Origin of the sequence: Mesorhizobium sp. M8A.F.Ca.ET.202.01.1.1 (assembly GCF_004791595.1) — a bacterium.
Lineage (GTDB): Bacteria > Pseudomonadota > Alphaproteobacteria > Rhizobiales > Rhizobiaceae > Mesorhizobium.
The window spans coordinates 1-55,127 of the sequence record NZ_SRUN01000006.1; the positions used below are offsets into that span (position 1 = coordinate 1).

Sequence of the window (55,127 nt, forward strand, 5' to 3'; positions counted from 1 at the left end):
AAAGCCCAAAATGCTCATCCGCATCGCACTCGCCAGAAAACTTCTCGTCATCCTCAACGCAAAAGCACGCGACGCGAGAAGCGAATTCGCAAATGCAACTTGACACCCCAGATAGTCGCTCTCCCCCGCTCCGCGGGGTGCGAGGAGCCCAAGTCTTGCTAAGCGGCGTGCCGGAACCACCAGAATTAGCAGGCAATCTCCATTTTCCTATTGCCGATAAAAATTATCCACGATAAAAGATGTCCATGAATTGGAGATCATCACGATGAAGCTGGGCGAGGGCGTTGAGGCGGCCATCCACTGTGCGGCGACGCTGGCCAGTGTGGACGGCAACAGCACCATGCCGGGCGCGGCACTGGCGGAAGCGTTCGGCCTGTCGCCGAGCTATCTCCTGAAGCATCTCAATATGTTGAGCGCGGCACGCATTCTGGAATCGGTGCCGGGGCCGGCGGGCGGCTATCGGCTGGCGCGGGCTGCGGAACGCATCACACTGCTCGACATCGTGCTGGCCGTCGAGGGCCGCGAACCCGCGTTTCGCTGCGGCGAGATCCGCCGCAACGGTCCGGTCAAGATCGATGCCTCGGCCTATGTCAAACCTTGCGGCATCAATGCCGCGATGCTGAAGGCGGAGCGCGCCTACCGGGCGGCGCTGGCCGAGGTGAAGCTGTCCGACATCGTGGCGGATTACGCGGCAGAAGGCGACCCCAGATCGTTTGCCGCGAGCTGTGCCTTTGTCGAGCGCCATCAGCGGCCGCAGAGATCCAGTTCAACCAACCAAGCCTAACCCTCCCGACGATGCGAAAGGAAAGACGATGAAACAGAGAATGCAATTCTTCGCCAAGGCGCCCGAAATCATGAAGGCGGTGTCGGCTCTCAACAAGGCGGTCGACGAATGCGGGCTGGAGGTGAGCTTGCTTCACCTGATCAAGCTCAGGGCTTCGCAGATCAATGGCTGTTCCTTCTGCGTCGAGATGCACAGCCGCGAAGCCAGGCGCGACGGCGAAACCGAGCAAAGGCTCTATCTGGTTTCCGCCTGGAAGGAATCGCCGCTGTTTTCCGAGCGTGAACGCGCCGCGCTGGCCTGGACCGAGGCGGTGACGCTGGTCGCCGACAACGGGGTGCCGGACGAGCTCTATGCGCGCGCGCTGGAGCATTTTTCGGAAGAGGAACTGGTCAAGCTGTCCGTCGCGGTCGGCATGATCAACACCTGGAACCGGCTCTGCATCCCGTTCCACGCCATCCATCCGATGCCGGCCGCCAAGGCGGCCTGATCGGTCCGGATGTTTGTTGGGGCGCCGCCGAAGAAGGCGGCGCTTCTACTGTTTCAAGGGGAGCGTTTGATGCCTGCCGATTTGCCTTCGACCTTGCTGTTTTTCGGCCGCCTGCTGGCCGGCGGCGCTTTCGTCTTCGCCGGCCTGCGCAACATCCAGAACGCGGCCTTCCTGACCGGGTTGATGGCCGCGCGCGGCGTGCCGCAGGCTCGGCTGGCGCTGTGGGCCGGCATCGTCCTGCAGATCATCGCCGGGCTCCTGGTGATATCAGGCCTCTGGACCGCGATCGCCTGCGCGGTGCTGGTGCTGTTCCTGGTCGTCGCGACACCGATGTTCCACAATTTCTGGGATCATCAGGGTCCGGACCGGGCGTCCCGCATCAACGGTTTCATCGGCAATGTCGCGCTCGGCGGTGGGTTCCTGACGCTGATCGCACAATCCGTTTGATGGCCGAAGTCAGGCCGCGAACCGCAGGCCGCCATCGCAGGTCAGTACCTGGCCGGTCATGAAGCTGTTGGAGACGAGGAAGGCGATCGCCGAGGCGACGTCCTCGGCGCGGCCAATCCTGCCCACGGGCGTTTTTCCCGCATATTCGGCAAAAACCGCTTGCCTCTGTTCTTCCGGCAAAAAATCCCACCAGGGCGTGTCGACGACGCCGGGCGCCACGACGTTGACGCGTAGCGGCTTCAGCTCGACAGCCAGGATCGGCGTCACGGTCAGCAGCATGCCGTTGACGGCACCGATGCCGGCGACACCGGGCATGGTGACCTGAGCTGAGACCGCCGAGATGAAGGTGACCGATCCGGATTTGCTCAACGTCGGCAACGCGGCCTGCAGGCAGGACAGTTGCGGCCGCACCTTTTCGTCGACGCCGCCGGCGATGTCGGCGAGATCGAGCGTCTCGAACGGTCCGAGGCCCTTGCCGCCGCTCGCCGCCAGAACGAGGTGGTCGAACGGACCGAGCCGATCGAAGAACTGGCGCACCTCATCGGGCTTCGACGCGTCGAAGGCGGCCTTGTCGGCTGCGCCACCAAGGCTTTTCCAGGCGCTGACGAGCTTGTCCTGGTTGCGCCCGGTGATGGTGACCTTCATGCCCGGGCCGAGCAGTTTGCGCGCTGTCGCCAGGCCGATGCCGGACGAGCCGCCGATGATGACTGTGTGTTCGGTTGTGCCGGTCATGACTGTTCTTCCTTCGATTTTGGCGAAGCCAGCCCGACGAGGTCGAGGCTCAGGCTTCGCAATTGATGTCTTGCCCTGGCGTCGTAAGCCTGGGCGTCGGCGTGGGATTCGCGCAGTCCGTCGAAATAGAGGCCGCTGCGGCCTTCGAGCTTTTGCGCGGTGGCGAGGTTCAAGATGGCGTCGGCGCCGGTTTCGACCGAACTCCATGGCTTCACCCCCGCCTGACGGACCATGGTGGTGTTCATGTAGCTCGCCGGATGCAGCGCATTGACGGTGACGCCGCTGCCTTTCAACTGCTCGGACAGATCGATGGTGAACAGGATCTGCGCCAGCTTGCTCTGGCAGTAGGCGCGCACGCCGCTATAGCCGTGGGTCAGCATGACGTCGTCGAAGTTGATCGCCTGCTGGCCGGCGGACGCCACATTGACGATGCGCGCCGGGGCACTTGCCCTGAGCAGCGGCAGCAGTTCCGAGGTCAGCAGGAAGCCGGCGAGATAGTTGACGGCAAAGCGCAGTTCGTGGCCGTCGGCGCTCGTCTGTCGCTTGTCGCCAGCCGTGCCGACGCCGGCATTGTTGATGAGGACGTCGAGGCGGCTCGTCCTGGCGCGCACGGCCTCGGCGAGGCGCCTTACCTCCGCCAGCGACGCGAGATCGGCCGCGAGAAACTCGGCCTTGCCGCCGGCGGCTTCGATCTCGGCGATAACGGCCTTGCCGCGTGTGGCATCGCGGCCATGCACCAGTACCCGTGCGCCGGAGGCGCCCAGCCTTTGCGCCACGACCCGGCCGACGCCGTCGGTCGATCCGGTGATGAGAATTGTCTTGTCTTTCAATTCCATGTTCAGAGCCTCCTGTTGCTGCTCCGAACGCAAGATGGGACGCTTCGCCCACGGCAAACAGTTCAAACTTTATCCTGGTATCAATACTGCTATAATAGCCGGTATGAACGCTTCCATCTCCGCTGCCCCCACCCAATCAGCCGACGAGAGCCGCCGGCGCGAACTCGGCGCCTTCCTGCGTTCGCGCCGGGAAAGGCTGACGCCGTTGGCCACCGGCATCGCAACAGGTCCGCGACGGCGCACGCCGGGTCTGCGGCGCGAGGAAGTGGCGATGATCGCCGGTGTCGGCACCACCTGGTACACCTGGCTCGAACAGGGCAGGGACGTGCGGCCCTCGGTCGAAGTGCTTTCGGCGCTCTGCGAGGCGTTGCGCCTCGACGCCGTCGAGAAGCGGCATCTGTTCATTCTCGCCGGCCGCCAGCAGCCGGAACGTCGTGTGGCGGCGCCCGAGAAGGTGGACGCTACGCTGTTGCATATGCTGCAAAGCCTCGTCCTGCAGCCGGCCCAAGTGGTCGGCCGGCGCTGGGATGTGCTTGCCTGGAACCCGGCCGCGGCGGCTGTGTTCGGCGACTATGGCCTGCTGGAGGGCGACAGCAGAAACATCGTCCACATGGTGTTCACCAATCCGCACCATCGCCGCCTGCTGGTCGACTGGGAAGAACTCGCCCGCGTGGTGCTCGCTTCGTTTCGTGCCGAAAGCGCCAAATATGTCGGCGATCCCGATTTCGACAGGCTGATCACCCTGATGATGAGTTCAAGTCCCGAGTTCCGTGACTGGTGGCCGCGGCGCGACGTGGCGCGCAGGCTGACCGGCGTGAAGCACGTTCGGCATCCCAAGGCCGGCTTGATGGCTTTCGAGCATATGAGCCTGTCGATCGATGACGGCTCGGATATGCGGCTGATCGTCTACACGCCGCTCGCCGAGCAGAACTCGGTCGCCAAGCTGCAACAATTGCTCGACGCGATGCCGGCCGAACGGCGCAGCGCCTGACGACGGTGCGTTCTGAGGCAAAGCCCTCCCAGCTTCGTCATCCCAGGGCGGAGCAGCTGCGAAGCGGCGTCGCGGAGACCCTGGGACCCATTCCGTGACTTGGCCGTCGAGCGCAGCGGAGCAGAATTCTGAACCGTTGCAGGGCTTCCGCGTCACGGCATGGATTCCTTGGGCTGCGGAGCAGCTCCAGGGGTCTGCGCCGCGTCGCTACGTTCCTTGCTTCGCCCTAGAATGACGAAGTGGTGAGCGCCTCGGCCCATCTCCGAGGTCAGCAACAACGCTACCCCTTCGGCTTCAGCCCATCCAAGAATAACTGCTCGAGAAATCTCGCGGCGTCCTCGAAACGGCCGTCGCCGCCGCGGTTCGGGCCGAGCACGGCGCGGACCTGGACGTCGAAATCGGCATAGTGCTGGGTGGTCGCCCAGATCGAGAAGATCAGGTGCCAGGGATCGGTCCTGGCGATCTTGCCGGCGCGCATCCAGCCCTTGATGACGGCGGCCTTCTCGTCGACGAGCGTCTTCAACTCGCCCGCCAGCAGCGGCATGATGCGCGGTGCCCCTTGCAGGATCTCATTGGCGAACAGCCGGCTCTCGCGCGGAAAGTCGCGCGCCATTTCCAGCTTCCGCCTGATGTAGCTCCTGAGCTCGGTCATCGGATCGCCGATATCGTCGAGTTCCCTCAGCGGCGCCAGCCAGGTTTCGAGCAGCCGTTCCATCAAGGTCTCGTGAATGTCTTCCTTGCGGCGGAAATAGTAGAGCAGGTTCGGCTTCGACATGCCGGCGGCTTCGGCGATCTGGTCGATGGTCGAGCCGCGGAAGCCGTTGGTGGAGAACACTTCGAGCGCGGCCTCCAGGATCAGTTCGCGCTTTTCCTGCTGGATGCGGGTGCGGCGAGGGGCTTGCGTGCTGATGGTCACCGTTGCGGGCCCTCGCATTGACGGTCATCTGGACCAATTCTCTGGACCAGTTTTTCCCTAGCCTGTGGAACGCACTTCAGGAGCCGCATTTCCGCTAGTAATCCTTGACCGCCGACAGGGCGGTGCTAACGTTTGTCCAATCGGTCAAAATTTGCGTAGCATGAAAGCACGGCAAAGACCAAGCGTTGGACGCACCGAAACAGGTTACAAGGGGAAGTCTTGGTCATGTCCAACCGGCTGAAAGTCACGCCGAACGATCTCAGCGCATTCTGGATGCCGTTCACGGCAAACCGGCAGTTCAAGCAGGCGCCGCGCATGTTCGTGTCCGCCAAGGACATGCACTACACCACCAGCGACGGCCGCAAGGTGCTGGACGGCACCGCCGGTCTCTGGTGCGTCAACGCCGGCCACTGCCGCCCGAAGATCACCGAGGCGATCCAGCACCAGGCCGCCGAACTCGACTACGCCCCGGCCTTCCAGATGGGCCATCCGATCGTGTTCGAACTGGCGAACCGCCTGGTCGACATCGCGCCCAAGGGCATGGACCATGTGTTCTTCACCAATTCCGGTTCGGAATCGGTCGAGACGGCGTTGAAGATGGCGATCGCCTATCACCGCGTGAAGGGCGAGGGCTCGCGCACCCGGCTCATCGGCCGCGAGCGCGGCTATCACGGCGTCAATTTCGGCGGCATCTCGGTCGGCGGCATCGTCACCAACCGCAAGATGTTCGGCACGCTGCTGGGCGGCGTCGACCATATGCCGCACACCCACCTGCCGGAGAAGAACGCCTTCTCCAAGGGCGTGCCGGAGCATGGCGCGGAACTCGCCAACGAGCTGGAGCGCATCGTCGCCCTGCATGATGCCTCGACCATTGCCGCCGTCATCGTCGAGCCGGTTGCCGGCTCCACCGGCGTCATCCTGCCGCCGAAGGGCTATCTCGAGAAGCTGCGCGAGATCTGCACCAAGCACGGCATCCTGTTGATCTTCGATGAGGTCATCACCGGTTTCGGCCGCCTCGGCGCGCCGTTCGCCGCTGATTATTTCGGCGTCACGCCCGACATCATGACCACCGCCAAGGGTGTCTCCAACGGCGTCATCCCGATGGGCGCGGTGTTCGTCAAGAAGGAAATCCACGACGCCTTCATGACCGGCCCCGAGCACATGATAGAGTTCTTCCACGGCTATACCTATTCGGGCAATCCGATCGCCTGTGCGGCGGCACTCGGCACGCTCGACACCTACAAGGAAGAAGGACTGCTGACGCGCGGCGAGGAACTGTCGCCCTATTGGGAAGATGCGCTGCATTCGCTGAAGGGCGAGCCGCATGTCATCGACATCAGGAACATCGGCCTGATCGGCGCGATCGAGCTGGCACCGATCGCCGGCAGTCCGACCAAGCGGGCCTTCTCCGCCTTCGTCAAGGCGTTCGAGCGCGGCGCGTTGATCCGCACCACCGGCGACATCATCGCGCTGTCGCCGCCGCTGATCATCACCAAGGGCCAGATCAACGAACTGATCGACCATGTGCGTGAAGTTTTGAGGTCTATCGATTGAAGATCTGGGCGCGGATATCCCTCCCCCTCGAGGGGAGGGTGGCCGCGAAGCGGTCGGGTGGGGTCGGTGCGACTGGGCGCCGACCTGATCTTTTGCCGCGAGGCCGCCGTTGATGCCCCGGACTCGCGTGAGTTTCGAAATGCGCCAGAAGGCGCGCGCGCTTCGAGTTCACGCGACCAAGGGCGAATCCCTGCTCTGGTATGAACTGCGCGAGCTGAAATCGACCGGCATCAAATTCCGCCGCCAGTGCCCGATTGGACCGTACATCGTCGACTTCGCCTGTTTTGGTGTGAAACTGGTGGTCGAAGTGGATGGCGATCTGCACGAACACGAAAAGGGCAAACAGCACGACGCCGTTCGTGATGCTTATCTGCGTTCGCTCGGGTTCGATATCTTTCGCGTTGACGAGCCCGATGTCATAAACAGCGCCTGGCATGTCGCGCAGGCGGTCAAGGGGAAGGTCGAGCTTATGTCAGGCGACCCCACCCGACCGCTTCGCGGCCACCCTCCCCTCGAGGGGGAGGGGGACGCCGCGCAATTGGAGAGGTTTTGAATGGCCGCACCCGGCGAAAATCTGCGAATCAATTCAGACCGTTTGTGGGATTCGCTGATGGAGATGGCGAAGATCGGCCCCGGCATTGCCGGCGGCAACAATCGCCAGACCGTGACCGACGAGGACGGCGAGGGCCGGCATCTGTTCAAGCGCTGGTGCGATGCGGCCGGGCTCGAAATGGGCGTCGACGAAATGGGCACCATGTTTGCCCGCCGCGAAGGCACCGACCCCAGCCTGCCGCCGGTCTATGTCGGCAGCCATCTCGATACGCAGCCGACCGGAGGCAAATATGATGGCGTGCTCGGTGTGCTCGGCGGCCTGGAGATCGTGCGCTCGCTCAACGATCTCGGCATCAAGACGAAACATCCGATCGTCGTCACCAACTGGACCAACGAGGAAGGCGCGCGCTTCGCGCCGGCGATGATGGCCTCCGGTGTGTTCGCCGGCGTGCTCGACCAGGCCGACGTCTACGAGCACACGGACAAGAACGGCAAGAAATTCGGCGAGGAACTGGAGCGCATCGGCTGGAAGGGCACCGAAAAGGTCGGCGACCGCAAGATCCACGCCTTCTTCGAACTGCATATCGAACAGGGCCCGATCCTCGAGGACGAAGACATCGACATCGGCGTCGTCACCCACGGCCAAGGCCTGAAATGGCTGCAGGTGACGCTGACCGGCAAGGAGGCGCATACCGGCTCGACCCCGATGCCCAAGCGCCGCAACGCCGGGCTCGGCATGGCGCGCGTGATCGAGCTGGTGCACGAGATCGCCATGGACTACCAGCCCGACGCGGTCGGCGCTGTCGGGCACATGGAAGTCTATCCGAACTCGCGCAACATCATCGCCGGTCGCACCATCTTCACCATCGACATTCGTTCGCCCGAAAAGGAAGTGCTCGATGCCATGGATGGCCGCATCCGCGAAGGCATCGACACGATCTGCGACGCGCTGGATATCAAATACGAGATCGAGCAGGTCGGCCATTTCGATCCGGTCACCTTCGACAGGGACTGCGTCAAGGCAATCCGCGATGCCGCCGATCGGCTCGGTTACACGCACCGCAACATCGTCTCTGGTGCCGGCCACGATGCGTGCTGGATCAACCGCGTGGCGCCGACCGCCATGGTGATGTGCCCTTGCGTCGACGGGTTGTCGCACAACGAGGCCGAGGAGATCACCAAGGAATGGGCATCGGCCGGCGCCGATGTGCTGTTCCACGCGGTGGTGGAGACGGCCGTCATCGTGGAGTGAACTAAGAGATCTACATTCGAAACGCCGCTCACCAAGAAGCGCGAAGAGAACAGGGAACAGATGAATGACCAAAGTCATCAAGAACGGTACTGTCGTCACCGCCGACCGCACGTGGAAGGCCGATGTGCTGTTCAGCCACGGCAAGATCGTCGCCATCGGCTCGGACCTGCACGGCGACCATGAGTACGACGCCACCGGCTGCTATGTCATGCCGGGCGGCATCGACCCGCACACCCATCTCGAAATGCCGTTCATGGGCACCTATTCGGCCGACGATTTCGAATCAGGTACGCGAGCGGCCCTTGCCGGCGGCACGACCATGGTGGTCGATTTCTGCCTACCGGCGCCGCAGCAATCGCTGCTCGAAGCCCTGCAGATGTGGGACAACAAGACCTCCAAGGCTGCATGCGACTATTCCTTCCACATGGCGATCACCTGGTGGGGCAAGCAGGTGTTCGACGAGATGGCCACGGTGGTCGACAGGGGCATCACATCGTTCAAGCACTTCATGGCCTACAAGGGCGCGCTGATGGTCGACGACGACGAGATGTATGCGTCGTTCCAGCGCTGCGCCGACCTTGGCGCGCTGCCGCTGGTCCATGCCGAGAATGGCGATGTGGTCGCGGCGTTGTCGCAGAAGCTGCTCGCGGCCGGCAATAATGGGCCTGAGGGCCACGCCTATTCGCGTCCACCGGAAGTGGAGGGCGAGGCGACCAACCGCGCCATCATGATCGCCGACATGGCCGGCGTGCCGCTCTATGTCGTGCATGTCTCCTGCGAGCAGAGCCATGAGGCGATCCGGCGGGCGCGCCAGAAAGGCATGCGGGTGTTCGGCGAGCCGCTGATCCAGCACCTGACCCTCGATGAGAGCGAGTATTTCGACAAGGACTGGGACCATGCGGCGCGCCGCGTGATGAGCCCGCCCTTCCGCAACAAACTGCACCAGGATTCGCTGTGGGCGGGCCTGCAGGCCGGATCGCTGCAGGTGGTGGCGACCGACCATTGCGCCTTCACCACGGACCAGAAGCGTTTCGGCCTCGGCAATTTCACCAAGATCCCCAACGGCACCGGTGGCCTCGAGGACCGGTTGCCGGTGCTGTGGACCAGAGGCGTCAACACCGGGCGGCTGACGATGAACGAGTTCGTCGCGGTGACCTCGACCAACATCGCCAAGATCCTCAACATGTATCCGAAGAAGGGCGCCATCGTCGAAGGCGCGGATGCCGACATCATCGTCTGGGATCCCCAGCGCAAGAAGACCATATCTTCGAAGAAGCAGCAGTCTGTCATCGATTACAATGTGTTCGAAGGCGTCGAGGTGACCGGCCTGCCGCGCTTCGTGTTCTCGCGCGGCGAACTGTCGATCGAGGAGGCAGAGGTCAAGGCGAAGCCCGGCCATGGCGAGTTCGTAGGGCGGGAGCCGAACGCCGCGGTCAACCGGGCGCTGTCGACGTGGAAAGAGATCACCGCGCCGCGCAAGGTCGAGCGGACGGGCATCCCGGCGACGGGGGTTTGACCATGCGCGCCATTCATCTTGCCATGGCCGCCGCGGCGCTGTTGTCAGCGGGCCATGCGTCGGCAGCCGGCATCGATCTCAGCAAGCCTTATGGCGACAAGTATGGCTGCATCAACAAGAACGGTCAGGAAGTCGCCGCCGATCAGATGCTGCTTCTGACCGACAAGGAACTGATCACGGCGGCCAGCGCCTGCACCTTCACCGAGACGAAGGCGCAGGCCGATGGCTCGTTGATGATCAAGGCCGAGTGCGAAGCCGAAGGTGAGGACGGCAAGTCGCCGGCCACCTTCACCATCAAGCGCAGCGCCAAGAATGCCAAGAAACTTTCTGTCGTCGACGAGGACGGCAATGTGATGGGTGAAGTCTCCCGGTGCAAATGATGGCGACAACCCTCGCGTCGGTGTCAGGCGACGAGCGCATCCAGTTCCGGCAGCAGAACGACGCTTTCCTGTTCGTTGGGATCGGTGCGGGCAATGACGGCCGAAGAGGGGGCGTTGCTGAGATTGGCCGGCAGATGCGGCACGCCAGCCGGGATGTAGAAGAGGTCGCCGGCCTTGACGACGATGTGATGTTCGAGCCGGTCGCCATACCAGGTATGGACTTCGCCGGAGAGCACGTAGATCGCCGTTTCGTGGTTCTCGTGCAGATGCGCCTTGGCGCGGGCGCCGGGCGGCATGGTCAGCACGTGCATGCAGATGCCGGATGAGCCGACAGTTTCGGTCGCGATGCCGGCCAGATAGGTCAACCCCTGCTTGCCTTCATAGGTGCTGTCAGGGCGAATAAGACGACAAGTGGGTTTGGGCGACATCGGGGAAACTCCGGGCGTCGATTGAGTGGAACAAGGTCGGTGGGCCAATGGGACAGGGCAAGTGGAAAACAACATCGCGATAAAAGCAACCGGATTTCAGCCGGCGCCCCGGTGCGGTGACAAGGCAGGCCGCAACCGATGACGGGATCTTCGCCAGCCGTCGTTTCGGCAAGCAAGCTTGGCCTCACCTTCCAGACCAATGACGGCCCGGTCCAGGCGCTGTCCAATGTCGACCTGACCATCGGCAAGGGTGAGTTCGTCTCCTTCATCGGGCCGTCCGGCTGCGGCAAGACCACGCTGCTGCGCGTCATCGCCGATCTGGAGAAGCCGACTTCGGGGATGATTTCGGTCAACGGCATGACGCCGGAACAGGCGCGCGAGAAACGCGCCTATGGCTATGTCTTCCAGGCAGCCGCCCTGTTTCCCTGGCGCACCATCGAGCGTAATGTGGCGCTGCCGCTGGAGATCATGGGCCTGTCCAAGACCGAGCAGGCGGAGCGGATCAAGCGCACGCTCGACCTCGTCAACCTCACCGGCTTCGAGAAGAAATATCCCTGGCAGCTTTCCGGCGGCATGCAGCAGCGCGCCTCGATCGCGCGCGCCTTGGCCTTCGACGCCGACCTCCTGTTGATGGACGAGCCGTTCGGCGCGCTCGACGAGATCGTGCGCGACCACCTCAACGAGCAATTGCTGCAACTGTGGGGCCGGACCAACAAGACCATCTGCTTCGTCACCCACTCCATTCCGGAGGCCGTCTATCTGTCGACCCGCATCGTCGTCATGTCGCCGCGTCCGGGCCGGGTCAGCGACATCATCGAATCGACGCTGCCGAAGGAGCGCCCGCTCGACATCCGCGAGACGCCGGAGTTCCTGGCGATCGCCGCGCGGGTGCGCGACGGGTTGAGGGCGGGGCATAGTTATGATGATTGAGCGCCCCGGCAAGCGAGCGACCAACCACGCCTTCGTCACCCTGGGGTGGAGCAGGCGCGCAGCGGCCTGCGTTATGGAAGCCGCCCGCCGCGATTTCGTCATCCTAGGGCGAAGCAAGGAGCGAAGCGACGCGGCGCAGACCCTAGGATCCATGCCGTTAGTTCTGAGCTCCGCAACGGTGCAAAACGATGCACCCTCCGCTGTGCCTTCGAAGGGGAATTTTCTCTACTGCTTACATTCCTTGATCGACGTCACGGAATGGATCCTAGGGTCTGCGCGACGCTTCGCGTCGCTCCGCCCTAGGATGACGAGCGCGAAGGTGGTCGACCTCCGCTTCGCTCCGGCCACCCTCTCCCCGATGGGGAGAGGAGGGCGCCTCGCTGGCGAGGCCTCCTGATGGACACCTTCCGCGACAAACTCGTCCCCGTGACATCGATCCTGGCCGGTGTCATCGTGCTCTGGTACGTTTTCGCCGTCATCCTCAACGCGCCGTTCCAGCGCGATCTCGACACCCGTGCCAACGAAACCCCCGGCACTGTCGAGTTCATCGGCAAGACGCTGTCGCAGCCGAAGCCGACGCTGCCGGCGCCGCATCAGGTGGCGGTGAACTTCTTCGAAAACACGTTTCTGCGGCCCATCAATTCGAACCGAAGCCTCGTCTACAACGCCTGGGTGACGCTGTCCTCGACGCTGCTCGGCTTTGCCTTCGGCACCGCGCTCGGCATCGTCATTGCCGTCGGCATCGTGCATGTGGCGACGCTCGACCGCAGCCTGATGCCGTGGATCATCGCCTCGCAGACCATTCCGATCCTGGCGGTGGCGCCGATGATCATCGTCGTGCTGGCGGCGATCGGCATCACCGGGCTGATCCCGAAGGCGATGATCTCGACCTATCTGTCGTTCTTCCCGGTGACGGTCGGCATGGTGAAGGGCCTGCGCTCGCCCGAGATCATGCATCTCGACCTGATGCACACCTACAATGCCAGCCGCACGCAAACCTTCTGGAAATTGCGCGTGCCCGCCTCGGTGCCGTTCCTGTTCACCTCGATGAAGGTGGCGGTGGCGGCAAGCCTGGTCGGCGCCATCGTCGGCGAACTGCCGACAGGCGCGGTCGCCGGCATCGGCGCCAAGCTTTTGGCCGGCGCCTATTACAGCCAATCGATCGACATTTGGTCGGCGCTGGTCGCGGGCTCGATCGTGGCGGCACTTCTGGTCATGGTGGTCGGCATTGCCGGCCGCATCGTCGACCGCGCCATGGGCGGGAGGCCAGCATGAACTGGCTGAAACCTTCCTGGCAAGCGGTGCTGGCGATCGTTCTGTGCCTGATCGCGGTCGCGCTTGGCGCTATGTCGAGGCCGGAAGCGGCAGCGCTTGCGGACCCGACGGCGAGCATCAACTATCCCTATCTGGGAACGAAGGGCTTGATGCTCGGCCTTGCCGTGGTCGCGGCGCTGATCTCGATGGTCAGGATTCCATCCGTCGCAGAGGCCGTCGTGCTGTTCATCGGCGCGCATCTCGTCGCCTGGCTGCTGATATCGGGGATCGCAGGTTTCGAAGGCGCGGCACTGGCGCCGTATTTCCTGCTGCTGACGGCCGTCTGGCTGCTAGGCTGGCGTTGCGTCGCGGTGCTGTCGGGGCTCCGCCCGATAGCGGGTTGGGCGCGGACCGCTTTGCGTCTGATCATCCCCGCCATCTTCGGCGCCTGGATCCTGATCATCTGGGAGGCGGTGACGCGAGGCGCCGGCATTCCGTTCATCCTGCTGCCGCCACCGAGCGCGATCGGCGCGCGCATCGCCGGTTCGCTGCCGATACTCGGCGCCGATGTCCGGCAGACCATCTTCAAGGCGGTGCTCTTCGGCTATGTCGTGGGCAGCGGCGGCGGCTTCATCACCGCCATCCTTGCCGACCGCGTGCCGTTCCTGCGGCGCGGGCTGTTGCCGATCGGCAACATGGTCTCGGCGCTGCCGATCATCGGCGTGGCGCCGATCATGGTGATGTGGTTCGGCTTCGACTGGCAGTCCAAGGCGGCCGTCGTCATCATCATGACCTTCTTCCCGATGCTGGTGAACACGGTCGCCGGGCTCGCCGCGTCCGGCCATATGGAGCGCGACCTGATGCGCACCTATGCGTCCGGTTATTGGCCGACGCTCATCAAGCTCCGGCTGCCGGCGGCAGCACCCTTCATCTTCAACGCGCTGAAGATCAACTCGACGCTGGCGCTGATCGGCGCCATCGTCGCCGAGTTCTTCGGCACGCCGGTTGTCGGCATGGGATTCCGCATTTCGACCGAGGTCGGGCGGATGAACATCGACATGGTCTGGGCCGAAATCGCAGTTGCAGCACTTGCGGGTTCGGTCTTTTATGGCGTGGTCGCCCTTGTCGAAAGGGCCGTCACGTTTTGGCATCCCTCTGTCCGTGGTGGATAGGGGCGGTGGGTTTAGGGCACTAACTTCAGAGGGTAAGAAAATGAAAAGACTTATTATTCCAGTTCTGGCCGGCGCGATGTCGCTGGCCGCGTTCCAGGCAATGGCCGCCGACAAGGTGACCTTGCAGCTGAAATGGGTCACGCAGGCGCAGTTTGCCGGCTACTATGTCGCCAAGGCCAAGGGCTTCTATGAGGCCGAAGGCCTCGATGTCGACATCAAGCCGGGCGGCCCCGACATCGCACCCGAGCAGGTGATCGCGGGCGGCGGCGCCGACGTCATCGTCGACTGGATGGGTGGCGCGCTCGCCGCGCGCGAAAAGGGCGTGCCGCTGGTCAACATCGCCCAGCCCTTCAAGAAGGCCGGCATGGAACTGGTCTGCCCGAAGGATGGGCCGATCAAGACCGAAGCCGACTTCAAGGGTCATACGCTGGGCGTCTGGTTCTTCGGCAATGAATATCCTTTCTACGCATGGATGAACAAGCTCGGGCTCAAGACCGAGGGCGGCCCGGACGGCGTCACCGTCTTGAAGCAGAGCTTCGACGTGCAGCCGCTGATCCAGAAGCAGGCCGACTGCATCTCGGTCATGACCTACAATGAGTACTGGCAGCTGATCGACGCCGGCTACAAGCCCGAACAGCTCACCGTGTTCAACTACTCGGCGATGGGCAACGACCTGCTCGAGGACGGGCTCTACGCCTCGGAAGACAAGCTCAAGGATCCGGCCTTCGAGGACAAGATGGTGCGCTTCGTGCGCGCCTCGATGAAGGGATGGAAATACGCCGTCGACAACAATGACGAAGCTGCCGGGATCGTCATGGACGGCGGTGGCCAGGACGAGAACCACCAGAAGCGCATGATGAGCGAAGTCGCCAAGCTGATCGACAATGCCGACGGCAAGCTCGACCCGGCGACCTATGAGCGCACCGCCAAGGCGCTGCTCGACCAGAAGATCATCACCAAGGAGCCGACCGGCGCCTACACCACGGCCATTACCGACAAGGCGGTCAAGTAAGCCGGACTGGCGTGATCAACAGCGCCTGCGACCGGTTTGACGGCTGATACCAAAAGGGGCGGGCGACCGCCCCTTTTCCATGCGCTCCAATCACAAAACCGTGTGCAGGGATACATTGCGCCGCCCATCCGTTGCAATAAAGCATGCGCGCGTCGGGGGAACCGCGACGCATGCTTTATTCAATATTCAATCGGAGGTTCTTCATGCGCGCTCACTCCTTCCTTCCGGCGCTATCGGCGCTCGCTATTTCCACCGCTTTCCTGTTCGCATCACCGGCCATGGCCGAGATGGTGAAATACAAGGCGACCCTCGATGGCGGCCAGCAGAGCCCGGCCGTCACCACCAAAGGCAAGGGGACGGCCACTCTCACCTTCGACACGACCAAGAAGAAGCTCAGCTGGAACGTGAAGTATTCCGGCCTCAGTGGCCCGGCAGTGGCCGCGCATATCCACGGCCCGGCGGCAATGGGTGAAAACGCTGATCCCGTGATCCCGTTCAAAGGCAAGCTGAAGAGCCCGATCAAGGGGTCGGCCACGTTGACCGATGCGCAGGCCGCTGACCTGGAGGCCGGCAAGTATTACGTCAACGTGCACACGGCCGCCCACAAGGACGGCGAGATTCGTGGCCAAATCGAAAAGGCGATGTAGGGTCCGGAGCGCCGCTCGCGCTTGAAGGCCGGCGGGACAGCGCCCCCCTCTGTCCTGCCGGACATCTCCCCCACCTGGGGGGAGATCGGCAGCTTGGAATGCAGCACCTTTTCTTTGGAGCCGATCGGTTCCTTCAGCTCTTGTCGCGAATCTGCGTCATCGTCCGGGTCGGCGTGATGGCCTCGGGATCGAGTCTGATTTCGACGATCGCCGGCCTGCCGCTGGCGCGGGCACGTTCGAAGGCAGGCGCAAAGTCTTCGGTCTTCTCAACCGTCTCGCCATGGCCGCCATAGGCGCGGGCAAGCGACGCGAAATCGGGATTTTTCAGGTCGGTGCCGACCACACGGCCCGGATATTCGCGCTCCTGATGCATGCGGATGGTGCCGTAGATGCCGTTGTTGACGACGACGACGATGATCGGCAGGTCGTATTGCACGGCAGTGGCGAATTCCTGACCGTTCATCAGGAAGCAGCCGTCGCCGGCGAAGGCGACCACGGTGCGCTCCGGATAAAGCGCCTTGGCGGCGACGGCCGCCGGCGTGCCGTAACCCATCGAGCCGGAGGTCGGCGCCCCTTGCGTGGCGAAGCGGCGGAAGCGGTGGAAGCGATGAACCCAGGTGGCGTAATTTCCGGCGCCATTGGTCAGGATGGCATCGTCGGGCAGTACCTTTTCTAGGTAATTCATGATCGGCCCCATCTGCACCGGGCCGGGGCCGCTTTCCGGCGGCGTCGACCAGTCGAGATAGGCGGCGTGCAACTTTGGCGTTTCTTCCGCCCAGGCCGGCGTTCCGGCCGGCTTGCGCTTGGCGAAAGCCTCGACGAAAGCCGCCGGCGAGGCGTTGATCGCCGGCGTCGGGCGATAGACCCGGCCGAGTTCGCCAGCATCGGCATGGACGTGCACCAGTACCTGGTCGGGATAAGGGCTCTTCAGCAGCGTGTAGTCCGAAGATGGCATCTCGCCCATGCGGCCGCCGATCAAGAGAACGACGTCGGCCTGCTTGATCGCCGCCGCCAGCTTCGGATTGATGCCGATGCCGACATCACCGGCATAGTTTGGATGAAGATGGTCGAACAGCATCTGGCGGCGGAAGGAACAGCCGACAGGAAGCGACCAGGCCTCGGCGATTTCGTGCATCCGCGCCACGGCGTCCGCGTTCCAGCGCGTGCCGCCAAGGATGACGAACGGTCGCTTGGCGCTGCTCAGCAGCATTTCCAGCGCGCCGAGCTCGGCCTCGCCCGGATAGGTCTCGACCGGCGTATGGGGAAGTGCTTTCGGCGCCTCGACCTCGCTGGTCAGCATGTCCTCGGGCAGCGAGATGACGACCGGGCCGGGCCTGCCCGACGTCGCCACGGCGAAGGCGCGGGTGACGAATTCCGGGATGCGGGAGGCATCGTCGATCTCGACCACCCATTTGGCGATGTCGCCAAAAAAGCGCTTGTAATCCACCTCCTGGAACGCCTCGCGCTCCTTGGCATGGCTGGCGACCTGGCCGATGAACAGGATCAGCGGAACCGAATCCTGCATGGCGATGTGGACGCCGGCCGACGCGTTGGTGGCGCCGGGGCCGCGGGTGACGAAGCAGATGCCGGGCTTCCCGGTCAGCCGGCCCTGGCAGTCGGCCATCATGGCGGCGCCGCCTTCCTGACGGCAGACGATGGTGCGGATCGCGGAGTCATGCAGCGCGTCGAGCACCGCAAGGTAGGATTCGCCCGGCACGCAGAAGATACGGTCGGTGCCGTTGGCTTCGAGGGCGTCGACGATCAGTTGTCCACCGGTCTTCATTTCCCAGACTTCTCCAGTTCCGCAAGGATTTCGTCAGTGTGCTCGCCGAGACGCGGCGAGGGGCGTTCATAGGTGAGCGGTGTGCCCGACATCACCATCGGCGCGCGCACCGACGGCAGGCGGTTGCCATGGCCGTCGTCAAGGTCGAGCCGCATGCCGCGGGCAATGGTCTGCGGATCGGCGAACATCTGGCCGATCGTGTTGATCGGGCTTGCCGGCACGCTGGCGGCTTCGAGCTTCGCCAGCAGCGGATCGCGATCCCAGGTCTTCAGCGCCTCGATGATGCGTGCGCGAAGGTCCACGCGGTTGGCGACGCGAGCTGGATTGGTGGCGAAATCGGGATTCACCGGCAGATCGCCCAGCCCGACGGCGGCGCAGAATTTGCCGAACTGGCCGTCATTGCCGACGGCCAGGATGATGTGGCCGTCCCTGACCGGAAGCACTTCGTACGGGGCAATGTTCATGTGGGCATTGCCCATCTGCACCGGCGACTTGCCGGAGACGAGATAGTTGAGGTTCTGGTTGCCGAGGGCCGAGATCTGGGTGTCGAACAGCGCCATGTCGATGTGCTGGCCTTCGCCGGTCTGTTCGGCATGGCGAAGTGCCGCCTGGATGGCGATCACCGAATAGAGACCGGTGAAGATGTCCGAGATGGCGACGCCGGCCTTTTGCGGCTCGCGGCCGGCCTCGCCGGTGATCGACATCATGCCGGCCATAGCCTGGATGATGAAGTCGTAACCGGCGCGTGGCGCATAGGGCCCATCCTGGCCGAAGCCGGTGATCGAGCAGTAGACCAGGCGAGGGTTGATTTTCTTCAGACTGCCGTAGTCGAGCCCGTATTTCTTCAGGCCGCCGAGCTTGAAGTTCTCGATCAGCACATCCGCCGTCGCGACCAGGCGGCGCACCGTCTCGGCGCCTTCCGGCGTCGAGAAGTCGATGGCGATGGAACGCTTGCCGCGATTGCAGGAATGGTAATAGGCGGCCGACAGGTTCTCGCCGTCATGGCTCATGACGAAGGGCGGACCCCATTTGCGGGTGTCGTCGCCGCCATCGGGGCTCTCGACCTTGATGACATCGGCGCCGAGATCGGCAAGCAACTGCCCGGCCCAGGGGCCGGCAAGAATGCGGGCGAGTTCGACGACGCGGACGCCTTTCAGCGGGGGTTCGGCCATAAATCACCGTGGTTGCGGCAATCACCGTGATTGCCGCGAAAGCAGTGCCTCTAGCAAGCCCGGCAGCGGCTGTCACGGTCCTTGCAATGGGCCAACCCGTCACGCCTTCAGGACATTGTCCGCCCAGTTGGCGAAGTCGTCCATGATGATGTCGCGGTTCACCTCGTTCAGGCTTTCATGGCGGGTGTCGGCGTAAACCTTTGAAACCAGATTCGAAAAGCCCATCTTACGCATACGATTGGCCAGATGGGTGATCCCCTTGCCGTAGTCCGAGGCAGGGTCTTTTTCGCCGCCAACGATGGCGACGGGGATGTCGCGGCGAACGGCGGCAAAGCCTGCATCCTTGCCGCCGTTGAGCGCCATGGCGACCACGTCGCGCCACATCGAGATGGAGGCATCCCAGCCGCAGAGCGGATCGGTGATGTATTTCGCCACCTCCGCCTCGTCGCGCGACAGCCAGTCGAACAAGGTGCGATGGTTGGGCACCGCCTTGCCCCAGGCCTGGAAGGTGAGTTTCGGCAGCAGGCGCGACGGGACATCGGAGCCCAGCCGCATCCGTTCCCAGGCGAGGATACCGAGAGCCACCTGGCCGAGCAGGCCTTGCGAGAAATTGCCGTTCCAGATCGCCGCGGCATGAATGCGCCCGGAATGGCGTAACAGGTAGTTCAGCGCCACGGACGCGCCCATCGAATGGCCGAAAAGGATTACCGGCAGGTCAGGCTGCTCGCGGGCGATGAGATCGTGGATGGCGTCGACATCGGCGATCACCTTGGCCGGGTCGTCCTTGTCGGCGAATCTGCCCAGCGGGGCGTCGGGCGCCTTGGTCGCGCCATGGCCACGGTGGTCATGGACATAGACATGGAAGCCCCGGGCGGCCAGGAAACCGGCGAAGCGGTCGTAGCGGGCGGCATGTTCGGCCAGGCCGTGATTGATCTGGACGACCGCACGGGCAGGGCTGTCGGCCCGCCGGACGAACAGATTGAGGTCTGCGCCGGTCGGCGAGCGAACCACGCGCTGCTGGCTGAATGGCATGCCGGCCGGTCTCCCCCTGGTTCCGCCTTTGTCATGTCCAACGTGTGCGCCGGTGCCAGATTTGCGTCAATCTGGCCTGCCGGCTTTTCCGCGACGATCTTTCTTGCCACGGGCCTGCAAAATATCGCAATTCTGACATGGAGACAGCTTCAGTCTGTCGCCCACTTTCCAGCAGGGGATTCTCCATGCGCATTGCTGTTGTTTTCGGATTGGCCTTGTTGGCCGGGTCGCTGGCGGGCGCGGCGCATGCCGACGTCAAGATGAGCGGCACCTTCGTGGCCGATGCTGCCTGTCCGGCGACGCAGGCGATCAAGAACGGCAAGAACCCCGGCAATGTCTCGACCGATGCCGGACAGACCTATCAACTGCTTGCCGGCAACAAGGACACGCCGACCCACTATCTCATCCAGGTGCCGGGCGCCGATCCCGAGCGCCGTTGGGTGAAGGTGAGTTGCGGCCACCTTTCGGGCAGCAGCGCGGCGACGGTGCCGGCGGCACCGGGTGGGCAAGGCAAGCCCGCCGCCTCGGGAAAACCCGAATATGTCTTCGCCTTGAGCTGGCAGCCGGCCTTTTGCGAGACCAAGTCGAACAAGACCGAATGCAAGGCGCAAAATCCTGGCGAATTCGATGCCACCAATTTCACGCTGCACGGTCTGTGGCCTCAGCCGAACGGCAATTTCTATTGCCAGGCTTCGGCCAGCGACAAGGCCAATGACAATCCGGCCCACTGGCAGGACCTGCCGCCGGTCAACCTCGATGCCGACACCCGCGCGGAGCTGGACAAGGTGATGCCGGGCACCGCCTCGAAGCTGGAACGGCATGAATGGATCAAGCACGGCACCTGCTATGGCAAAAGCCAGCAGGAGTATTTTTCCGACGCCCTCCATCTGATGCGCGAGGTCAACAGCTCGCCCGTGCGCGACCTCTTCGCCAAAAATATTGGTGGCAAGCTGACGGCGGACCAGATTCGCGGTGCTTTCGACCAGGCCTTCGGCGCGGGAGCAGGCGACAGGGTGCGGGTGTCCTGCGTCATCGATCCGTCGAACGGCCGGCGGCTGATCGGCGAACTGACACTCGGCCTTGCCGGTCCGATCGGCCCGAACAGTTCGCTCAAGGACCTGCTGCTGGCCTCGGTGCCGACCAACAAGGCCGGTTGCCCGACCGGCACGGTCGACGCGATCGGGTTCCAGTAAGGACGGGATCGCCGCTTCCGGTCGGCGCGGCTGTCGCGGATAGGGCTAAACCTGGGCTGACCTGGTCCAGGCAATGGCGGCGTCGGCCTCATGCCCGCCAGGTTCACCGACGACGCGGTCGCGTCCGGTCGATTTCGCCTTGTAAAGGCGCTGGTCGGCGAGCGCGAACAGGTCGGCCAGGCAGTGCGTCGTTTCGCTGACGGTGGAAACGCCGGCGCTGACGGTCAGTTCGAACCGGCTGGTGGCGGCCGATGCCTTGAGCGCGGTGCGGACGCTTTCGCCAAACAGCCTGGCGACGGAATGCGGACGCGAACTCAGTATGGCGAATTCCTCGCCGCCGATCCGGAACACCTGGTCCTCGGCGCCCGCCGCCTCGCAAAGTACGGTTGCGACCGCCTTCAGCGCCTTGTCGCCTTCGGCATGGCCGAAACGGTCGTTGATCGACTTGAAGTGGTCGACGTCGACGATGAGCAGGCTGAGCGGCTTCGCCGTGCGCAGGCTGGCCTGGACGGCGGCTTCACCATCGGCGTCGAAGCGTCCGCGGTGCAACAGGCCGGTCAGGCCGTCGCGGCCGACATGCTCGACCAGCGCTTCGTAGCGTTCGCGATAGGTCAGGGTCTCGAAAATGTCGGTCAGCCCACGCGGCATCTGGACGTCCCGGACCTCGAACCATTTGAGGTAGGCAACCAGCATGGCGCTGAAAGTCAGTGCCGCTGCCATCTTGGCGAACCAGCCGCCGAAGAAGACCGCGATCGGCGCCCCGGCAACAAAATGCAGCGCGGTGAAGAAGCCGGCCTGGTCGAAGGTGAGCACGCAGGCGACCGAAATCAGGATGCGCGCGAACTGTGCCTTGCGCAGGGTGCGCCCAAGCTTTTCATAGAGCAGAATGATCAGGATGGCGTCGATGACCAGCAGCGTCGTGCCCCACACCATCAGCCAGCCCATCTCGTCGATGAAGCCGATGTCGGGGAGCCGGCCGTCCGGCAGCGGCGCGATGGCGTGCAGACGAAGCAGCAGCACCAGCCCGATCATCAGCGCATTGCCGAGCAGCAGGCCGTAGATCGGCTGGCGCACGGTGGCGGCGTCTTCCTTCATGTAGAGCAGGAGGAGCATCACCAGCTTGCCGGAAAAGAGCACCGCTGAGCCTGGCGAGACCATGCCGAACGGTAGGGCCACGTAAAAGACGCTGGCGAGATAGGTCTCCAGGAAATGCATGACGCCGAGCGCGCAGACGAAGACACCGAGGCCGATGCGCTTGCGGAAGCGGAAAAGCGTCACCATGACGCTGAAGTAGACGACCGCTTCGGCAAGGAGCAGGAAACTGTTCAGCAATGCCGTCGATCCGATCTCTCTCTCTGGAAATCGCGGCAAGCCGGCGATTCCAACCGATTCTGTTTTGACGCGGAAGGGTTAACCGGAGATTTCCGTGCGCCATCGACCGGTTGAAAACTTGGCTGCCGGTGCACACTTGCCCGTGTGGTTGGCCCGATGTGGCAAAAGCGATTGCCGTTCGCCGCCGCATCGCCTACATAGCGGCCAACCTCCATTCAATTCGGCAAATCCAGTCAGTTTTTCAGGGAAAGCGCGCGTGGCACGCCAGTTCATCTATCACATGTCCGGCCTGTCGAAGGCCTATGGCACCAAGAAGGTGCTCGATAACGTCCATCTGTCCTTCTATCCGGACGCCAAGATCGGCATCCTCGGCCCCAACGGTTCGGGTAAGTCGACGATCCTGCGCATCATGGCCGGGCTCGACAAGGAGTTTCAGGGCGAGGCCTGGCTGGCCGAGGGCGCGACCGTGGGCTACCTGGCACAGGAGCCGCAGCTCGACAACAGCAAGACCGTGATGGAAAACGTCATGGACGGCGTTGCCAGGAAGACCGCCATCATCGAGCGCTACAATGAGCTGATGATGAACTATTCCGACGAGACGGCGGATGAGTCCGCCAAGCTCCAGGACGAGATGGACCGGCTCAATCTGTGGGATCTCGAGCAGCAGGTCGAGATGGCGATGGACGCGCTGCAGTGCCCGCCGGCCGATTCTGAAGTCACCAACCTGTCGGGCGGCGAGCGTCGCCGCGTCGCGCTGTGCCGGCTGCTGCTGCAACAGCCGGATTTGCTGTTGCTCGACGAACCGACCAACCACCTCGACGCCGAGACCACCGCCTGGCTGGAAAAGCACCTGCGCGACTATCCGGGCTCGGTGCTGATCATCACCCACGACCGCTACTTCCTCGACAACGTCACAGGCTGGATCCTCGAGCTCGACCGTGGCCGCGGTATTCCCTACGAGGGCAACTACACCAGATATCTCGACGCCAAGGCCAAGCGCCTGATCCAGGAAGGCCGCGAGGACGATGCCCGCCAGAAGTCGATCTGGCGCGAGCGCGAGTGGATCCAGTCGTCGCCCAAAGCACGCCAGACCAAGTCCAAGGCGCGTATCAAGGCCTATGAGGAATTGGTCGAGCAGTCGCAGAACCGCAAGCCGACCGATACGCAGATCGTCATCCCGTCGAGCGAGCGCCTCGGCAACGTCGTCATCGAGGTCGAAGGCCTCAACAAAGGCTTTGGCGACGAGCTCCTGATCGAGAACCTGTCGTTCAGGCTGCCACCGGGAGGCATCGTCGGCGTCATCGGCCCGAACGGCGCCGGCAAGACGACGCTGTTCAAGACGTTCACAGGCCAGGAGAAGCCGGATGCGGGCACAGTGCGCATCGGCGAGACGGTCAAGCTCGGCTATGTCGACCAGAGCCGCGACGCACTCGATGCGAACAAGACGGTGTGGGAAGAGATCTCGGGCGGCGCCGAGGTCATCAAGCTCGGCAAGCACGAAATCAACAGCCGCGCCTACTGCTCGTCCTTCAACTTCCGTGGCGGTGACCAACAGCAGAAGGTCGGCAATCTCTCGGGCGGTCAGCGCAACCGCGTGCACCTCGCCAAGATGCTGAAGGGCGGCGGCAATGTGCTGCTGCTCGACGAGCCGACCAACGACCTCGACACCGAAACGCTGGGCGCGCTGGAAGACGCGCTGGAAGCCTATGCAGGCTGCGCGGTCATCATCAGCCACGATCGCATGTTCCTCGACCGCATGGCCACGCACATGCTCGCCTTCGAGGGCGACGCGCATGTCGAATGGTTCGAGGGCAATTTCGAGGAATACGAGAAGGACAAGCTGCGCCGCCTGGGCGCGGAAGCGGCGGCCCCGCACCGCATGACGCACAAGCGGCTGACGCGGTAAGGGGTTGATTGGGCGGCGAATTTCTCTGGGATACGAGGAGAGCTCAAATGGCTGATTGGTCCGCCGCCCAATATCTGAAATTCGAGGACGAACGCACGCGGCCGGCGCGTGACCTCGCAGCACAGGTGCCGGTCGACTTTCCGCGCCGGGTCGTCGATATCGGCTGCGGGCCGGGCAATTCGACCGAACTTCTGGTCGAGCGCTGGCCGGATGCGCAAGTGAGCGGCTTCGACACCTCGCCCGACATGATCGAAAAGGCGAGGGCGCGCCTGCCCAATGTCAGCTTCGACCTCGCCGATGCGGCGACATGGCAGCCGGCCGCGCCGGTCAACGTCATCTTCGCCAACGCCGTCTTCCAGTGGCTGCCTGAACATCCGGCGGTGTTCCAGCGGCTGATGGCTTTTCTGGCGCCCGGTGGCGCGCTGGCGATCCAGATGCCCGACAATTTGGGCGAGGATTCGCACCGCCTGATGCGGGAAACCGCCGCGCAAGCGCCTTTCGCGGCAAGGATACAGGGGGCGGCGCGTGCGCCGCTGCCGCCGGTATCGTTCTACTATGACCTGTTGTCGCCGCTGTCCGCTCGGCTCGACATCTGGCACACCATCTACAACCATCCACTGGCCGACGCCGAGGCGATCGTCGAGTGGGTCAAGGCCACAGGGCTGAAGCCGTTCCTCGATCCGCTGGACGCGGACGAGCGCAAGCTGTTCCTCGACAGCTACACGGCCAAGATTGCCAAGGCCTATCCGAAGACCGCCGATGGCAAGGTGCTGCTGCGGTTCCCCCGCCTTTTCATTGTCGCCAAACGGGCTGGATAGACTCGCGTAAATCCTAGTTTAATCCGGCGTAAACCGGCCTGATGAGAAAAGTGTTGCGCCGAAGCGTTTCGGCGCCCACATGAAGCCGCATCGCCCGCGGATGGGACGGACTGAAACATGCATCGCGTCATCATCAGCGGCATCGGCGCCGAAATCCCCAAGCCTGTCATCACGAATGAGGAACTGGTCGCCAGTTTCAACGCCTGGGTCGACACGGAGAACGCGCGGCGCCAGGCTGCCGGCGAGACGCTGCTGCAGAAATCGGATGCCGACTTCATCGTCCATGCCTCGGGCGTGCGCGCCCGCCACGTGATCGAACGGGAGGGCATTCTGGACCCGACCCGCATGGCGCCGCGCATTCCGGCGCGCCCGGACGACGCGCTCTCGCTGCAGGCGGAATTCGGCGTCGCTTCGGCGGGGAAGGCGATCGAGCACGCCGGCATCGAGGCGTCGGACATCGATCTGGTGATCTGCTCGTCCTCGCATCAGCAGAGGCCATATCCGGCGATCGCCATCGAAATGCAGGAGGCGCTGGGTACACGGGGTGCCGGCTTCGATATGGGGCTTGGCTGTTCGTCAGCGGCGGCGGCGCTGCACATGGCGGTCAATTTGGTCCGCTCGGGCGCCCACAAGCGCATCCTGGTGACCACGCCCGAGATCATCACCGGCCATCTCAATTTCCGTGACCGGCAGACGCACTTCATCTTCGGGGACGCTTCGGTATCGATGGTGGTGGAGGGGCTCACCCAGGGCGAGAGGCGGCCAGGCCGCTTCGAGGTGCTGGACACGCGCCTCTGGACGCAGATGTCGAACAACATCCGCACCAATCTGGGCTATCACACCCGCACTGCCCAGGATGATCCCTATAGGATCGACCTGGAGGGCAATCTCATCAAGCAAGTCGGCAACAAGGTGTTCAAGGAAGTCACCGTCGCCGGGCACAAATTCATCGTCGAATTCCTCGCCGAACACGGGCTGACGCCGGAGGCGATCAGGCGCTTCTGGCTGCACCAGGCCAATGCGCGCATGAATGCGATGATCCTGAAACTGGCATTCGGCCATGATGTCGGCCATGACCGCGCACCCATGGTGCTGGAGCGGCTCGGCAACACGGCGGGCGCCGGCGCCATCATCGCGCTGTCGGAGAACCATGCCGACATGAAACCAGGCGATTTCGGCCTGATCTGTGCCTTCGGCGCGGGATATTCGATCGGTGGCGCGCTTTTGCGCATGCTCTGAATGGAGGACGCCGCGCCGCGTCAGGCCGGCGTGAAGGGAACCAGCATCGGCACCCGCCTGGCGTAGTCGTCATAGGCCGGGCCGAGTTCGTCGCGCAGGAAACGCTCCTCCAGCCTGGCTTTCACGACGACGCCGATGATGAGCAGGGCCGCGCCCGCAATGCCCCAGATCGTGCCCTTCGCGACCATCGTGGCAAGCACTGCCAGCAGCAGCCCGGTATAGATCGGATGCCGGACCAGGCGATAGGGGCCCGTGTCGACCACGCGATGCTCCGCCTTGGCGGTGACCGTGGCGGACCACAACCGCCCGAGATGGATACGCGCCCACCACGCGAAGCCGATGCCGACCGCGATCAGGGCAACGCAGGCCCAGGCTTCGGCAAGGGTCGGCGTCCACAATCTCAGCCGGCCCTCATAGCCATGCGCTGGAACGAACAGCAGGACGGTGCCAGCCAGCCAGAAGACGCGATAGCGAGCCTCCGCCCCGATGGTGACGCGCTTTTGGGCCGGATCGGCCCATAGGGCAGCCGCGAGCCATGTGACCACCCAGATCAACCAAAGCGCTGCGATCGCCGCTCCGGGACGCATGAGAACCTCCGTCGACGATCTCGACTTCACCATGAAGCCGGCGCAGCTCGGCGGCAATGCGGCGCGGCGCCGGGTTTCGGTAAGAAGGTCGTGATCGAGGCGGTCAGCGACCGGCGTCTATTCATTGGAGCAGCTGAACATCCACTGCACGCCGAAGGCGTCGACCAGCATGCCGAAGCTGGTCCCCCAATATTGCCGGGCAAAGGGCACGGTGATGCGGCCGCCCTCGGCCATGCGTGCGAAAAGCTCCTGGCGGGCGAAAACCTCTGGGGCCGCGGCGGGCCCGTCGAATTCGAGCATCATGGCGGAGCCCTTCATCGGCTCCGCGTCGTCATTGTCCGAGGCGTGGAACAGCACACCCGGACCTTCGAAGCGGGCATGCAGGACTTTTCCGCGCATGGCCTCGGTGCGCACCGGCATATTGTTGTCGCCCCAGCGCAGCAGGATCGTTCCCCGGCCAAGGCCGCATTGTTCGTAGAAGGCCAGCGCAGGCTCGCAGTTGGTGGTGAAGAACAGCGAAGGGGAGAGCCGCATGTTCGTCAATGCGCGGCGGCGGTAGCGGCCGCGATCAGCGCGTCGCCTGTATACTGCCGGTCACCGATGCCCCAGCCGCCGTCGGGCGCGTTGACGATGTTGATCCAGGTGTTTTCCGGCTTGTGCCCCGGTACGCAGAGTTCGCCGACAATTCGGGCGGCGGCAGTGATGAAGGTCTCGCGGGCTTCGACGGAGCCAAGGCCGATATTGGGCAATTTCAATTCGACCATGACGACTGGCCGGTTGGCACCGCCGGCATAAATGTTGCGCGCCGGCAGGACGTGGACGGTGCCGCCGACGATCGCGGTGAAGAATGAATTGCCGGCGGCGCCGGAGGCTTCGATGAGGGCAGCGCTCAGGCGTGGCAGGATTTCGCGCTCTCCTGCTGGGGTCAGGACGGCTTCCGGCGCGGTCACGGTGATCGGCATTGCTTCTCTCCTCGGTTGTACGGCCTCACCGGGAGGTCATCTTCCGGTTTGCCAAGTTTCGTATCAATTGATATGTTATGTAGGAAAGGTGAGTCAACAGGTTTCGTATCGATCACTATGGAAAATTCGGACAAGCAACGCGGCGGCCGGCCGCGCGCATTCGACCCCGATCGGGCGCTCGATGCCGCGATGCATCTTTTCTGGGAGCATGGCTATGAAGCGACGTCGCTGGCCATGCTGCGCGAAGCGATGGGGCTGACGCCGCCACAGATCTACAACGCCTTCACCGACAAGGAGACTTTGTTTCGCAAGGCGTTGATGCGCTACCACGAGACCGAGATAGGCTTCGCGCTGGAAGCGCTGAGCGCGCCGGTGTCGACGGGGGAGGCGCTGCGGCGCTTGCTGATGGGCGCCGCGGAGGCCTATTCCAGGCCCGGCAAGCCTGGTGGATGCCTTTTCGTCAGCGGCGCCCTGGCGGCTTCACCGCAGGCACAAGCCATTGCGGATGAACTCAGGTCCTACCGCAAGGCAAGCGAAGCGGCGATCGCGGCGCGGCTGGCCAACGGCAAGGCAGAAGGCGACTTGCCTCAAAACCTCTCCGTCGAAGACTTCGCCAGATATATTGCAGGCGTCATGAACGGCATGTCGATCCAGGCGCGGGACGGTGCGTCGGCCGAAGAGTTGCGCGTTTTGGCCCAAACCGCTCTTGCGGCCTTGCCGGCCGAAGGGCAAAACCAAGGCGCGTCATCCAAGGATTGAAGCCCATGCTGGATCTCTTTCCCGAAGCCGAGAAGCCGGTCGAAATCATCCCGGCAAGGAAGCTGCCGGCCCGCGCGGCAGCGCTTTATGTCGCGCCGGCGGATCATTTCCAGACGCGTCCGGTGGACGAATTGCGGCTGGGCTTCGACGGTATTTCGGGCGATTTCCACGCCGGGCCGACGCGGCGCTCGGGCGGGCGCGAACCCTGGTATCCGCGCGGCACCGAAATGCGCAACGAGCGGCAGCTGTCGATCGTTGCAGCGGACGAACTGGCCATTGTTGCCGAACGGATGGGCTTGGCCCAGATCAAGCCGGAATGGATCGGCGCCAATCTGGTGATCGAAGGCGTGCCGCATCTGTCGATGCTGCCCGCCGGCACGCTGCTGTTCTTCAGGGATGGCGTGACCCTCAAGGTCGACGCCCAGAACGGGCCATGCCGCATCGCCGGGCGATCGGTCGCTGAAAATTCGGGAATGGCCGACATCGAAGCCGGCGCACTGTTGTTTCCGAAAGTGGCCAAGCGGCTGCGTGGTGTCGTTGCCTGGGTTGAGAAGCCGGGAACGATCAGGTCCGGCGAAGAGATTTCGGCGCGGGTGCCGGAGCAGTGGATTTATCAGGGGTAGCCGCGCGTTCGCATCGTGGCCGAAGGGCTACGCCGCCGATGAGCGGCGTAGCAGTAGCGTCGGGCCTTAGCCCTTGCGGTTCTTGTTGGCGCCTTGCGCCATGACGGAAACGTTGTCCCACTTGTCCCAGGTGGCGAGGCGGTTGGCGTATTCCTGGCGTATCATCGGCAGGCCACCATCGCCGAAGAATACCCGCAGCGGCGGCTCGACCGCATCGACGATGGCCAGCATCGCCGGCCCTGTCGCCTCGGGGTCGCCGGCAACCGAGTTGGCGCGGCGCTCGGCCATCTTGGCGCGGGCAGGCGCATAGGCCTCGATCGGCTTGGAGACCTTGGCCGATGCTCCCGACCAGTCGGTGGAGAAACCGCCCGGTTCGACCAGCGTGACATGAATGCCGAAGTCCGCGACCTCGATGGCTAGCGACTGGCTGAAGGCTTCCAGCGCCCATTTCGAGGCATGGTAGAGGCCGAGCGAGGCAAAGGCATTGACGCCGCCGATCGACGAGATCTGGATGATGTGGCCGGACCGCTGCGCCCGCATGATCGGCAGGGCTGCCTGGGTGACCCACAGCGCGCCGAACACATTGGTCTCGATCTGGTCGCGGGCTTCCTGCTCGCTGACTTCCTCGATGGCGCCGAAATGGCCGTAACCGGCATTGTTGATGACGACGTCAAGCCGGCCAAAGCGCTTGTGTGCCTCGGCGACAGCGGCATCGACGGCTTTCTTGTCGGTGACGTCGAGCTTTAGCGCGGCGATGTTGTCGCCGTATTTTTCGACGAGATCGGCGAGCGTGCCTGTGTCACGGGCGGTCGCGGCAACGCGATCGCCACGCGCCAATGCGGCCTCGGCCCATACGCGGCCAAAGCCCTTCGACGATCCGGTGATGAACCAAACCTTTGATGTCATGATGTGGAATCCCTTGCCCCTGCGGGCGCAATTTCTGGATGGAAGCGGAGGCTTCTCCGCTTTCGGGCATATACGGCCTGTCCGGTGATTTTCCAGAGGCGAGGGGAATCTTTTTGAACTCGGGGCTTTCCCGCAGAACAAGAAATCGTGTGAATCAGGGGTAGTTCACCGGGGTCGACCAGGCAGGGTCGTCGTGCTTTTGCCAATAGAGCGCCATCAGCCGGCTGGTGATCGGCCCGACCTTGCCGTTCGCGATCTCAGCACCGTCGATCTCCGTCACAGGCATGATGCCGCCGGCGGTCGAGGTGATGAAGACTTCGTCGGCGCCGCGCAACATGGCCACGCTGACATCCATGGCCGTTGCCGAGAGGCCGGCCTCCGAGCAGAGATCGAAGACAGTGCGGCGGGTGATGCCCGGCAGCACGCCGATGGCCGGCGTCGACAGTCTGCCGTCCTTGACGCGGAAGACGTTGAAGCCGGGGCCTTCGGCGACATTGCCGTTGAAGTCGAGAATGAGGGCCGTCTCGGCGCCGCTATCATAGGCATCGTAGAGGCCGCGCACGAGGTCGAGCCAGTGGTAGTTCTTGATCGCCGGATCGATCGAGGCCGGCGGAATGCGCACCTTGTCGCTGATTGCGACACGCAGGCCGCGCTGCAACTGCTCGGCATTGGCGACCGAGCCGAATGGCACGGCGAACGCCATGAAGCGGTTGATCGCCTGGCGCGGGTCGCGGCTGAAGGTCGGCGAAGCACCGCGCGTGCACAGCATCTCGACATAGGCGGCGCGATGACCCGAAAGTGCTGTGCAATTGTGCAGGATCTCGGCGACGCCATCGCGATCGAACGGGATCGTCATGCGCAGCTTGTCGAGCCCGCCGAAGAAACGGTCGAGATGCAGATCGAGGCGAAAGAAGCGGCCGTTCCAGACATGCACCGTATCGTAAGTGGCGTCCGAGTGCAGAAAACCCCAATCCAGCACCGAGACCTTGGCTTGCGACATCGGCAGGTACTGGCCGTCGAGGAAGGCAATTCCGTCGGGATAGGAATGCGGGTCGACATGGCGGTCGCCGACCGGGGGCAGCGGCGGTATATCCTGTGCGATTTGGCTCATCGGCAGCTCCTTGCCATTGCGTCACAAGCTATCGCCGGCAGGCCGAGCGTATAGAGCCAGCGCTCCGACTTCAGTCATCCTCGAGATGAAGACCCGGCCAGCATGACGAAGTGAGCACCATCCGGCCCGGCATAGCCTCATTCCTCCTCGTCATCGGCGTCGAGCAGGCGGGTGGCGCGCCAGCGCGTGAGCACGATGTTGGTCTGCTCGATGACGAAGAAACGCGCCGAGTCGCGATCATAGCCCTCGGCCAGCAGCTTCTCGTAGTCGGTGTGCATGTGACGGATATGGGCGATCGTCGCCAGCCAGACCGCGATCGTCGGCGGCAAGGTCTTCATATGCACCGAGCCGGCGTCGGTGCGGATCTTCTCCATGTCGGCATAAGGGGCCAGCGGCAGAAGTGCTGTCAGCGCCTTGGCGATGGCGCGGCGGCGGCCGGTCGGAGCGCTCATCGCTCCTCGCGCCCCTCAACGGTCGCCTCTGATATGGCATCGGTCGAGGCGAAATAGGGCTTGATGTCGATGACCGGCGTGCCGTCGAGCACGTCGATGGCGTCGAGGTCGATGTGCCCAGTGGCAATGTCCAATCCGACGAGCTTGGCCACGTGCAGGCCGACCGGGTTCGGCCGGGCAGGGGAGCGCAACCCGAACACGCCTTTGGCACCAGCCGCATGGCGGGGTTTTTGCACGATCAGATTCCGCGGGGCGTGATGCAGCCAGGACAAGATAATGACATGGCTGGCGCGCTCCAGGCCTTGCAGGCCGCTGCGGTAGGGCGCGTCGATGGTCAGCACCGCCGGCTGTCCGGTCTCGCGTGCCGTGCGCATGTTTTTCGGGCAGCTTTCCCGGGTGGTCCATGGCGAGGCGATACGGCCGATGAAGACGATGCCGCCATCCGGCGGCATCGACGCCGGATCCTGGTCCAGTCTCCTCTCGCCTTCGCGTGCCTCGAACATCTCACGCGGTTCGCTCATCGGCCGATCTTCCTGCTGATGCATGTCATTGTTCCAAAACCGCTACACGTTTTTGGACGCCATGCACCGAAAAATCACGCATGCGGCATTTTCTTGTCCGGAAGCGACATAGCGCTTGCGTGGTTCCGAAAATCGACATAAACATATGTTTATATCTTTTTCAAAGAGAATACGCTGATGCATGTCTCGCTCGACACCATGGTGGATACGCTGAAGGCAGCGGCCGAATCCAGCCGCCTGCGCATATTGGCACTGTTGTCGCGCGGCGACCTCACCGTTTCCGACCTTACCGAAATTCTCGGCCAGTCGCAGCCGCGTGTCTCGCGGCACCTGAAACTGCTGCTCGAGGCCGGGCTGATCGGCCGCTACCAGGAAGGGTCGTGGGCCTTCTTCCGCCTGTCGGACGCCGATTCCGCGCGGGACTTCGTGATGGGGCTGGTCTCCGGCATTCGGGGCGCCGACCCGCAGGTCGAGCGTGACCTGGAGCGGCTGACCTCGGTCAAGCGCAAGCGCCAGGACCGCGCCACCGAGTATTTTTCGCAGAACGCCGCAAGCTGGGATCATATCCGCTCGCTGCATGTGCCCGACCGCGCCGTGGAGGCCGCGATGCTGAAGCTGGTCGGCAAGCGGCCGTTCCAGTCCATGCTCGACCTTGGCACCGGCACCGGGCGGCTGCTCGAAATCTTTTCGCCGCTCTACCGGCGCGGCATCGGCATCGACATGTCCCGCGAGATGCTGACCGTGGCGCGCGCCAATCTCGACAAGGCCGGCGTTTCGAATGCGCAGGTGCGGCAGGGCGATATCTTCTCGCCGCCGGTCGAGCGCGATGCCTTCGATCTCGTCACCATCCACCAGGTGCTGCACTATCTCGACGATCCGGCCCGCGCCATCCACGAGGCAGCGCGGCTTTTGCGCCCGGCGGGCCGTCTGGTCATCGTCGATTTCGCGCCGCACGCGCTTGAGTTCCTGCGCGACGAGCATGCGCATATGCGGCTGGGCTTTTCCGACCGGCAGATCGGGGAGTGGTTCTCGGAAGCCGGCCTCGATCTCGAGGATGCCCAGGAATTCGAACCGCGCGGCGGCAACGAGGCCAAGCTCACCGTCAAGCTTTGGCTTGGCCGCGACCGGCGCCTGCTGATCGCCGATCCTGCCAACGCCAGCCAGCAGACCAGAGTGAGCTCGATAGGGGAAATCGCCTGATGAACCAGTTTCGTTTTTCCCGCCGTCCCGATATCGGCGACAAGGTCAGGGTTTCGTTCGAGTTCTTCCCGCCGAAGAACGACGAGATGGAGGCAAGGCTGTGGGATACGGTCACAAGGCTGGAGCCGCTGCAGCCGAAATTCGTCTCGGTGACCTATGGCGCCGGCGGCTCGACACGTGAGCGCACGGCGCGCACCATCGGCCGCATCCTGAAGGAGACCAGCCTGACGCCGGCGGCGCACATGACCTGCGTCGATGCCGCCCGCCACGAAGTCGACGCCGTGATCCAGGAATTCACCGACATGGGCGTGAAGCGCTTCGTCGCCTTGCGCGGCGATCCGGCGGAAGGCGTCGGCGCTGCCTACCGGCCGCATCCGGACGGCTACGCCAATGGCGCCGAGCTGGTCGGGGCGCTGAAGGGCGCCGGCGATTTCGACATCTCGGTTTCGGCCTATCCGGAAAAGCATCCGGAAAGTCCTGATTTCGCCACCGACATCGACATGCTGAAGCGCAAGGTTGACAATGGCGCGACGCGGGCCATCACCCAGTTCTTCTTCGACAACGATCTCTACGAGCGTTACGTCGAGCGCGCGCGCCGTGCCGGCATCTACATCCCGATCGTGCCCGGCATCCTGCCGGTGCACAATTTCACCCAGGTCGCCAATTTCTCGGCGCGCTGCGGCGCGCTGGTGCCGGCTTGGCTGGCCGAGCGCTTCGACGGCCTGCAGAACGACCCACAGACGCATGCGCTGGTGGCATCCGCGGTGGCCGCCGAGCAGGTGTTGGACCTGGTCGAGCGCGGCGTTGGCGATTTTCACTTCTACACGATGAACCGGGCCGATCTGGTGTTCGCCGTCTGCCACATGATCGGCATCCGCTCGCACGAGGCGGAGGTGGCCGGATCGGCCGCCGCCTAGGGGGCAGCCGATCAAGCAAAAGGCCGGGTAAAAACCCGGCCTTTCGAATTGGTTGGACTATTAGGTGCTGGTCTTCCCCGTCTTGGCGGGTTCAGGGAAGGACGCCCATAATGAGGGCGCCGATGAAAGCAAACGCAGCACAAATCATCAATGCGTTGATTGGCCTCGTAAGTCCCATGACATAGCCTCCTCTTAAAGAGCTATGCCCCGGAGTCTAGGTTCATTTGTGCCACAGGCAAGCGGAAAATGTGCTGCATTGCGACGTAAATGTGGAATTCGCGACCTCGGTTTTGCCGTTAGCCGTTGAAACTCTTCGGCAAAAGCCGGCTTCATGCCTGTGAATAAATTATGGCCGGATGGTGTCGTTGGCGTGTCATGACAGCGCTACCGCGATGCGGGCATGCCGCGCACTAACGTCTTCCGAACAGGCGCCCGTCGATGGTGACAAGGCCGAGACCGATCAGCACCACGCCGCCGATCTCGAACAGTTCGAGCCGTTCGCCGAGGAACAGGAAGCCGAGCAGCATGGCGCTGGCCGGCACGATCAGCGTGACCAGCGAGGCGTTGGTGGCCCCAGCCGAGGCGACGAGGTTGAAGTAGAGGATATAGGCGAAGGCCGTCGATAGAAGCGCCAGCGCCAGCACCGCCGCCCACACCGGCGGCGAGGCGGAGAACAGGCCGGCGGGGCCATGGGCGAAGAGCACGATCGGGATCATGATGATGGTCGAGGCCGTCAATTGTCCGGTGGCGACGACCGGCGAGGGCACGCCCTTGAAGCGGCGGGCGACCATCAGCGCAACGCCATAGGAGAGCGATGCGCCGATCAGCGCGAATTTGGCCCAGACCGGGCCGCCGAGCCCGGCGAGCAGGCCGGGACCGATCATCACGGCGGTGCCGGCGACACCGAGCACGATGCCGGCGAGCTTGTTCCAGGACAGCTTTTCGTCCGAGGTCAGGGCATTGGCGAGGATCAGCGTCCAGAACGGTGTCGTCGCGTTGAGGACGGAGGCGACGCCGGCACCGAGCTGGGTCTGGCCGGCGAAGATCAGCGAGAAGGGGACGACGTTGTTGGTGAAGGCCAGCAGGAAGAACAGGCCGGCATGCGGCAGAGCAAGGCGGAAAGACGGGCCGCGCAAGCCGAGATAGAGCTGCAGCGCGATCGCGGCGATGGCGACGCGAAACAGCACCAGCACCAGCGGGTGAAGTTCCGCCACCGCGACGCGGGCGAAGAAGAACGAGCCGCCCCAGATCGCGCCGAGCAGCAGCAACTGGCCCCAGTCCTTGAGCGCCATCGGTCCACGTGACGCAGATGTAGCGGTCACTGCCATATGAATTCTCCCCCACACGGCCGAAATGCCAGCCACAAGGCAGAAGCCATATCCGGTTCGCCGGCAAGGGCCACCCGAAACCGGACCGATGGCCTTCTGACAAGCCAATGCGGCACCGTCAGGGGGCGCGAGACAGAGAATTGTTTTCGTTGCAGCGCCGCGCGTCTCCAGAGACGCGCAAAGGACGCTGCAAGATGAAAGTCGAAATTGACTTTCGGGGTCATGCGCTAGCCGCTAGCTTGGATTAATTGTGCGCAGCCGAAGTCGAGGATTCGTCCATGCAGCGATTCGAGAATGCCCGCGAGGCGGCACTGGCGCTTCGCCCGGACGATCCGGTCTATTGCTTCCGCCCGCAGGTGCTGAAGGCCGATGCCAGGCAGTTCATGGGCATGTTCCCCGGCAAGACCGCCTATGCGGTCAAGACCAATGGCGAGCAGATCGTGCTGAAGACGCTGGTCGAGGCCGGCGTCACTGCCTTCGACGTCGCTTCCCCAGGCGAGTTCGCCGCCGTGCGCGCTGTCTCGCCCGATGCCGAGATGCTCTACATGCACCCGGTCAAGGCACAGTCCGACATCAAGCTGGCGCTGGAAAAATACGGCATCCGCGTCATCTCTCTCGACCATGAGGACGAGATCACTAAGCTGACCCGGGTGGTGCGGGCGCTCGATATCGATCCGGGCGCGGTCACCGTCTTCGTGCGCGTGCAGACCAAGGGGCATGCCGCCTACGAGCTGTCGAAGAAATTCGGCGCCGGGCCGGCCTATGCGGTCGAACTCGCCGAGCGGCTGAACCGCACCGGCTACAAGGTCGGCCTGTGCTTCCACGTCGGCAGCCAGATCGAGGACCCCGACACCTATGAGCGGGCATTGGCCTCGGCCGACTGGGTGCGCAACCGGCTGACCTTCGACATTGCCGGGCTCGATGTCGGCGGCGGTTTTCCGGCCGAATACGGACATGATCCCAACCGCAAGCAGATCGAGATGCCGTCGCTCGGCCAGATCATGTCGCGGCTCTCCGGCGACCTGAAGGAATATCAATTCGACCAGATACCGCTGGTGGCGGAGCCGGGCCGGGTGATCGTGGCGCGCTGCCTGTCGCTGATCGTGCGCGTGCTCCTGCGCAAGGGCAAGCGGCTCTACATAAATGACGGCATCTGGGCGTCGCTGTCGGATTCATGGACCGGCAAGATCACGCTGCCGGCGCGCTTCATCCCCGATCCGGCGATCCGCACGCGCAATGGCGACGAGAACAACATCGTGCCGTTCAAAGTGTGCGGCGCGACCTGCGATTCCGTCGATATCCTGTCGCGGCCATTCTGGCTGCCGGAAACCGTCGATACCGGCGACTGGATCGAGATCGGCCATATCGGCGCTTACTCGCTGTCGCTCAGGACACGCTTCAACGGCTTTTATCCCGACACGTTCGTCGAGGTGACGACGCCCTTCGACGAGGGCGACGCGCCGCAGGGGTTTGCAAGCCTGGAGACGATGGCGGATTAAGCTTTCTTCCTCCTCCCAAGGGAGAAGGAAGAGGGAGCTACAGCTTTCCCAGCAGCTCCGGCGTCGGCCAGCCATCCACCGGCAGGCCTAGCCGCATCTGCTCCTTGCGGATGGCTTCGCGGGTGTTGGTGCCCAGAATGCCGTCGACCGTGCCGACATCGTAACCGCTGGCCTCGAGCTTGGTCTGCAGCGCCTTCATCTGGTCGTTGTTGAGACCCGGCTCGGGATTGCGCGGATCGAGCGGCGGCGCGCCCGCCAGCCGCGCGGCAAGATTGGCCGCGGTCAGCGCGTAGGTGAAGGACTGGTTCCATTCGAGATAGACGTCGAAATTCTCATAGGTAAGGAAGGCCGGACCCTTGCGGCCCATGGGCAGCGCCAGGCCGGCGTTCAGGCCCTTGTCGACCAGCGGCGAGCCGTCGGGGTTGGTAACACCCCACTGCGCCCACTGTGTCAGCGGCAATTTGTTGGTGCGGCCGGTCTGGTCCCATGGCATCTCGTCGGGCACGCGCACTTCCTGGATCCAGGGCTCGTCGCGTTTCCAGCCGCGCGACAGCACCTTGTTGCCGGTGGTCATGATCACGTCCGGCACGCTGTTTCGCAGGTCGATCTTGCCGTCTCCATCGCCGTCGACGCCGCGCGCAAGATAGTCGGACGGCAGGATCTGCGTCTGGCCGATCTCGCCGGCCCAGGCGCCCGTGACATCGGCCGGCAGCACGCCGCGATCGATCAGTTCCAAGAGCGGCACCAGTTGCTGCCGGAACAATTGCGGGCGGCGGCAGTCATGCGACAGCGTCACCAGTGCGCTCAGCGTGTGGAAATCACCCTGGACGGCGCCGAAATCCGTTTCAAGCGCCCAGAAGGCGGTGATGACAGGCGCCTGGACGCCGAACTGCTGGTCGGCGCGGGCGAAGATATCGGCGTATTTCTTCATGTTCGCCGCACCTTGCTTCAGCCGGTAGGCTGAGATCATGCGGTTGGAAAACTGGACGAAGGTTTGCGTGAAGACGCCCTGCGCGCGGTCGCGCGCCAGAGCCTTCTCGTCGATCCTGGCATCCTCCAGCGCATCGAGACCGACGGCGCCGACTCCGGCGGCCTTGGCTTCCGCCGCCACACCCTGTTTCCAGGTCTCGAAATCGCCGCCGCATTCCTGCGCCATCGCCGGCAAGGCCGTGGCGCACAAGAACAGCGCCGCGAGGGCTTGAGAACGCAGTCGCATCAGCTTCCTTTCGAAACGAAGAGGGCTTTGTCGTGCCTGGAGGCCAACGCCCTGAATTACCAGCGGTTGCACTCTTTACCGCTGGTAGTGTCGAAAAGCAGGCGGCAGGCCCGGTGTCAACGTGTGTTCTGCCGCAGCCACTTGTTCCAGGCGGCTTCCGAGCCGTTGAAGACGTTGATGTCGGACTTGCCGGTCATGCCGGGAACGATGCCGGTTCCGGTGTACTGCCAGAAGGTGAAGGGGTGGCTGCCATATTTCTCGCGCGGGTGGCCGGCGACGGAACGCAGCCAGTAGGGATAGCCACGGAAGGTCGACAGTTCGTTGTCATCAAAGAAATCGACCGAGGTGTAGATGATCGGCTTCTTGCCGTAATGCCGCTCGACGATTTCGAGGAAGGTGGTCATCTCAGCGCGCACCGTGGCCGGGTCGGGGCGCAGGCGGCAGGTCGGCGATTTCGGGTTCCATTCCATGTCGAGAACCGGCGGCATGGCGGAGCGGTCGACAGGCACGTTCTGGATGAACCAGCGCGCCTGCTGGGCCGCCGGAGTGCAGAAATAGAAGAAATGATAGGCAGCGCGCGGAACGCCGGCGGCTCTGGTGCGCGCCCAGTGCTCGCTGAAATATTCATCGAAGCGGTCGCCGCCCTCGGTCGCCTTGATGAAGGCGAAGGAAATGCCGCTGGCCCTGGCCGTCGGCCAGTCGACCGAGGTCTGGTATTTGGAGACGTCGGTGCCGTGGATGGCATAGTTCCACGGCGCGCCGCTGTCCCACTCATGCGGCTTGGAATCGGCAAAGCGCGGCGCGCGCACGGCCACCGTCGGACTGCTCGATGCGGACGGCGACAGCGGCGAGAGATCGTCCGCGGTCGAGCAGGCGCCGAGCAGCGTCAGCATGAAAAGGACCGCAAGACGGCGCATCGCAACTTCCAAGCCGGAATCAGCCGGTCGCTGATGGGTCTGTGCACCGATGGCCGAAGTTGGTCTGGCCCCCTCCAGGCGGTCGCCCCACGCATCGCCCAGCATAGTCGTTTTTCGTGCATGTCGTCGTCCCAAAACCGCTGCGCACTTCTGGGCGACATGCATCCCTGTGATCGCCGATCATGGTTGATAATCCGTTGATGGCGCTCGACAAGAGCACCGATTTTGCGGAAGCAATGGCGGCAAATCGATGACATAAGGTCAGGCGAGCGCCTGGGAGGCAATGGATGCGGTTCGTCGTCAAGATCGTCAATTGGCTGCTTGGCCTGATCGTGCTGGCGGTCGCCGCGCTGTTTGCCTGGCTCTATATCGCGCCGCCGGAACTCATCCGCGTCGGCTCGGGCTATTCGGCCAAGATCGTCTGCTCCAACGTCTTCATCGCCGGCCGCGACGCCAATGAGGTGCTGGCCGTCGATGTGCAGGCGCCCGGCCATCCGCTGCTACGGCTGATGCGGGTCTCCGTCGACAAGAACCGGGGGACGGTTTCGGCCGGCCTGCTCGGCTTCCTCGGCAAGAGCGAGGCGGTCGCCCGCGACGGGCTGGGCTGCGCCTCGGTTCCGGACGGCGATGTCGGCAAGGCGCGGCGCACGACGGTCCATGCCGAACCCGCGGCGACAAACCAGGATGCGCCGTGGCCGGAGGGCGAACGGGTCGATGCATCGCAGAATCCAGAGGTCTCGAAGGTCGTCGGCGACGATGCCATGGCCGGCGCCGGCATGCGCGCGATCGTCGTGGTCAAGAACGGACGGGTGGTCGCGGAGCGCTATGGCGACGGCTTTTCGGCCAAGACGCCTCTGCTCGGCTGGTCGATGACCAAGACGGTCAACGCCGCCATCGTCGGCACGCTGATCAAGGACGGCAAGATGGCGGTCGACAACAAGGGCCTGTTTACGCCTTGGAAGGCGGACGGTCGCGCCGCGATCAGCCTTGCCGACATGATGGCGATGTCGAGCGGGCTGGAATTCAACGAGGACTATGGCGACGTCGCCGATGTGACGCGCATGCTCTATCTCGAACCCGACATGGCGGGTTTTGCCCAATCAAAGCCGCTGGCGGGCGAGGTCGGCAAGGTGTTCTCCTATTCGAGCGGCACGGCGGTGATGCTGTCGCGCCTCTGGCAGGACGCCATCGGCGACAAGGCCAAGGCATTGACGTGGCCGCGCACGGCGCTGTTCGAGCCGCTCGGCATGCACAGCGCGGTGTTGGAGACCGACGAGCAGGGCACTTTCGTCGGCTCGTCCTATCTCTACGCCACGGCACATGACTGGGCGCGCTTCGGCCAGTTCCTGCTGCAAGGCGGGGTTTGGAACGGCAACCAGGTCCTGCCGGCCGGCTTCGTCGACTGGATGCGCGAGCCGGCATCCGCCTCGAAAGTCTACGGCAAGGGCCAGTTGTGGATCGAAGCGCCGGGCGATGAAGAGAACCCCGGTGCCGGCGTCGCCGCCGGCCTGCCCAGGGACACTTACTGGATGGAAGGCCATGACGGGCAGACGGTCGCCATCATCCCGTCCGAGCAATTGGTCGTGGTGAGGCTCGGGCTAACGCCGGCCAAACTCAACTATCGCCCGCGGGCGATGGTGGGGGCGCTGGTGAAGGCGCTGCACTAGCTAGCTGTGTGGCCCAATCACCGCCAGCCAGGCATAGCCACGATAAAGCGTGCGAAAACGGAAGGTTGCGCCGGTTCGCTCGGCCTGCGATTCCAGAACATCACGCAGGGATTCGCGTGGCGTGACGTGGAATTTCTTCAGCCAGCCGCGCAGCAACGCGCGGAACCACCCCGGCAGACCTTCCTGATGGCCGAAATCGACTATGTGCAGCGAGCCCGTCGGGGCCAGCGCGGCAAGTGCTGCAGAGACCGTCTTCTCCCAGCCCGGGATCATCGACAGCGAATAGGAGACGAAGACCCGGTCGAAGCTGCCCTTGCCGAATAGCGCCTTGGCGTCGAAATCGGTGGCGTCGCCCCTTGCCAGCATGACCCGGTCCGACAGGCCTTCGCGGTCGATCGCCTTGCCTGCCGTTTCCAGCATTTCGGCCGAAATATCCAGGCCGAAGAAGCGGGCATCGGGATAGGCGCGGGCAGCGAGGATGATGTTGCGCCCGGTTCCGCAGCCGAGTTCCAGCACGGTGCCGCCGACCGGTACATCCAGCCCCGATATCAGCTTGTCGCGGCCAAGCAGGTAATATTTGCGGGTCAGGTCGTAGATGTGGCGTTGCCAGCGGTAGACGCCGTCCATCAGTTCGGCATGGTTAGCCTTGAATTCGGGGCTGGCCGGCAGTTCCGTCGTGCTCATGCCGGGCGCTTCACATAGAGGTGGAAGCCGCCATAGATGGCGGAGCGGTCGCGGGCCGAGAATTCGCGCGATGCTTCGTCCTGATAGTCCCACTGATCGAGCAGCGAGGTCGAGACGCGCCCCGGCAACAGGCTGGGCTCGGCGGCGGTGCGGAAGATGACGCGGGCGCCGTGCGAGGCGGTACGGGTGATTTCCGACCACAACGCATTGAGCTGGCCGTCGGTCATCCAGTCCTGCGCGTCGAGCAGGATGAAGCGGTCGACGGCGCCTGCATCCTTGCCGGCGAGGAATTCGATCAGGTTGGCATGGTGGATGGCGACGCGGTCTATATTGCCGCGGATGGTCTGGTAGTTCTGCTTTTCGAGATAGGCGGGCAGGGCGGCCTCGCCTGGTTCCGGGTAGCGGCGGGCGAAAGCCTGCCAGGCGAAGTAATTGTTTTCCAGGGGGAAATCGCAGGCGAGCTTTTCCAGCCGGGCCTTCAGGACGCTGGCCATGGTGCCGTCGCCGGAGGTGATCAGCGAATCATATTGCGCCGGCGGGATGCCGAGACCGAACAGCGAGGCTTTTCGCGAGGTCGCCCATTTCAAAAGCTTCTTGTCGAAGACCGGCGCCAGTTCTTCGTTAAAGAAGCGGCGCTGTTCGCCGATGTTGCTGGCCTGCATGATGCCCGCTGGGTCGACGCCAAAGAATTTCGCCGTGCGGTGGCCCATGGCGATGAACAGGCCGAGCAGGCCGGTCTGGTAGAAATTACGATCGAAAACGCCGATGCGCCTGTTGCCGCGCCAGTTGCGGCGCTCCCAGTAATGGCGGCTGACCGGATCGAGATGCGGGGCGATGAAGCGGTCGTAGGCTTCGGAATTGTGGCTCGTGTCCGCCGCACCGAAGAAACGGAACAGGTCGCCTTGCGAAGGCAGATGGCGAACCGCCTCCAGCTTCATGCGGTTCAGCGCGATGTGGGCCGCGTTGAGGTCGACGGCGTCGATCTGTGCCGGGGAGCGGGTCAGATAGGCCAGGATGTTGCAGCCGCCCGAGGCGATGGTGACGACGCGGTGGCCCTGGCCGAGCTGCATCGCGTCCATGTCGACGTCGGGGTCTTCCCAGATCTGCGGATAGACGAGGCCGGAAAACAGGAAGGCGAACAGCCGCTCGGAGATGCCGGCTTTCGAAAGCGCGCGGTTCTGGTAGACGGCCTTTCCAACTTCCTTGCCGCGGCGAAAAACCAGATCCGAGGAGACGTCCGTCATGGCAAAGTGATTCCCCATTTGCTTTGCCGCAAGCGGGTAACGCAGGGTCATGACAGGCCGGTGACAGCCTGTTGACGCCTTTCTTACAACTTACCGAACCCGCCGGGCGTCGGCGTGGTCACAATGACGGCTTCGCCAGCGTCGAGCACGGTCTGGTCGCAAGCCTTCAGCGTCTCAACAGTGCCGTCGTTGCGGCGCACCTTGGTCGAGCCGGTCTCGCCGTCGCCGCCGCCGTCCAGTCCTTCCGGCGGGCGGTTGCGGTGCGAGGACAGGATCGCGCATTCCATATTCTCGAGGAAGCGGATGGTGCGTTTGGTGCCGTCGCCGGCGTTCCATTTGCCCTTGCCGCCGGAACCCTCGCGGATGTGAAAATCCTCCAGCACCACTGGGAAGCGAAGCTCCAGCACCTCCGGGTCGGTGAGGCGCGAATTGGTCATGTGGGTGTGCACGCCCGACGTGCCGGCAAAGCCGCGGCCGGAGTTCATGTGTCCGGCGGGCGAACCGGAGCAGATCGTCTCGTAATACTGGTACTGCTTGTTGCCGAAAGTCAGGTTGTTCATCGTGCCTTGCGCATTGGCCATCGCGCCCATGGCGCCGAACAGCGCGTTGGTGACGTGCTGCGAGGTCTCGACATTGCCGGCGACGACGGCGGCGGGGTAGGTGGGCTTGAGCATGCAGCCATCGGGGATGACGATGTTGATCGGCCTGAGGCACCCGGCATTCATCGGGATCATGTCCTCGACCATGACACGGAAGGCGTAGAGCACGGCGGCACGGGCGACCGGCTCGGGCGCGTTGAAATTGTTCTTCATGACAGGCGACGTGCCGGTGAAGTCGACAGTCGCCTCACGCTTTTGCCGGTCGACCGTGATCTTCACCTTGATGACCTGACCGGTATCGGTCGGATATTCATAATCCGACGTGTCCGGCAGCCGTTCCAGCACGCGGCGCACGCTTTCGGCGGCGTTGTCCTGGACGTGGCCCATATAGGCCTCGACGACGTCGAGACCGAAATGCGCGACCATCTTGCGCAGCTCCGCGACCCCCTTCTCGTTGGCTGCGATCTGTGCCTTCAGGTCGGCAATGTTCTGGTGCGGGTTGCGGGCCGGATAGCGGTGCTCGGTGAGCAGTGTATGCAGCTCCGTCTCGCGGAATTTTCCGCGGTCGACGATGCGGAAATTGTCGAACAGCACGCCTTCCTCGTCGACCGTGGTGGCGAGCGGCGTCATCGAGCCGGGGGCGGTACCGCCAATGTCGGCATGATGGCCGCGCGAGGCCGTCCAGAAGAGGATGTTCTTCTGGGCATCGTCAAAGACCGGCGTCACCACGGTGATGTCGGGCAGATGCGTGCCGCCATTATAGGGGGCGTTCAAGGCAAAGACGTCGCCGGCATGGATGTCGCCGGAGTTCAGCCTGATGATGGTCTCGACCGAGCGGTCCATGGAGCCGAGATGCACCGGCATGTGCGGCGCATTGGCGACCAGCGCCCCGGTGTGGTCGAAGACGGCGCAGGAGAAATCCAGCCTTTCCTTGATGTTGACGGAATAGGCGGTGTTCTGCAGCGTCACGCCCATCTGCTCGGCGATCGACATGAACAGATTGTTGAAGACTTCGAGCATCACCGGATCGGCTTGCGTGCCAAGGGCGGCGGCGCGCGCTTTCCTTTCCGTGCGGCGTATGACGACGTGATTGAGGTTGGTGATTTCGGCTTGCCAACCCGGCTCGACGACGATCGTCTGGTTCGGCTCGATGATCAAGGCGGGGCCCGCAACCAGACTGGACGGCCTGAGGTTCTCACGACGGTAGACGCCTGCTTCATGCCACCGGCCTTCCGTGTAGATACGCCGGGTCTCCGAAGCGGACTTGACCCGTCCCGGCCCGGCCGGCGCATATGCTTCGGCGGTCGTCTGGCCGGTTTCGGTGCCTTCGACGCCGACGGTCTCGACGATCATCGGCTTGTCGTCATAGACGAAGCCGAATTGTGCTTTGTGGGCGATTTCGAAGTCGCGCTTTGCCTGGAAAATCGAGTCGCTTTCGAAATTCACCGGCAGCGTCGTGTCGGTGCCGTCATAGCGGATGTGCAGCACGGGCTTGGCGGCAACCGCGTCCTCGGCGATGCCTTGCACGGCCAATTCGGCGATCACGGCCTTTTTCAAGGTGGCGATGAGGGCGGCGATCTCGGTTCGGGACTCCTCGGCGAGCGGCTTGAGCAGCGCCTGCTGGCGTGAGGCAAAGACCGACGCCAGGCCGATGCCATAGGCCGAAAGCAGGCCAGAGAAAGGATGGATCAGCACCGCCTCCATGCCGAGTGCATCCGCGACCAGGCAGGCGTGCTGGCCACCGGCGCCGCCAAAACAGTTCAGCAGATATTCGGTGACGTCGTAGCCACGTTGCACGGAAATCTTCTTGATCGCATTGGCCATGTTCTCGACAGCGATCGTGACGAAGCCTTCGGCGACCGCTACCGGTGAGCGGCCATCGCCGATCCCGGCGGCAAGTGACGCGAATTTCGCGCGCACGGTTTGCGCGTCGAGCGGCGCGTCCTGGCCGGGGCCGAAGATCGAGGGGAAGAAATCGGGCTGCAGCTTGCCGAGCATGACGTTGGCATCGGTGACGGCCAGCGGGCCGCCGCGCCGGTAGGCGGCCGGGCCGGGATTGGCGCCAGCGGAATCCGGTCCGACGCGGAAACGGCCGGCCTCGTAATGCAGGATCGAGCCGCCGCCGGCGGCGACGGTGTGGATGCGCATCATCGGCGCGCGGACGCGCACACCGGCGACCTCGGTGTCGAAGGCGCGCTCGTACTCGCCATCGTAGTGGGCAACGTCGGTGGAGGTGCCGCCCATGTCGAAGCCGATGACTTTTTCGAATCCGGCGAGCTTGGCCGTCTCGACCATGCCGACGACGCCGCCGGCCGGACCCGACAGCAGCGCGTCCTTGCCCTGGAACATGTCGGCGGCGGTGAGACCGCCGGAAGACATCATGAACATCAGACGAGGCGGGGATTGGCTGATCTCCCCCCTTGTGGGGGAGATGCCCGGCAGGGCAGAGGGGGGCGCGACAGAACGAGACGTTGGCGGGGCAGCGCCCCCCTCTGTCGGCTTCGCCGACATCTCCCCCACGAGGGGGGAGATTGGCGCCGCGCCCAGTTCTCCCGCCACCCTTTGCACATAGCGCGACAGGATGGGCGACAGATAAGCATCCACCACCGCGGTGTCGCCGCGCCCGACCAGCTTGATCAGCGGCGAGACCTCGTGGCTGACCGAGACCTGGCCGAAACCGAGCTTGCGGCAGACCTTGGCCACCGCCTTCTCGTGGTCTGGATATTTCCAGGCATGCATGAAGACGATGGCAACGGCATCGATGCCATCGGCTTTCGCTTGTTCTATGGCCGGCCGGCAAGCCGCGATATCGAGCAGCCATTCGACGCGGCCATCGGCGAGCACGCGCTCGCCGACCTCGATGACGCGCTCGTAGAGTTGCTCGGGAAGAATGATTTCCTTGGCGAAAATGTCGGGTCGCGCCTGGTAGGCGATCCTGAGCGCATCGCGAAACCCCTTGGTGATGAGCAATAACACACGGTCGCCCTTGCGCTCCAGAAGGGCGTTGGTGGCCACCGTCGTTCCCATCTTGATGTCGCCGATCAGGCCGGACGGGATCGCGGCGGCCGGTCCAAGGCCGAGCAGATCGCGGATGCCCTGAATGGCGGCATCGGCATAGGCTTCGGGATTCTCCGACAGCAGCTTGCGCGGATGCAGCCCGCCTTGCGGGTCACGGCCGATAATATCGGTAAAGGTGCCGCCGCGATCGATCCAGAAATCCCATTTGGCGGTCATGCGGTTGTCTCCGGTATTCCGTTGTCCGGTGTCGTTGTTAAAGCGCCGAAGCGCCGGCAGCAATGTCGCCTGCATGCCATTGATGTTACAGGTGGAAACGCAACGTTACGAAACCCTTGGCCCGGTCATGCATTTTCCCTTCGACCGTTCACTGCAACGTGAGCGTGTGTTGAAGGAGAGATGTCATGAAAAAGCTCATTCTTGCGTCGGTTTCGGCGCTTGTCCTGCTTGGCGTCGCGGCATGCAGCGATAGCGGCACCGACAAGACCACGACCCAGAGCACCAATCCGCCGGCCGCCGAGCAGCCGATGAAGCCTGCGGCCCCGGCTGACAATTCGACCAAGCCTGCCGAGCCGGCTCCGGCAACGCCTGCTCCTGCGCCCGCGCAGTAGTTTGTAAGCAGTAAGTGTCTTGGGAGGAAGGCCGGCTTGATGTCGGCCTTTTTCTCGTAGGGGTGACTGTTGGAACCAGCAAAGCGCCGTTCGTTCACAGGCCCTACAAGTTGGCCGTTATTGGCTTGATAGCGGGGACCGGTTGGCTCTATGAAGCTGGCCATGTCGATTTGGGACCGCCTCGGCGACTTCATCACCCGGGTTTCATCTTCAACCACGTCTGGCGTCGCCGACGTGGTCGAGGCTGTGCGCACGGTTTTCTCCGGCGACGCCGACCTGCGCCGCCGCGTCGCCTTCTCGGTAGCGATGATCGCGCTTTCGGCCAAAATGGCCAAGGCCGACGGCATCGTCACCCAGGATGAGGTGCGCGCCTTCCAGGAAATCTTCGAAGTGCCGGCGAAAGAGACGCGCAATGTTGCGCGGCTGTTCGATCTCGCCCAGCGGGATGTGGCCGGTTTCGAAACCTATGCCGAGCGCATGGCGCAGATGTGCGGCTCCGGGCACTCCAATTGCGTGATGCTGGAAGACATACTCGACGGCCTGTTCCACATCGCCAAGGCCGACGGGCTGGTGCATGAGCGCGAAGGCATTTTCCTGCATCGTATCGCCGAGATCTTCCGCATCGACGAGGCGCACTACGAATCGATCATGGCGCGGCATGTCAATCTTGGCGCCGGCGACCCCTATGTCGTGCTCGGTATCGAGCGCGGCAAGCCGTTCGAGGAGGTCAGGAAGCGTTACCGCAAGCTGGTGTCCGACAACCACCCGGACCGGCTGATCGCGCGCGGACTGCCGCAGGAATTCATCAAGATCGCGACGACCAGGGTCGCGGCGATCAACGCCGCCTACGAGATGATCGAGCGGGGCCTGCGGCACGCATGAGCGGCTTCCTGCCCGACGAGCCGAGTGCCGAGGTCAGGGTATCGCCGAATTTCGGGCCAAGGCGCGACAGGCAGAAGCCCGACATGATCGTGCTGCACTATACGGGCATGGCGACCGGTATCGGGGCCGAAGCCTGGCTGTGCGATCCGGCGAGTGAAGTCTCGTCGCACTATCTCGTCCATGAGAATGGCCACATCGTGCAGATGGTCCGGGAAAGCGACCGAGCCTGGCATGCCGGCCAGAGTTCCTGGTTCGGACACACCGACATCAATTCCTGCTCGGTCGGCATCGAAATCGTCAATCCGGGCCATTCGCTGGGCTATCCCGGCTTTCCGCGACGCCAGATCAATGCGGTGATCAGGCTGTGCAAGGGGATTGCAGCACGGCATGCGATCGCCGCCGAGCGGGTGCTGGCGCATTCCGACGTGGCGCCTGGTCGCAAGATCGATCCTGGCGAGAAGTTTCCATGGGCCGTGCTGTTTAAGGCCGGTGTCGGTCATCTCGTGCCAGCCGCGCCCGTCAGGCGCGGAGCCGCGCTGAAGCCAGGCGACTACGGTGCCGATGTCGAGGCGCTGCAGTCGATGCTGTCGCTCTATGGCTATGGTGTCGAGATAACGGGCGTTTTCGACGATCGGACACGGATCGTCGTCGAGGCCTTCCAACGGCATTTCCGACCGCGCCGGGTCGACGGAGTTGCCGACGGCTCGACGATGCGCACGCTCCAGAGGCTGCTTGCCTCCGTCACGAGTTGACCTCACGTCAAGAGCCGGTCCAAGTAATCCTCCTCAACCGTAAAGTTACAACCTGTCACTTAAAGTGACTTGCCCCGCCTTCATTGGCGCCAAATCGGGCTTCAAAGGGCCTTTCGTACAGTTTGTCGGACGTCCAGCCCCCGGGTGATCCGATATTGATCAAGCGATGCCGCGCGAAAATCTTCGCGTGGTCCCAACAGAACAGGATCACATGCAGAAATTGACCGTTTTAACGGCAGCTCTTGCTGCCGGGGTAATGAGTTTTGCCTTCAGCGCGGCCGACGCCGCACCGTTAAGCCAGCGGGCCGACCAGGGTCTGGTCGCGACATCCGCCAAAGGCAAGGCCATTTCGGCCAAAAGCACCAAGAGTGCGAAGGCGACGACGAAGCAGGCTTCCGCGAAAGTGGAAAAGGCAAGCTGGACCAAGGCAAGGAAAACCCCCGCCAAAAGGCAGACGAAACGCGGCCGCAAGACCGTTGACATGACGACGACGGCATCGATCGGTCTCAGCAACGTCGCCGCGGCGACCGCGGCAGTGGCGAGCAGCGGCCAATATTCCGCGATTGTCGCCCGCTACGCGGCGAGCTACGGGGTTCCGGTGTCGCTGGCCCACGCCGTGATCAAGATCGAGAGCAACTATCGGCCGAACATGGTCGGCGGCGCCGGTGAGATCGGCCTGATGCAGATCAAGCCGGCAACCGCGCGGATGATGGGTTACAATGGGTCGGCCAAGGGCCTGTTCGATCCAGACACCAACATCAAATACGGCATGAAGTACCTCGCCATGGCGCGCGACCTGGGTGGCGGCACGACCTGCGGCACGATCCTCAAATACAATGCCGGCCATGGCGCCACTCGCATGAACCCGGTTTCCGCGGCTTACTGCAGCAAGGTCAAGGTTCAGCTGGCGGCTGTCGGCGCGCCGGCTTGACGAGAACCGGTCACAATCGGCTTTTTCGGTTGCGTTTTGTGGTGTGAACCCCTTTATACGCCCTGCCAGCTGGCCGGGCGGCCGCACCCGCAAACGCCGAAAGGCCGCGGGTGAGGAAAGTCCGGGCTCCATGGAGACACGGTGCCGGTTAATGGCCGGCGGGGGCGACCCCAGGGAAAGTGCCACAGAAAGCAAACCGCCACGACTTTGTCGGGGTAAGGGTGAAAGGGTGGGGTAAGAGCCCACCGCGCGACTGGCAACAGGAGCGGCACGGTAAACCCCACCGGGAGCAAGACCGAATAGGGGCGGTGCGAGGGGAAACCCTCGAGGGCTGTTTCCGGCTCACCGTCCGGGTAGGTTGCGTGAGGCGCATGGCAACATGCGCCCAAGATGAATGGCCGCCACGTTCTCGCCTCGCAAGGGCGAGGGCCATACAAAACCCGGCTTACAGGCCGGCTGGCAATTTTTCTCCATCATATATGGATTAAGTCTTTCGATATCAGAAGGTTGCGCCCTTGGCCGCACCTTCTGATTCAAGGGCGCGGCGCTACTTTGCGTCGCCACAGCCAGAGATCTCCGCCGACTTCCTTGAAACTGGTGCGATTAAATCGTACCATCGCGGCTCATCATCGGGAGCCTATCATGGGTCAGGTGGACAAACGCAGCATCACGCTTTCGCCGGAACTGGCGCGGGCGGTCGACGATGTGGTCGCGGCTGGAGAATACGCCTCGGCGAGCGAGGTGATCCGCGATGCGTTGCGGCAATGGAAGGACCGCCGCGACCTGATGGGCTACACGGTCGAAGAACTGCGCAAACTGGTGCAGGAGGGGATCGACAGCGGGCCTGCGCAAGACGGCCAGCCAATCATTGAACGACTGCGCGCGAAATACCTGAAGAGGGCCGAGGTCCAAGGCTTCCAGGAGTGAAATACCGACTGCTTCCTCAAGCCACCGTCGATCTCGAAAGCATCGGCGACTACATCGCCAGCCACGACCCGCGCGCTGCTGTTCGCTTCGTGGATGCGCTGGAAAGACGTTGGGATTTGCTGACGTTGCATCCCGTCTCAGGTGCGCCACGCGACGACATAGCACCGGTATTCGTCACCTGGTCGTCGGCGACTACCTCACCTTGTACCGAGTCGGTGCCGATGCCGTCGAAATCGTCCGTGTGCTGCATGGTCGGCGAAAGATCGAGGTCGATGATCTCAATCCCTGACGGTTCGCTCAGCCGCTGACCCTGTCCAGCGAGGCCTCGATCGCCTTCCAGAGTTCTTCCACCGGCTCGCAGCCGACCGACAGGCGTACGAAGCCAGCCGGCACCGCGTCGCCTCGCTTCAAACGCCGCTCGGCCGAGGTGTGGACGCCGCCGAAGGAGGTCGCGGCCTGCATCAATTCGCAGCCGTTGATGAAATCCTCGGCTTTCTGCTCGGAAGCGAGTTCGAAGGAGATGAGGAAGCCGAAGCGCTCCATCTGGGCGCGGGCAAGATTGTGCGAGGGATCGCCTTCCAGGCCGGGATAACGCAGGCCCCTGATCGCCCTATGGCCCTGCAGGCGCCGCGCGATCACTTCCGCCGACGAACACATGCGGTCGAAACGCACGTCCAATGTTTCCAGGCCGCGATGCACCAGCCAGGCTTCGAACGGGCCGGGGATGCTGCCCGAGACCTCGCGCCAGCCGGTCACGGCGGCGATGATGTCGGCATTGCGGCTGGCGACATGACCGAACAGCACGTCGGAATGGCCATTGGGCGCCTTGGTGTCGGCGGCGACAACGATATCGGCACCATGATCGAGAGGGCGCTGGCCGAAGGGCGTCATCGTCGTGTTGTCGACCACCAGCAGCGCGCCCGCCTTGTGAACGGCTTCGGCGACAGCGGCGATATCGCAGATGTCCAGTCCCGGATTTGCGGGCGTTTCGACGAAGGCCAGGCGGTAACCCGCGAAGCCGCCGTCGAGGAAGGTCGATGTCGGCCTGACATCGTAGGTGACGCCGAGCGGCTTCAGGAAGCGGTCGGCCAGCGCCCTGGTGGTGTGATAGCCGTCCGAAGGCAGCAGGATATGGTCGCCGGCCTTGAGCACGGCAAAGAATGCCGCCGAGATCGCCGCCATCCCCGAGGGAAAACCGACGCAAGGCGCGTCTTCCAGATGGGACAACATGTGTTCGACGGCATCCCAGGTCGGGTTGCTGAAGCGGCCGTACTGGTTGAAGCCGGTGGCGTCGCCCGGTGCATGGAAGATGGCGGCCATGGTCAGCGGCAGGGGAATGGAATCGCCCATGGCGAACCCGCTGCGACGCAAATGGGGAAGGGCCGCAGCGCGCGACTTCGCAGTTTCAGGCATCGATTTCAAATCCCTTGGTGATCGGTGAGATGGACGAGACGCTATGCCCGGCCGCGGTTTGCGGCAAGGCGCCTCCAGTTGGGCCAGGCAGGCTCTAAACGCTTCGTTAGGCTTAATGGATCATAAAGACGAGGCGCGCTGTCAAAGCCTTTCTCGTCGGCGTGGCGCGCGTGTTTGAGAAGCCTATTCCCGTTGACGCCCATAGTGCCCCATGATATCCCATTTCGACATCAAAGCCTTCGTTCCGCGTCAGGGTAAAGCGTTCGCCAATCGGGCAGCCGCGGCGGCTGTGCGTTTGCCGGTTTTCGCCCCTGTGGACGAGGTGGGTGCGGGGCAGGCAACGCGCGGCGGTGGCGCGTGCGACACGATGAAGAGGGGTGCGGCGGCGCAAGCGGCTGTAACGTGTGATGGACCGGTTTCTGTCGAACACGGTGAGCAGGATCGATGCGAAGGGGCGGGTGTCCGTTCCCGCGCATTTTCGTGCCGTGGTGCAGAAGCGCGGCTATTCGGAACTCTACGCGCTGCGTTGCCTGGACCTGACGGCGATGGATGTCGGCGGGCTCGACCTGCTCGACCGCTACGAGCAGCGCATCGCTCGGGAAGACCCCTTCCTGCAGACGGCGGACGACATGTCGTTCTTCTGCCATGGCGACGGAGCGTTCCTGAAACTCGACCAGGACGGCCGCATAACCATGACCGATTTCATTCGCGAACATACCGGCATCTCGGCGGAAGTGGCCTTTGTCGGGCGCGGCAATTTCTTTCAGATCTGGGAGCCGGGACGGCTCGCGACCTACGGGGCGCAGGCGCGGGCCAGGCTTTTGCAGCTTCGGCAGGGGACGAAGGCTCACGAGGCCAAGGCTGGGGAGCGACCGGAATGATGGTGGGCCACGGCGATGATAACAACGCCGTTGGCGGATCGGTCCGCCACATTCCGGTCCTTCTTGGCGAAGTGCTCGAAGCGCTGGCGCCCGCGGAGGGCGACATCGTCATCGACGGTACGTTCGGCGCCGGCGGCTATACGAAGGCCATCCTGGCGGCCGGCGCGTCCGTGGTTGCCATCGACCGCGATCCGGATGCCATCGCGGCCGGCCGCGACCTCGAGGCGCAGTCCGGCGGTCGGCTGAGGCTGGTGCAGGCGCCGTTCTCGACGCTCGACGAACACATCGACAGCGCCGATGGCGTCGTGTTCGACATCGGCGTCTCCTCGATGCAGATCGACCAGGCCGAGCGCGGCTTTTCCTTCCGCTTCGACGGCCCGCTCGACATGCGCATGGCGCAGGCGGGCCTGAGCGCCGCCGATGTCGTCAACAGTTTCAAGCCGGGCGACCTTGCCCGCATCTTCGGCTTCCTCGGAGAGGAGCGTCACGCCGGCCGTATCGCCCGCATGATCGAGGCGCGCCGGGAAAAACGGCCGTTCGAGCGCACGCTGGAACTCGCCGACGCCATCGAGACGCATATCGGCCGCGCGCCGAAGGACAAGATCCATCCGGCGACCCGCGTTTTTCAAGCGCTGCGCATCTTCGTCAATGACGAGCTCGGTGAATTGGCCAAGGCGCTGTTCGCGGCCGAACGCGCGCTGAAGCCAGGCGGCCGACTTGTCGTGGTGACGTTCCATTCGCTTGAAGACCGCATCGTCAAGCGCTTCATCGCCGATCGCGCCGACGCCATGACCGGCTCGCGCCACATGCCGGAGGCGCAGGCGCGCACCGCGACTTTCCGCAAGGCTGGTGGCGGCGTGACGGCAGGCGACGCCGAGGTTGCGGCCAACCCACGCGCCCGCTCGGCCAGGCTGCGCGCGGCGGTCCGCACCGAGGCGCCGGCGCGCGGCGACGATTTTTCGATTTTCGGCCTTCCAAAGCTTCCCGGCATCGATCGGCCGGGGGAGAGGTAAGCACGTGTTTCGTACCAGCGACATTGTCCTGATCGCCGTCATGGTTTCGGCAGCGGCCCTGACCTACAAGGCCAAGCGCGAGGCCGAGGACCAGTTGGCGGCCGTGCAGAAGATCCATGCCGAGATACGCTTTGAGGAGGACACGATCGACCTGCTCAAAGCCGACTGGAGCCTGCTCACCCAGCCGTCGCGGCTGCAGAAGCTGGCCGAACTCTATAAGGCGCAGCTCGCATTGGAGCCGGTCAGTGGCCGGCAGATCGTGGGCCTGGGCGACCTGCCGGCCAAGGCGCTCGACATCCAGGACATCCTGAACGGGCGCCAGGGCGCCGTGGCCGACAATTCCGACAAGGCGCCCTCGGGCGACAAGGATCCCGTCGTCACCGGAGACATCGCCCAATGATCGGCAAACTGCTGAAGCGCTTCGCCACGGTAGGCCGCGCCAGGACAAGCGAGGACGGGTCGATCGTGGTCGAAGGCGCCCGCAAGGCGACCGGCGGCAAGGGCAAGGCCCGCATCGTGATGACGATGGCGGTGTTCTTCGGCATCTTCTCGACCATATCGGGGCGGCTGGTCTATCTCGGTTTCCAGACACCCGACCTGTCGGGCGGTCCGCAAAGCCGGGTGACGGCGTCACGTCCCGACATTGTCGATCGCAACGGTGAAGTTCTGGCCACCGACATCAAGACGGCGTCGCTGTTCGCCGAGCCGCGCCGCATCGTCGATGCCGATGAGGCTATCGAGAAGCTGTCGACGGTGCTGCCCGAAATCGACTACGAGCAGACCTATCACAAGCTGAAGAGCGGCGCCGGCTTCGTCTGGCTGCAGCGGCAACTGACGCCCAAGCAGCAGGCCGACATCATGCAGCTCGGCATTCCCGGCTTTGGCTTCCGCACCGAAAAGCGCCGTTTTTATCCGAGCGGCGAGACCTCCTCCTACATCGTCGGCCTGACCAACATCGACAACCAGGGCATCTCCGGCATGGAGAAATATATCGATGAGCAGGGCCTGAGCGACCTGCAGGCGTCGGGCCTGGCGGTGGCGAAGGATCTCAGGCCGGTGAAGCTTTCGATCGATCTGCGCGTCCAGCATGTGGTGCGCGACGAGATCGCCGCCGGCCTGGAGCGCTATCGCGCCATGGGCGCTGG

Annotated in this window: 57 protein-coding genes, 1 other RNA gene and 1 pseudogene (1 of these 59 running past the window's edge); 36 read left to right on the forward strand and 23 right to left on the reverse strand. The window is 63.7% G+C overall.

What is annotated here, in order from left to right:
* From EN845_RS36775 to EN845_RS14720, 4 genes and pseudogenes are all read left to right on the forward strand, one after another.
* Positions 1-103 (forward strand): annotated as a pseudogene (locus tag EN845_RS36775) (IS110 family transposase); the annotation flags it as partial.
* Positions 104-265: 162 nt separating this feature from the next.
* Positions 266-784: an Rrf2 family transcriptional regulator gene (locus EN845_RS14710; RefSeq protein WP_127871731.1), complete on the forward strand. Its 519-nt coding sequence runs from the start codon at positions 266-268 to the stop codon at positions 782-784.
* A gap of 28 nt (positions 785-812) precedes the next feature.
* Positions 813-1,271 (forward strand): carboxymuconolactone decarboxylase family protein, encoded by a 459-nt coding sequence (locus EN845_RS14715; RefSeq protein WP_127871730.1) that lies wholly within the window; start codon positions 813-815, stop codon positions 1,269-1,271.
* 69 nt (positions 1,272-1,340) lie between these two features.
* Positions 1,341-1,718: a DoxX family protein gene (locus EN845_RS14720; protein WP_127871729.1), complete on the forward strand. Its 378-nt coding sequence runs from the start codon at positions 1,341-1,343 to the stop codon at positions 1,716-1,718.
* A 9-nt stretch (positions 1,719-1,727) separates the two neighbouring features.
* Here the strand turns inward: EN845_RS14720 and EN845_RS14725 are convergent, their stop codons facing one another.
* Positions 1,728-2,450 carry an SDR family oxidoreductase gene (locus EN845_RS14725; RefSeq protein ID WP_127871728.1) on the reverse strand — a complete coding sequence of 241 codons (723 nt, stop codon included), beginning with the start codon at positions 2,448-2,450 and terminating at the stop codon, positions 1,728-1,730.
* A complete protein-coding gene (locus EN845_RS14730; RefSeq protein WP_127871727.1) occupies positions 2,447-3,286 on the reverse strand; it encodes an SDR family NAD(P)-dependent oxidoreductase in 840 nt (279 codons plus the stop codon). Before EN845_RS14730 ends, EN845_RS14725 begins: the two co-directional genes overlap by 4 nt.
* Positions 3,287-3,389: 103 nt before the next feature.
* Between EN845_RS14730 and EN845_RS14735 the strand changes: the two genes are divergently transcribed.
* On the forward strand, positions 3,390-4,277 hold the full coding sequence (locus EN845_RS14735; RefSeq protein WP_127871726.1) for a helix-turn-helix transcriptional regulator: 888 nt from the start codon (positions 3,390-3,392) through the stop codon (positions 4,275-4,277).
* Positions 4,278-4,557: 280 nt separating this feature from the next.
* On the opposite strand, the gene EN845_RS14740 is transcribed toward EN845_RS14735, so the two are convergent.
* Positions 4,558-5,211, reverse strand: a complete 654-nt coding sequence (locus tag EN845_RS14740) for a TetR family transcriptional regulator C-terminal domain-containing protein (protein ID WP_189522877.1) — start codon at positions 5,209-5,211, stop codon at positions 4,558-4,560.
* A gap of 207 nt (positions 5,212-5,418) precedes the next feature.
* On the opposite strand from EN845_RS14740, the gene EN845_RS14745 reads away from it, so the two are divergent.
* The 5 genes from EN845_RS14745 (at position 5,419) to EN845_RS14765 (ending at position 10,447) form a co-directional block, all read left to right on the forward strand.
* On the forward strand, positions 5,419-6,747 hold the full coding sequence (locus EN845_RS14745; protein WP_127871725.1) for an aspartate aminotransferase family protein: 1,329 nt from the start codon (positions 5,419-5,421) through the stop codon (positions 6,745-6,747).
* 139 nt (positions 6,748-6,886) lie between these two features.
* Positions 6,887-7,300 (forward strand): endonuclease domain-containing protein, encoded by a 414-nt coding sequence (locus EN845_RS14750; RefSeq protein WP_245511745.1) that lies wholly within the window; start codon positions 6,887-6,889, stop codon positions 7,298-7,300.
* Positions 7,301-8,551, forward strand: a complete 1,251-nt coding sequence (locus EN845_RS14755) for a Zn-dependent hydrolase (protein WP_127871723.1) — start codon at positions 7,301-7,303, stop codon at positions 8,549-8,551.
* A gap of 64 nt (positions 8,552-8,615) precedes the next feature.
* Complete coding sequence (gene hydA / locus EN845_RS14760) at positions 8,616-10,067, forward strand: dihydropyrimidinase (RefSeq protein WP_127871722.1); 1,452 nt, start codon at positions 8,616-8,618, stop codon at positions 10,065-10,067.
* A gap of 2 nt (positions 10,068-10,069) precedes the next feature.
* Complete coding sequence (locus tag EN845_RS14765; RefSeq protein WP_127871721.1) at positions 10,070-10,447, forward strand: hypothetical protein; 378 nt, start codon at positions 10,070-10,072, stop codon at positions 10,445-10,447.
* Between the two features lie 23 nt (positions 10,448-10,470).
* On the opposite strand, the gene EN845_RS14770 is transcribed toward EN845_RS14765, so the two are convergent.
* Complete coding sequence (locus tag EN845_RS14770; protein ID WP_127280216.1) at positions 10,471-10,875, reverse strand: cupin domain-containing protein; 405 nt, start codon at positions 10,873-10,875, stop codon at positions 10,471-10,473.
* 138 nt (positions 10,876-11,013) lie between these two features.
* Between EN845_RS14770 and EN845_RS14775 the strand changes: the two genes are divergently transcribed.
* From EN845_RS14775 to EN845_RS14795, 5 genes are all read left to right on the forward strand, one after another.
* A complete protein-coding gene (locus tag EN845_RS14775) occupies positions 11,014-11,805 on the forward strand; it encodes an ABC transporter ATP-binding protein (protein WP_127871720.1) in 792 nt (263 codons plus the stop codon).
* A 396-nt stretch (positions 11,806-12,201) separates the two neighbouring features.
* Complete coding sequence (locus EN845_RS14780; RefSeq protein ID WP_127871719.1) at positions 12,202-13,080, forward strand: ABC transporter permease; 879 nt, start codon at positions 12,202-12,204, stop codon at positions 13,078-13,080.
* On the forward strand, positions 13,077-14,231 hold the full coding sequence (locus tag EN845_RS14785; RefSeq protein WP_127871718.1) for an ABC transporter permease: 1,155 nt from the start codon (positions 13,077-13,079) through the stop codon (positions 14,229-14,231). Before EN845_RS14780 ends, EN845_RS14785 begins: the two co-directional genes overlap by 4 nt.
* Positions 14,232-14,271: 40 nt before the next feature.
* On the forward strand, positions 14,272-15,243 hold the full coding sequence (locus tag EN845_RS14790; RefSeq protein WP_027160663.1) for an ABC transporter substrate-binding protein: 972 nt from the start codon (positions 14,272-14,274) through the stop codon (positions 15,241-15,243).
* Positions 15,244-15,446: 203 nt separating this feature from the next.
* A complete protein-coding gene (locus EN845_RS14795; protein ID WP_127279293.1) occupies positions 15,447-15,890 on the forward strand; it encodes a CHRD domain-containing protein in 444 nt (147 codons plus the stop codon).
* A 133-nt stretch (positions 15,891-16,023) separates the two neighbouring features.
* Here the strand turns inward: EN845_RS14795 and EN845_RS14800 are convergent, their stop codons facing one another.
* The 3 genes from EN845_RS14800 to EN845_RS14810 all read right to left on the reverse strand — a co-directional run bounded on the left by EN845_RS14800 (position 16,024) and on the right by EN845_RS14810 (position 19,877).
* Complete coding sequence (locus EN845_RS14800) at positions 16,024-17,673, reverse strand: thiamine pyrophosphate-binding protein (RefSeq protein WP_127871717.1); 1,650 nt, start codon at positions 17,671-17,673, stop codon at positions 16,024-16,026.
* The gene (locus tag EN845_RS14805; protein WP_127871716.1) at positions 17,670-18,845 is read right to left on the reverse strand and encodes a CaiB/BaiF CoA-transferase family protein; all 1,176 of its coding nucleotides are present in this window, start codon (positions 18,843-18,845) and stop codon (positions 17,670-17,672) included. Before EN845_RS14805 ends, EN845_RS14800 begins: the two co-directional genes overlap by 4 nt.
* Positions 18,846-18,944: 99 nt before the next feature.
* A complete protein-coding gene (locus EN845_RS14810; protein WP_127871715.1) occupies positions 18,945-19,877 on the reverse strand; it encodes an alpha/beta hydrolase in 933 nt (310 codons plus the stop codon).
* A 185-nt stretch (positions 19,878-20,062) separates the two neighbouring features.
* Between EN845_RS14810 and EN845_RS14815 the strand changes: the two genes are divergently transcribed.
* Positions 20,063-21,070, forward strand: coding sequence for a ribonuclease (locus EN845_RS14815; RefSeq protein ID WP_127871714.1), 1,008 nt, complete (start codon positions 20,063-20,065; stop codon positions 21,068-21,070).
* A 45-nt stretch (positions 21,071-21,115) separates the two neighbouring features.
* Here EN845_RS14815 and EN845_RS14820 read toward each other — a convergent pair whose 3' ends face one another.
* On the reverse strand, positions 21,116-22,402 hold the full coding sequence (locus tag EN845_RS14820; RefSeq protein ID WP_127871743.1) for a GGDEF domain-containing protein: 1,287 nt from the start codon (positions 22,400-22,402) through the stop codon (positions 21,116-21,118).
* 256 nt (positions 22,403-22,658) lie between these two features.
* Here EN845_RS14820 and ettA point away from each other — a divergent pair, with 256 nt between their 5' ends.
* The 3 genes from ettA (at position 22,659) to EN845_RS14835 (ending at position 26,365) form a co-directional block, all read left to right on the forward strand.
* Positions 22,659-24,308, forward strand: a complete 1,650-nt coding sequence (gene ettA, locus EN845_RS14825; protein WP_127278582.1) for an energy-dependent translational throttle protein EttA — start codon at positions 22,659-22,661, stop codon at positions 24,306-24,308.
* Positions 24,309-24,355: 47 nt separating this feature from the next.
* A complete protein-coding gene (tam, locus tag EN845_RS14830) occupies positions 24,356-25,126 on the forward strand; it encodes a trans-aconitate 2-methyltransferase (protein ID WP_127871713.1) in 771 nt (256 codons plus the stop codon).
* A gap of 117 nt (positions 25,127-25,243) precedes the next feature.
* Positions 25,244-26,365 carry a beta-ketoacyl-ACP synthase III gene (locus EN845_RS14835; RefSeq protein ID WP_127871712.1) on the forward strand — a complete coding sequence of 374 codons (1,122 nt, stop codon included), beginning with the start codon at positions 25,244-25,246 and terminating at the stop codon, positions 26,363-26,365.
* A 20-nt stretch (positions 26,366-26,385) separates the two neighbouring features.
* Here EN845_RS14835 and EN845_RS14840 read toward each other — a convergent pair whose 3' ends face one another.
* The 3 genes from EN845_RS14840 to EN845_RS14850 all read right to left on the reverse strand — a co-directional run bounded on the left by EN845_RS14840 (position 26,386) and on the right by EN845_RS14850 (position 27,914).
* Positions 26,386-26,952 (reverse strand): isoprenylcysteine carboxylmethyltransferase family protein, encoded by a 567-nt coding sequence (locus EN845_RS14840; protein ID WP_127871711.1) that lies wholly within the window; start codon positions 26,950-26,952, stop codon positions 26,386-26,388.
* Positions 26,953-27,069: 117 nt separating this feature from the next.
* Positions 27,070-27,486, reverse strand: coding sequence for a glyoxalase/bleomycin resistance/extradiol dioxygenase family protein (locus EN845_RS14845; RefSeq protein ID WP_135907115.1), 417 nt, complete (start codon positions 27,484-27,486; stop codon positions 27,070-27,072).
* Between the two features lie 5 nt (positions 27,487-27,491).
* Positions 27,492-27,914, reverse strand: coding sequence for a hypothetical protein (locus EN845_RS14850; RefSeq protein ID WP_127871709.1), 423 nt, complete (start codon positions 27,912-27,914; stop codon positions 27,492-27,494).
* A 15-nt stretch (positions 27,915-27,929) separates the two neighbouring features.
* On the opposite strand from EN845_RS14850, the gene EN845_RS14855 reads away from it, so the two are divergent.
* Complete coding sequence (locus EN845_RS14855) at positions 27,930-28,673, forward strand: TetR/AcrR family transcriptional regulator (protein ID WP_245511746.1); 744 nt, start codon at positions 27,930-27,932, stop codon at positions 28,671-28,673.
* A gap of 5 nt (positions 28,674-28,678) precedes the next feature.
* A complete protein-coding gene (locus tag EN845_RS14860; protein ID WP_127871708.1) occupies positions 28,679-29,296 on the forward strand; it encodes an MOSC domain-containing protein in 618 nt (205 codons plus the stop codon).
* A 66-nt stretch (positions 29,297-29,362) separates the two neighbouring features.
* Here the strand turns inward: EN845_RS14860 and EN845_RS14865 are convergent, their stop codons facing one another.
* From EN845_RS14865 to tsaA, 4 genes are all read right to left on the reverse strand, one after another.
* The gene (locus tag EN845_RS14865) at positions 29,363-30,202 is read right to left on the reverse strand and encodes an SDR family oxidoreductase (RefSeq protein WP_127871707.1); all 840 of its coding nucleotides are present in this window, start codon (positions 30,200-30,202) and stop codon (positions 29,363-29,365) included.
* A 154-nt stretch (positions 30,203-30,356) separates the two neighbouring features.
* On the reverse strand, positions 30,357-31,313 hold the full coding sequence (locus EN845_RS14870; RefSeq protein ID WP_127871706.1) for a D-amino acid aminotransferase: 957 nt from the start codon (positions 31,311-31,313) through the stop codon (positions 30,357-30,359).
* 137 nt (positions 31,314-31,450) lie between these two features.
* Positions 31,451-31,765 (reverse strand): DUF2293 domain-containing protein, encoded by a 315-nt coding sequence (locus tag EN845_RS14875; protein WP_127281028.1) that lies wholly within the window; start codon positions 31,763-31,765, stop codon positions 31,451-31,453.
* Positions 31,762-32,286 (reverse strand): tRNA (N6-threonylcarbamoyladenosine(37)-N6)-methyltransferase TrmO, encoded by a 525-nt coding sequence (gene tsaA / locus EN845_RS14880; RefSeq protein ID WP_127871705.1) that lies wholly within the window; start codon positions 32,284-32,286, stop codon positions 31,762-31,764. The genes EN845_RS14875 and tsaA overlap by 4 nt, the downstream gene beginning before the upstream one ends.
* Positions 32,287-32,463: 177 nt before the next feature.
* On the opposite strand from tsaA, the gene EN845_RS14885 reads away from it, so the two are divergent.
* Positions 32,464-33,486 (forward strand): metalloregulator ArsR/SmtB family transcription factor, encoded by a 1,023-nt coding sequence (locus tag EN845_RS14885; protein WP_127871704.1) that lies wholly within the window; start codon positions 32,464-32,466, stop codon positions 33,484-33,486.
* Positions 33,486-34,403, forward strand: coding sequence for a methylenetetrahydrofolate reductase [NAD(P)H] (metF, locus tag EN845_RS14890; RefSeq protein WP_127871703.1), 918 nt, complete (start codon positions 33,486-33,488; stop codon positions 34,401-34,403). Before EN845_RS14885 ends, metF begins: the two co-directional genes overlap by 1 nt.
* 410 nt (positions 34,404-34,813) lie before the next feature.
* Here the strand turns inward: metF and EN845_RS14895 are convergent, their stop codons facing one another.
* A complete protein-coding gene (locus EN845_RS14895; RefSeq protein WP_127871702.1) occupies positions 34,814-35,731 on the reverse strand; it encodes a DMT family transporter in 918 nt (305 codons plus the stop codon).
* A 278-nt stretch (positions 35,732-36,009) separates the two neighbouring features.
* On the opposite strand from EN845_RS14895, the gene EN845_RS14900 reads away from it, so the two are divergent.
* Positions 36,010-37,230 carry an alanine racemase gene (locus tag EN845_RS14900; RefSeq protein ID WP_127871701.1) on the forward strand — a complete coding sequence of 407 codons (1,221 nt, stop codon included), beginning with the start codon at positions 36,010-36,012 and terminating at the stop codon, positions 37,228-37,230.
* A gap of 37 nt (positions 37,231-37,267) precedes the next feature.
* On the opposite strand, the gene EN845_RS14905 is transcribed toward EN845_RS14900, so the two are convergent.
* Entirely contained in the window at positions 37,268-38,446 is a 1,179-nt protein-coding gene (locus tag EN845_RS14905; RefSeq protein ID WP_127871700.1) for a lytic murein transglycosylase, read from the reverse strand.
* A gap of 116 nt (positions 38,447-38,562) precedes the next feature.
* On the reverse strand, positions 38,563-39,363 hold the full coding sequence (locus EN845_RS14910; RefSeq protein WP_127871699.1) for a GH25 family lysozyme: 801 nt from the start codon (positions 39,361-39,363) through the stop codon (positions 38,563-38,565).
* Between the two features lie 287 nt (positions 39,364-39,650).
* Between EN845_RS14910 and EN845_RS14915 the strand changes: the two genes are divergently transcribed.
* Positions 39,651-41,030 (forward strand): serine hydrolase, encoded by a 1,380-nt coding sequence (locus EN845_RS14915; RefSeq protein ID WP_135907114.1) that lies wholly within the window; start codon positions 39,651-39,653, stop codon positions 41,028-41,030.
* On the opposite strand, the gene EN845_RS14920 is transcribed toward EN845_RS14915, so the two are convergent.
* Genes EN845_RS14920 through EN845_RS14930 form a run of 3 tightly spaced genes read right to left on the reverse strand, consistent with a single transcriptional unit; the run spans position 41,031 to position 46,791 of the window.
* A complete protein-coding gene (locus EN845_RS14920; RefSeq protein ID WP_127871697.1) occupies positions 41,031-41,714 on the reverse strand; it encodes a class I SAM-dependent methyltransferase in 684 nt (227 codons plus the stop codon). It abuts the gene before it with no gap.
* A complete protein-coding gene (locus tag EN845_RS14925; RefSeq protein WP_127871696.1) occupies positions 41,711-43,009 on the reverse strand; it encodes a DUF3419 family protein in 1,299 nt (432 codons plus the stop codon). Before EN845_RS14925 ends, EN845_RS14920 begins: the two co-directional genes overlap by 4 nt.
* A gap of 32 nt (positions 43,010-43,041) precedes the next feature.
* Positions 43,042-46,791 (reverse strand): hydantoinase B/oxoprolinase family protein, encoded by a 3,750-nt coding sequence (locus tag EN845_RS14930; protein WP_127871695.1) that lies wholly within the window; start codon positions 46,789-46,791, stop codon positions 43,042-43,044.
* A 185-nt stretch (positions 46,792-46,976) separates the two neighbouring features.
* Here EN845_RS14930 and EN845_RS14935 point away from each other — a divergent pair, with 185 nt between their 5' ends.
* The 3 genes from EN845_RS14935 to EN845_RS14945 all read left to right on the forward strand — a co-directional run bounded on the left by EN845_RS14935 (position 46,977) and on the right by EN845_RS14945 (position 48,817).
* Positions 46,977-47,183 carry a hypothetical protein gene (locus EN845_RS14935; protein ID WP_127275804.1) on the forward strand — a complete coding sequence of 69 codons (207 nt, stop codon included), beginning with the start codon at positions 46,977-46,979 and terminating at the stop codon, positions 47,181-47,183.
* Positions 47,184-47,345: 162 nt separating this feature from the next.
* On the forward strand, positions 47,346-48,065 hold the full coding sequence (locus EN845_RS14940; protein WP_127275803.1) for a DnaJ family molecular chaperone: 720 nt from the start codon (positions 47,346-47,348) through the stop codon (positions 48,063-48,065).
* Positions 48,062-48,817, forward strand: a complete 756-nt coding sequence (locus EN845_RS14945) for an N-acetylmuramoyl-L-alanine amidase (RefSeq protein ID WP_127871694.1) — start codon at positions 48,062-48,064, stop codon at positions 48,815-48,817. The genes EN845_RS14940 and EN845_RS14945 overlap by 4 nt, the downstream gene beginning before the upstream one ends.
* 207 nt (positions 48,818-49,024) lie before the next feature.
* On the opposite strand, the gene EN845_RS36090 is transcribed toward EN845_RS14945, so the two are convergent.
* A complete protein-coding gene (locus EN845_RS36090; RefSeq protein ID WP_245511759.1) occupies positions 49,025-49,243 on the reverse strand; it encodes a hypothetical protein in 219 nt (72 codons plus the stop codon).
* Here EN845_RS36090 and EN845_RS14950 point away from each other — a divergent pair.
* The 4 genes from EN845_RS14950 (at position 49,164) to EN845_RS14965 (ending at position 50,983) form a co-directional block, all read left to right on the forward strand.
* Entirely contained in the window at positions 49,164-49,748 is a 585-nt protein-coding gene (locus EN845_RS14950; RefSeq protein WP_245464245.1) for a transglycosylase SLT domain-containing protein, read from the forward strand. The two genes, EN845_RS36090 and EN845_RS14950, sit on opposite strands and share 80 nt — an antisense overlap.
* A gap of 65 nt (positions 49,749-49,813) precedes the next feature.
* Positions 49,814-50,212: RNase P RNA component class A (gene rnpB / locus EN845_RS14955), an RNA gene on the forward strand.
* Positions 50,213-50,390: 178 nt separating this feature from the next.
* A complete protein-coding gene (locus EN845_RS14960) occupies positions 50,391-50,675 on the forward strand; it encodes a type II toxin-antitoxin system ParD family antitoxin (protein WP_127871692.1) in 285 nt (94 codons plus the stop codon).
* Complete coding sequence (locus EN845_RS14965) at positions 50,672-50,983, forward strand: type II toxin-antitoxin system RelE/ParE family toxin (RefSeq protein WP_245511747.1); 312 nt, start codon at positions 50,672-50,674, stop codon at positions 50,981-50,983. Before EN845_RS14960 ends, EN845_RS14965 begins: the two co-directional genes overlap by 4 nt.
* Here EN845_RS14965 and EN845_RS14970 read toward each other — a convergent pair.
* Positions 50,973-52,088: a cystathionine gamma-lyase gene (locus tag EN845_RS14970; RefSeq protein ID WP_127871691.1), complete on the reverse strand. Its 1,116-nt coding sequence runs from the start codon at positions 52,086-52,088 to the stop codon at positions 50,973-50,975. The two genes, EN845_RS14965 and EN845_RS14970, sit on opposite strands and share 11 nt — an antisense overlap.
* A 407-nt stretch (positions 52,089-52,495) precedes the next feature.
* Between EN845_RS14970 and mraZ the strand changes: the two genes are divergently transcribed.
* The 4 genes in view from mraZ to EN845_RS14990 are tightly spaced (at most 4 nt apart) and all read left to right on the forward strand, a layout consistent with a single transcriptional unit that may run on beyond the window.
* Positions 52,496-52,969 carry a division/cell wall cluster transcriptional repressor MraZ gene (gene mraZ, locus EN845_RS14975; protein WP_127275798.1) on the forward strand — a complete coding sequence of 158 codons (474 nt, stop codon included), beginning with the start codon at positions 52,496-52,498 and terminating at the stop codon, positions 52,967-52,969.
* Positions 52,966-53,982: a 16S rRNA (cytosine(1402)-N(4))-methyltransferase RsmH gene (gene rsmH, locus EN845_RS14980; protein ID WP_127275797.1), complete on the forward strand. Its 1,017-nt coding sequence runs from the start codon at positions 52,966-52,968 to the stop codon at positions 53,980-53,982. The genes mraZ and rsmH overlap by 4 nt, the downstream gene beginning before the upstream one ends.
* A gap of 4 nt (positions 53,983-53,986) precedes the next feature.
* Positions 53,987-54,382, forward strand: a complete 396-nt coding sequence (locus EN845_RS14985) for a hypothetical protein (protein WP_127275796.1) — start codon at positions 53,987-53,989, stop codon at positions 54,380-54,382.
* Positions 54,379-55,127 carry the 5' end (the start) of a penicillin-binding protein 2 gene (locus EN845_RS14990; protein ID WP_127275795.1) on the forward strand. It continues 976 nt past the right edge of the window, so 749 of the gene's 1,725 nt are visible here — the first part of the coding sequence; it begins with the start codon at positions 54,379-54,381; the stop codon falls past the right edge of the window. The genes EN845_RS14985 and EN845_RS14990 overlap by 4 nt, the downstream gene beginning before the upstream one ends.

Bases quoted from the DNA above. Each gene is read 5' to 3' on its own strand.
- EN845_RS14710 (WP_127871731.1), top strand. From the start codon at position 266: ATGAAGCTGGGCGAGGGCGTTGAGGCGGCCATCCACTGTGCGGCGACG.
- EN845_RS14715 (WP_127871730.1), top strand. From the start codon at position 813: ATGAAACAGAGAATGCAATTCTTCGCCAAGGCGCCCGAAATCATGAAG.
- EN845_RS14720 (WP_127871729.1), top strand. From the start codon at position 1,341: ATGCCTGCCGATTTGCCTTCGACCTTGCTGTTTTTCGGCCGCCTGCTG.
- EN845_RS14725 (WP_127871728.1), bottom strand. From the start codon at position 2,450: ATGACCGGCACAACCGAACACACAGTCATCATCGGCGGCTCGTCCGGC.
- EN845_RS14730 (WP_127871727.1), bottom strand. From the start codon at position 3,286: ATGGAATTGAAAGACAAGACAATTCTCATCACCGGATCGACCGACGGC.
- EN845_RS14735 (WP_127871726.1), top strand. From the start codon at position 3,390: ATGAACGCTTCCATCTCCGCTGCCCCCACCCAATCAGCCGACGAGAGC.
- EN845_RS14740 (WP_189522877.1), bottom strand. From the start codon at position 5,211: ATGCGAGGGCCCGCAACGGTGACCATCAGCACGCAAGCCCCTCGCCGC.
- EN845_RS14745 (WP_127871725.1), top strand. From the start codon at position 5,419: ATGTCCAACCGGCTGAAAGTCACGCCGAACGATCTCAGCGCATTCTGG.
- EN845_RS14750 (WP_245511745.1), top strand. From the start codon at position 6,887: ATGCGCCAGAAGGCGCGCGCGCTTCGAGTTCACGCGACCAAGGGCGAA.
- EN845_RS14755 (WP_127871723.1), top strand. From the start codon at position 7,301: ATGGCCGCACCCGGCGAAAATCTGCGAATCAATTCAGACCGTTTGTGG.
- hydA (WP_127871722.1), top strand. From the start codon at position 8,616: ATGACCAAAGTCATCAAGAACGGTACTGTCGTCACCGCCGACCGCACG.
- EN845_RS14765 (WP_127871721.1), top strand. From the start codon at position 10,070: ATGCGCGCCATTCATCTTGCCATGGCCGCCGCGGCGCTGTTGTCAGCG.
- EN845_RS14770 (WP_127280216.1), bottom strand. From the start codon at position 10,875: ATGTCGCCCAAACCCACTTGTCGTCTTATTCGCCCTGACAGCACCTAT.
- EN845_RS14775 (WP_127871720.1), top strand. From the start codon at position 11,014: ATGACGGGATCTTCGCCAGCCGTCGTTTCGGCAAGCAAGCTTGGCCTC.
- EN845_RS14780 (WP_127871719.1), top strand. From the start codon at position 12,202: ATGGACACCTTCCGCGACAAACTCGTCCCCGTGACATCGATCCTGGCC.
- EN845_RS14785 (WP_127871718.1), top strand. From the start codon at position 13,077: ATGAACTGGCTGAAACCTTCCTGGCAAGCGGTGCTGGCGATCGTTCTG.
- EN845_RS14790 (WP_027160663.1), top strand. From the start codon at position 14,272: ATGAAAAGACTTATTATTCCAGTTCTGGCCGGCGCGATGTCGCTGGCC.
- EN845_RS14795 (WP_127279293.1), top strand. From the start codon at position 15,447: ATGCGCGCTCACTCCTTCCTTCCGGCGCTATCGGCGCTCGCTATTTCC.
- EN845_RS14800 (WP_127871717.1), bottom strand. From the start codon at position 17,673: ATGAAGACCGGTGGACAACTGATCGTCGACGCCCTCGAAGCCAACGGC.
- EN845_RS14805 (WP_127871716.1), bottom strand. From the start codon at position 18,845: ATGGCCGAACCCCCGCTGAAAGGCGTCCGCGTCGTCGAACTCGCCCGC.
- EN845_RS14810 (WP_127871715.1), bottom strand. From the start codon at position 19,877: ATGCCATTCAGCCAGCAGCGCGTGGTTCGCTCGCCGACCGGCGCAGAC.
- EN845_RS14815 (WP_127871714.1), top strand. From the start codon at position 20,063: ATGCGCATTGCTGTTGTTTTCGGATTGGCCTTGTTGGCCGGGTCGCTG.
- tam (WP_127871713.1), top strand. From the start codon at position 24,356: ATGGCTGATTGGTCCGCCGCCCAATATCTGAAATTCGAGGACGAACGC.
- EN845_RS14835 (WP_127871712.1), top strand. From the start codon at position 25,244: ATGCATCGCGTCATCATCAGCGGCATCGGCGCCGAAATCCCCAAGCCT.
- EN845_RS14840 (WP_127871711.1), bottom strand. From the start codon at position 26,952: ATGCGTCCCGGAGCGGCGATCGCAGCGCTTTGGTTGATCTGGGTGGTC.
- EN845_RS14845 (WP_135907115.1), bottom strand. From the start codon at position 27,486: ATGCGGCTCTCCCCTTCGCTGTTCTTCACCACCAACTGCGAGCCTGCG.
- EN845_RS14850 (WP_127871709.1), bottom strand. From the start codon at position 27,914: ATGCCGATCACCGTGACCGCGCCGGAAGCCGTCCTGACCCCAGCAGGA.
- EN845_RS14860 (WP_127871708.1), top strand. From the start codon at position 28,679: ATGCTGGATCTCTTTCCCGAAGCCGAGAAGCCGGTCGAAATCATCCCG.
- EN845_RS14865 (WP_127871707.1), bottom strand. From the start codon at position 30,202: ATGACATCAAAGGTTTGGTTCATCACCGGATCGTCGAAGGGCTTTGGC.
- EN845_RS14870 (WP_127871706.1), bottom strand. From the start codon at position 31,313: ATGAGCCAAATCGCACAGGATATACCGCCGCTGCCCCCGGTCGGCGAC.
- EN845_RS14875 (WP_127281028.1), bottom strand. From the start codon at position 31,765: ATGAGCGCTCCGACCGGCCGCCGCCGCGCCATCGCCAAGGCGCTGACA.
- tsaA (WP_127871705.1), bottom strand. From the start codon at position 32,286: ATGAGCGAACCGCGTGAGATGTTCGAGGCACGCGAAGGCGAGAGGAGA.
- EN845_RS14885 (WP_127871704.1), top strand. From the start codon at position 32,464: ATGCATGTCTCGCTCGACACCATGGTGGATACGCTGAAGGCAGCGGCC.
- metF (WP_127871703.1), top strand. From the start codon at position 33,486: ATGAACCAGTTTCGTTTTTCCCGCCGTCCCGATATCGGCGACAAGGTC.
- EN845_RS14895 (WP_127871702.1), bottom strand. From the start codon at position 35,731: ATGGCAGTGACCGCTACATCTGCGTCACGTGGACCGATGGCGCTCAAG.
- EN845_RS14900 (WP_127871701.1), top strand. From the start codon at position 36,010: ATGCAGCGATTCGAGAATGCCCGCGAGGCGGCACTGGCGCTTCGCCCG.
- EN845_RS14905 (WP_127871700.1), bottom strand. From the start codon at position 38,446: ATGCGACTGCGTTCTCAAGCCCTCGCGGCGCTGTTCTTGTGCGCCACG.
- EN845_RS14910 (WP_127871699.1), bottom strand. From the start codon at position 39,363: ATGCGCCGTCTTGCGGTCCTTTTCATGCTGACGCTGCTCGGCGCCTGC.
- EN845_RS14915 (WP_135907114.1), top strand. From the start codon at position 39,651: ATGCGGTTCGTCGTCAAGATCGTCAATTGGCTGCTTGGCCTGATCGTG.
- EN845_RS14920 (WP_127871697.1), bottom strand. From the start codon at position 41,714: ATGAGCACGACGGAACTGCCGGCCAGCCCCGAATTCAAGGCTAACCAT.
- EN845_RS14925 (WP_127871696.1), bottom strand. From the start codon at position 43,009: ATGACCCTGCGTTACCCGCTTGCGGCAAAGCAAATGGGGAATCACTTT.
- EN845_RS14930 (WP_127871695.1), bottom strand. From the start codon at position 46,791: ATGACCGCCAAATGGGATTTCTGGATCGATCGCGGCGGCACCTTTACC.
- EN845_RS14935 (WP_127275804.1), top strand. From the start codon at position 46,977: ATGAAAAAGCTCATTCTTGCGTCGGTTTCGGCGCTTGTCCTGCTTGGC.
- EN845_RS14940 (WP_127275803.1), top strand. From the start codon at position 47,346: ATGTCGATTTGGGACCGCCTCGGCGACTTCATCACCCGGGTTTCATCT.
- EN845_RS14945 (WP_127871694.1), top strand. From the start codon at position 48,062: ATGAGCGGCTTCCTGCCCGACGAGCCGAGTGCCGAGGTCAGGGTATCG.
- EN845_RS14960 (WP_127871692.1), top strand. From the start codon at position 50,391: ATGGGTCAGGTGGACAAACGCAGCATCACGCTTTCGCCGGAACTGGCG.
- EN845_RS14970 (WP_127871691.1), bottom strand. From the start codon at position 52,088: ATGCCTGAAACTGCGAAGTCGCGCGCTGCGGCCCTTCCCCATTTGCGT.
- mraZ (WP_127275798.1), top strand. From the start codon at position 52,496: ATGGACCGGTTTCTGTCGAACACGGTGAGCAGGATCGATGCGAAGGGG.
- rsmH (WP_127275797.1), top strand. From the start codon at position 52,966: ATGATGGTGGGCCACGGCGATGATAACAACGCCGTTGGCGGATCGGTC.